At 34.1% G+C, this 57,671-nt stretch carries 46 protein-coding genes (2 of these 46 running past the window's edge); 9 read left to right on the top strand and 37 right to left on the bottom strand.

The features are described from left to right. On the top strand, positions 1 to 692 hold the 3' portion of the coding sequence (gene gap / locus HQN85_RS00740; protein ID WP_173268433.1) for a type I glyceraldehyde-3-phosphate dehydrogenase. The gene continues 310 nt to the left of window position 1, outside the view; 692 of the gene's 1,002 nt are visible here — the last part of the coding sequence; its start codon lies beyond the left edge, outside the window; the stop codon is at positions 690 to 692. A 1,049-nt stretch (positions 693 to 1,741) separates the two neighbouring features. Here the strand turns inward: gap (HQN85_RS00740) and HQN85_RS00735 are convergent. Beyond that, positions 1,742 to 2,371, bottom strand: a complete 630-nt coding sequence (locus tag HQN85_RS00735) for a hypothetical protein (protein ID WP_173268432.1) — start codon at positions 2,369 to 2,371, stop codon at positions 1,742 to 1,744. A gap of 184 nt (positions 2,372 to 2,555) precedes the next feature. Between HQN85_RS00735 and HQN85_RS00730 the strand changes: the two genes are divergently transcribed. Next, positions 2,556 to 3,380: an alpha/beta fold hydrolase gene (locus HQN85_RS00730; RefSeq protein ID WP_246249577.1), complete on the top strand. Its 825-nt coding sequence runs from the start codon at positions 2,556 to 2,558 to the stop codon at positions 3,378 to 3,380. A 62-nt stretch (positions 3,381 to 3,442) separates the two neighbouring features. Here the strand turns inward: HQN85_RS00730 and HQN85_RS00725 are convergent, their stop codons facing one another. Together HQN85_RS00725 and HQN85_RS00720 are read right to left on the bottom strand one after the other, a co-directional pair. After that, positions 3,443 to 3,880 (bottom strand): VOC family protein, encoded by a 438-nt coding sequence (locus tag HQN85_RS00725; RefSeq protein WP_173268431.1) that lies wholly within the window; start codon positions 3,878 to 3,880, stop codon positions 3,443 to 3,445. Between the two features lie 110 nt (positions 3,881 to 3,990). After that, positions 3,991 to 4,485, bottom strand: a complete 495-nt coding sequence (locus HQN85_RS00720; RefSeq protein WP_173268430.1) for a hypothetical protein — start codon at positions 4,483 to 4,485, stop codon at positions 3,991 to 3,993. A 220-nt stretch (positions 4,486 to 4,705) separates the two neighbouring features. Between HQN85_RS00720 and HQN85_RS00715 the strand changes: the two genes are divergently transcribed. Beyond that, positions 4,706 to 4,930 carry a hypothetical protein gene (locus HQN85_RS00715; RefSeq protein ID WP_173268429.1) on the top strand — a complete coding sequence of 75 codons (225 nt, stop codon included), beginning with the start codon at positions 4,706 to 4,708 and terminating at the stop codon, positions 4,928 to 4,930. Between the two features lie 128 nt (positions 4,931 to 5,058). Here the strand turns inward: HQN85_RS00715 and HQN85_RS00710 are convergent, their stop codons facing one another. From HQN85_RS00710 to HQN85_RS00655, 13 genes are all read right to left on the bottom strand, one after another. Then, entirely contained in the window at positions 5,059 to 6,183 is a 1,125-nt protein-coding gene (locus HQN85_RS00710; protein WP_173268428.1) for a PAS domain-containing sensor histidine kinase, read from the bottom strand. A gap of 336 nt (positions 6,184 to 6,519) precedes the next feature. After that, on the bottom strand, positions 6,520 to 8,874 hold the full coding sequence (locus tag HQN85_RS00705) for a PAS domain-containing protein (RefSeq protein ID WP_173268427.1): 2,355 nt from the start codon (positions 8,872 to 8,874) through the stop codon (positions 6,520 to 6,522). A 154-nt stretch (positions 8,875 to 9,028) separates the two neighbouring features. Then, positions 9,029 to 9,379 carry a DUF6717 family protein gene (locus HQN85_RS00700; protein ID WP_173268426.1) on the bottom strand — a complete coding sequence of 117 codons (351 nt, stop codon included), beginning with the start codon at positions 9,377 to 9,379 and terminating at the stop codon, positions 9,029 to 9,031. A gap of 94 nt (positions 9,380 to 9,473) precedes the next feature. Beyond that, positions 9,474 to 11,453, bottom strand: coding sequence for a 1,4-alpha-glucan branching protein GlgB (glgB, locus tag HQN85_RS00695; protein WP_173268425.1), 1,980 nt, complete (start codon positions 11,451 to 11,453; stop codon positions 9,474 to 9,476). A 46-nt stretch (positions 11,454 to 11,499) separates the two neighbouring features. Continuing rightward, positions 11,500 to 12,153: an ATP-binding cassette domain-containing protein gene (locus HQN85_RS00690; protein ID WP_173268424.1), complete on the bottom strand. Its 654-nt coding sequence runs from the start codon at positions 12,151 to 12,153 to the stop codon at positions 11,500 to 11,502. A 479-nt stretch (positions 12,154 to 12,632) separates the two neighbouring features. Continuing rightward, a complete protein-coding gene (locus HQN85_RS00685; RefSeq protein WP_173268423.1) occupies positions 12,633 to 15,107 on the bottom strand; it encodes a glycoside hydrolase family 31 protein in 2,475 nt (824 codons plus the stop codon). 24 nt (positions 15,108 to 15,131) lie between these two features. After that, entirely contained in the window at positions 15,132 to 15,761 is a 630-nt protein-coding gene (locus HQN85_RS15735; protein ID WP_246249575.1) for an MFS transporter, read from the bottom strand. A gap of 15 nt (positions 15,762 to 15,776) precedes the next feature. After that, positions 15,777 to 16,544 carry an MFS transporter gene (locus HQN85_RS15730; RefSeq protein WP_246249573.1) on the bottom strand — a complete coding sequence of 256 codons (768 nt, stop codon included), beginning with the start codon at positions 16,542 to 16,544 and terminating at the stop codon, positions 15,777 to 15,779. Positions 16,545 to 16,582: 38 nt separating this feature from the next. Further along, positions 16,583 to 18,325: an alpha-amylase family glycosyl hydrolase gene (locus tag HQN85_RS00675; RefSeq protein WP_246249571.1), complete on the bottom strand. Its 1,743-nt coding sequence runs from the start codon at positions 18,323 to 18,325 to the stop codon at positions 16,583 to 16,585. Positions 18,326 to 18,402: 77 nt separating this feature from the next. Beyond that, positions 18,403 to 20,727, bottom strand: coding sequence for a glycoside hydrolase family 65 protein (locus HQN85_RS00670; protein WP_173268421.1), 2,325 nt, complete (start codon positions 20,725 to 20,727; stop codon positions 18,403 to 18,405). Positions 20,728 to 20,733: 6 nt separating this feature from the next. After that, positions 20,734 to 21,384, bottom strand: coding sequence for a beta-phosphoglucomutase (gene pgmB / locus HQN85_RS00665; RefSeq protein ID WP_173268420.1), 651 nt, complete (start codon positions 21,382 to 21,384; stop codon positions 20,734 to 20,736). A gap of 1 nt (position 21,385) precedes the next feature. Continuing rightward, positions 21,386 to 23,227, bottom strand: a complete 1,842-nt coding sequence (locus tag HQN85_RS00660; protein WP_173268419.1) for a glycoside hydrolase family 13 protein — start codon at positions 23,225 to 23,227, stop codon at positions 21,386 to 21,388. Between the two features lie 136 nt (positions 23,228 to 23,363). Continuing rightward, positions 23,364 to 26,252, bottom strand: a complete 2,889-nt coding sequence (locus HQN85_RS00655) for a TonB-dependent receptor (protein ID WP_173268418.1) — start codon at positions 26,250 to 26,252, stop codon at positions 23,364 to 23,366. A 190-nt stretch (positions 26,253 to 26,442) separates the two neighbouring features. Between HQN85_RS00655 and HQN85_RS00650 the strand changes: the two genes are divergently transcribed. The 3 genes from HQN85_RS00650 to HQN85_RS00640 are packed head-to-tail and all read left to right on the top strand — an operon-like array spanning position 26,443 to position 30,240. Then, complete coding sequence (locus HQN85_RS00650) at positions 26,443 to 28,875, top strand: penicillin acylase family protein (RefSeq protein ID WP_173268417.1); 2,433 nt, start codon at positions 26,443 to 26,445, stop codon at positions 28,873 to 28,875. A gap of 3 nt (positions 28,876 to 28,878) precedes the next feature. Beyond that, complete coding sequence (locus HQN85_RS00645; RefSeq protein WP_173268416.1) at positions 28,879 to 29,229, top strand: hypothetical protein; 351 nt, start codon at positions 28,879 to 28,881, stop codon at positions 29,227 to 29,229. A 27-nt stretch (positions 29,230 to 29,256) separates the two neighbouring features. Further along, entirely contained in the window at positions 29,257 to 30,240 is a 984-nt protein-coding gene (locus tag HQN85_RS00640; RefSeq protein WP_379115557.1) for a LuxE/PaaK family acyltransferase, read from the top strand. Between the two features lie 53 nt (positions 30,241 to 30,293). On the opposite strand, the gene tyrS is transcribed toward HQN85_RS00640, so the two are convergent. Next, positions 30,294 to 31,580, bottom strand: coding sequence for a tyrosine--tRNA ligase (gene tyrS, locus HQN85_RS00635; protein ID WP_173268415.1), 1,287 nt, complete (start codon positions 31,578 to 31,580; stop codon positions 30,294 to 30,296). 214 nt (positions 31,581 to 31,794) lie between these two features. On the opposite strand from tyrS, the gene HQN85_RS00630 reads away from it, so the two are divergent. From HQN85_RS00630 to dapA, 3 genes are read left to right on the top strand one after another with little or no spacing between them, the layout of a single operon-like run. Continuing rightward, entirely contained in the window at positions 31,795 to 32,475 is a 681-nt protein-coding gene (locus HQN85_RS00630) for an ACP phosphodiesterase (RefSeq protein ID WP_173268414.1), read from the top strand. A 35-nt stretch (positions 32,476 to 32,510) separates the two neighbouring features. Then, positions 32,511 to 34,523, top strand: a complete 2,013-nt coding sequence (ligA, locus tag HQN85_RS00625; RefSeq protein ID WP_173268413.1) for an NAD-dependent DNA ligase LigA — start codon at positions 32,511 to 32,513, stop codon at positions 34,521 to 34,523. 52 nt (positions 34,524 to 34,575) lie between these two features. Beyond that, entirely contained in the window at positions 34,576 to 35,463 is an 888-nt protein-coding gene (gene dapA, locus HQN85_RS00620) for a 4-hydroxy-tetrahydrodipicolinate synthase (RefSeq protein ID WP_173268412.1), read from the top strand. A gap of 68 nt (positions 35,464 to 35,531) precedes the next feature. Here the strand turns inward: dapA and HQN85_RS00615 are convergent, their stop codons facing one another. From HQN85_RS00615 to HQN85_RS00520, 20 genes are all read right to left on the bottom strand, one after another. Next, entirely contained in the window at positions 35,532 to 35,708 is a 177-nt protein-coding gene (locus HQN85_RS00615) for a hypothetical protein (protein ID WP_055130261.1), read from the bottom strand. A gap of 252 nt (positions 35,709 to 35,960) precedes the next feature. Then, positions 35,961 to 37,205 (bottom strand): aminotransferase class I/II-fold pyridoxal phosphate-dependent enzyme, encoded by a 1,245-nt coding sequence (locus tag HQN85_RS00610; RefSeq protein WP_173268411.1) that lies wholly within the window; start codon positions 37,203 to 37,205, stop codon positions 35,961 to 35,963. Between the two features lie 149 nt (positions 37,206 to 37,354). Further along, positions 37,355 to 39,001, bottom strand: coding sequence for a cell division protein FtsZ (gene ftsZ, locus HQN85_RS00605; protein ID WP_173268410.1), 1,647 nt, complete (start codon positions 38,999 to 39,001; stop codon positions 37,355 to 37,357). Positions 39,002 to 39,129: 128 nt separating this feature from the next. Beyond that, positions 39,130 to 40,488 carry a cell division protein FtsA gene (gene ftsA / locus HQN85_RS00600; protein WP_173268409.1) on the bottom strand — a complete coding sequence of 453 codons (1,359 nt, stop codon included), beginning with the start codon at positions 40,486 to 40,488 and terminating at the stop codon, positions 39,130 to 39,132. 86 nt (positions 40,489 to 40,574) lie between these two features. Beyond that, positions 40,575 to 41,660, bottom strand: a complete 1,086-nt coding sequence (locus HQN85_RS00595) for a cell division protein FtsQ/DivIB (RefSeq protein WP_246249569.1) — start codon at positions 41,658 to 41,660, stop codon at positions 40,575 to 40,577. Beyond that, positions 41,653 to 43,005 carry a UDP-N-acetylmuramate--L-alanine ligase gene (gene murC, locus HQN85_RS00590; RefSeq protein ID WP_173268408.1) on the bottom strand — a complete coding sequence of 451 codons (1,353 nt, stop codon included), beginning with the start codon at positions 43,003 to 43,005 and terminating at the stop codon, positions 41,653 to 41,655. The genes HQN85_RS00595 and murC overlap by 8 nt, the downstream gene beginning before the upstream one ends. Next, on the bottom strand, positions 43,006 to 44,115 hold the full coding sequence (gene murG / locus HQN85_RS00585) for an undecaprenyldiphospho-muramoylpentapeptide beta-N-acetylglucosaminyltransferase (protein ID WP_173268407.1): 1,110 nt from the start codon (positions 44,113 to 44,115) through the stop codon (positions 43,006 to 43,008). A gap of 16 nt (positions 44,116 to 44,131) precedes the next feature. Continuing rightward, on the bottom strand, positions 44,132 to 45,304 hold the full coding sequence (locus tag HQN85_RS00580) for an FtsW/RodA/SpoVE family cell cycle protein (RefSeq protein ID WP_173268406.1): 1,173 nt from the start codon (positions 45,302 to 45,304) through the stop codon (positions 44,132 to 44,134). A 3-nt stretch (positions 45,305 to 45,307) separates the two neighbouring features. Next, positions 45,308 to 46,651 carry a UDP-N-acetylmuramoyl-L-alanine--D-glutamate ligase gene (gene murD, locus HQN85_RS00575; protein ID WP_173268405.1) on the bottom strand — a complete coding sequence of 448 codons (1,344 nt, stop codon included), beginning with the start codon at positions 46,649 to 46,651 and terminating at the stop codon, positions 45,308 to 45,310. Continuing rightward, positions 46,652 to 47,899, bottom strand: coding sequence for a phospho-N-acetylmuramoyl-pentapeptide-transferase (mraY, locus tag HQN85_RS00570; protein WP_173268404.1), 1,248 nt, complete (start codon positions 47,897 to 47,899; stop codon positions 46,652 to 46,654). Then, entirely contained in the window at positions 47,899 to 49,356 is a 1,458-nt protein-coding gene (locus HQN85_RS00565) for a UDP-N-acetylmuramoyl-L-alanyl-D-glutamate--2,6-diaminopimelate ligase (protein WP_173268403.1), read from the bottom strand. Before HQN85_RS00565 ends, mraY begins: the two co-directional genes overlap by 1 nt. A 7-nt stretch (positions 49,357 to 49,363) precedes the next feature. After that, the gene (locus HQN85_RS00560) at positions 49,364 to 51,469 is read right to left on the bottom strand and encodes a penicillin-binding protein (RefSeq protein ID WP_173268402.1); all 2,106 of its coding nucleotides are present in this window, start codon (positions 51,467 to 51,469) and stop codon (positions 49,364 to 49,366) included. Then, a complete protein-coding gene (locus tag HQN85_RS00555) occupies positions 51,466 to 51,879 on the bottom strand; it encodes an FtsL-like putative cell division protein (protein ID WP_173268401.1) in 414 nt (137 codons plus the stop codon). The genes HQN85_RS00560 and HQN85_RS00555 overlap by 4 nt, the downstream gene beginning before the upstream one ends. Continuing rightward, complete coding sequence (gene rsmH / locus HQN85_RS00550) at positions 51,876 to 52,781, bottom strand: 16S rRNA (cytosine(1402)-N(4))-methyltransferase RsmH (protein WP_173268400.1); 906 nt, start codon at positions 52,779 to 52,781, stop codon at positions 51,876 to 51,878. The genes HQN85_RS00555 and rsmH overlap by 4 nt, the downstream gene beginning before the upstream one ends. Beyond that, positions 52,771 to 53,241: a division/cell wall cluster transcriptional repressor MraZ gene (gene mraZ / locus HQN85_RS00545; RefSeq protein WP_173268399.1), complete on the bottom strand. Its 471-nt coding sequence runs from the start codon at positions 53,239 to 53,241 to the stop codon at positions 52,771 to 52,773. Before mraZ ends, rsmH begins: the two co-directional genes overlap by 11 nt. A gap of 212 nt (positions 53,242 to 53,453) precedes the next feature. Then, complete coding sequence (locus HQN85_RS00540) at positions 53,454 to 54,644, bottom strand: phosphoglycerate kinase (protein WP_173268398.1); 1,191 nt, start codon at positions 54,642 to 54,644, stop codon at positions 53,454 to 53,456. Between the two features lie 3 nt (positions 54,645 to 54,647). Beyond that, on the bottom strand, positions 54,648 to 55,079 hold the full coding sequence (locus HQN85_RS00535) for a GNAT family N-acetyltransferase (protein ID WP_173268397.1): 432 nt from the start codon (positions 55,077 to 55,079) through the stop codon (positions 54,648 to 54,650). Beyond that, positions 55,072 to 56,067 carry a type I glyceraldehyde-3-phosphate dehydrogenase gene (gap, locus tag HQN85_RS00530; RefSeq protein ID WP_173268396.1) on the bottom strand — a complete coding sequence of 332 codons (996 nt, stop codon included), beginning with the start codon at positions 56,065 to 56,067 and terminating at the stop codon, positions 55,072 to 55,074. The genes HQN85_RS00535 and gap (HQN85_RS00530) overlap by 8 nt, the downstream gene beginning before the upstream one ends. A gap of 64 nt (positions 56,068 to 56,131) precedes the next feature. Further along, the gene (locus HQN85_RS00525; RefSeq protein ID WP_173268395.1) at positions 56,132 to 57,274 is read right to left on the bottom strand and encodes an MraY family glycosyltransferase; all 1,143 of its coding nucleotides are present in this window, start codon (positions 57,272 to 57,274) and stop codon (positions 56,132 to 56,134) included. Positions 57,275 to 57,323: 49 nt separating this feature from the next. Then, positions 57,324 to 57,671: the final stretch of a glycosyltransferase family 2 protein gene (locus HQN85_RS00520; protein WP_173268394.1), read on the bottom strand. 429 nt of this gene lie beyond the right edge of the window; only the last 348 of its 777 coding nucleotides appear in the window; its start codon lies beyond the right edge, outside the window; its stop codon occupies positions 57,324 to 57,326.

Raw genomic sequence — 57,671 nt, 5'->3', positions numbered from 1 at the left:
CAGATAAGCATATTGCAGCTGGTGCTAAAAAAGTAGTATTCTCTGCTCCTGCTAAAGATGATGATATCCCAACATATGTAATGGGTGTTAACCACGATAAATTAACTGCAGATCAAACTGTTGTTTCTAATGCATCATGTACTACCAACTGTTTAGCACCAATTGCTAAAGTGTTAAACGATAACTTCGGTATTGTTGAAGGGTTAATGAGCACGATACACGCTGTAACTGCAACTCAAAAAACAGTAGATGGTCCAAGTGCAAAAGATTGGAGAGGTGGTCGTGGAGGTTTCTCTAACATCATTCCATCTTCAACTGGAGCTGCAAAAGCAGTAGGAAAAGTGTTACCAGAACTAAAAGGCAAATTAACAGGAATGTCATTCCGTGTTCCGGTTGCCGATGTTTCTGTAGTAGATTTAACTGCTCGTTTAGAAAAACCTGCTACCTATCAGCAAATTAAAGATGCAATGAAAGCTGCATCTGAAGGTTACTTAAAAGGTGTTTTGGGTTACACAGAAGATGAAGTTGTTTCATCTGACTTTATTGGAAATGACCACGCTTCAATTTTTGATGCTGGGGCTGGAATTTCTTTAAATGATAATTTTGTTAAAGTTGTTTCATGGTATGATAACGAGTGGGGTTATTCTTCTGCCCTAGCTAAGTTTGTAGAATACTATGGAAGTTTAAAATAATTTCCTTCTATATTAATTCAAAATGGCGATGCTTTTAGTATTGCCATTTTTTTTGTTTGTTTTTTAGGTATGGTTTAGTGTAGAAAATCTTGCTACAGATTACACAGTTTTTTCACATCTTCTCTTTCTCCTATATCCTCATCCCCAGCTCGACTGGCTATCGTAATATATTAATAGGTAACCAGCAAATCTCTTCACCACAACATTATGTTTCCCGTTTTCACAGGAATGATGAGGAAACCTCACCCTTACTAAGCATTTCTAACATATAAATACATAGAAAACATAGTTATATTTCGCTTAATCTAATAAACAATTAGGAGATTGCACTGTTGCTACGCTGACCTTTAAAGACAAGCGACTTTAAATCATAAACTTTTTCATAAAAGAGATCATAAAAAGCTTAACATTTATCATTAATTGTCCAATGATCATGAAAACTAGCTAATTGTTGATGAACATTAGCTTAATGATCATGAACACTACCACAATGCTGATTAACATTAGTAAAATGTTCATGAACAAAAGTTCATTGTTCATCAACAAAAACCTAATGTTCAAAAACAACAGCTCAATGTTCATGAACAATAGCTCAATGCTTATGGCATCCCACGCTGCTCCATATAAATGATGCAGCATTTACCCGTATTTATCTAGTTATTTAACACAAGTTTAACATCATTCACTCAATTTCGTAAAAGATTGGGCCTATTTTTGCGTTATAAAAAGTAGGAAATGAGAATAACAAAAGTGTTTTGTCATTTTAATAACAGAAAAGTAACAAAATTGAAACTTTTCTTAGTGTACTTTTTACACTATTGAAAATTATTTTTATATTTGCATTATCAATCACTGAAATACAGTTGAGCGATTAAAAAAAGCATATAATATTTCCTTCCTGGTTAGTTGGAAATTAAAAGATAACCCGTTCATACAGGTTTATATTTGGTTAGAAAAAGAGACAAGTCTGGATGGATTGTCTCTTTTCATTTTTATAGGCTATTTCTTTTTATAGTACACTAAAACGCGTTCAATTAAAATAGCTTTTATTATTGGAGCTCTCTTTTATATTTTGCTCCAGCTTTACGAAACATATTGTGGTATTTTTTATATACTGGTTCCATCGCAGATCCTTTATAGCGATTAAGGTGGTAATCAACATAATCTAACAGTGTCATCTGATCATAGAAATCAATTTTGTTCAAATCCAATTTCCATTTAATTGCATCTTCTAAAAACTGATCAAATTTATCAGCAACAGCATACTTCAATAAATTTCCATCTCTAATGTCGAATGTACTGGCATTGCATGCTATATAACCTGTTTGTTGATATACCTTCCACATTGCAGCAATTTTTTTAGTAATGGTTTGTTCATTATCTTGGAGAGTATCAACTTTAGCCGCGAGATAAAACCGTTGCTGATACATATATTTAAAACGCGTCCCATCTTCATCAGGTACTGTCCAATCACCTACTATTAGGCAAATATTTTGCATCTTTTTCAAGTTCCATTCTGGAAAAAGTGTTTGCAGATAATCATGAGCGGCACCTGTTTTCATCCCAGGTTTTACCGCTAAAAACTTAGCAATTCTTGGGTCTTCATTAGTCTGTGCAAATAGGCAAGTTGTGCAAAAAACAAGTACTACACAAAGCACTAATCGATGTATTGTATTCATAATCGAAATTTAATAAAATAAATATAGAATGGAAAATTGGGATAAATAGCAATTTGGCCTTTCTTTAAGTATGGAATGATACTTAGTAAAGCTTACAATCAAGAGGCCAGTATAAGTTTATAATTGTTAGTATACACTTTGATTTTCAAAATATCCTATACAAATTTGTGTTCAAAATAATGCCATGAAAATCATTACCTTAACCTTATTAATTACTATCCTCACTATGACTACATCAGATGCACAAACAGGAAAATATGCAACCGTAAATGGTTTAAGAATGTATTATGAAATTCATGGTACAGGTAGTCCGTTGGTTTTAATACATGGTGGAGGTTCAACGTTACATACTACTTTCGGTAGAATTATCCCATATTTAGCAAAAACTCATCGGGTTATTGGCGTAGAGTTGCAAGCACATGGTCATTCGGGAGATCGAGATGCACCAGAAAGTTTTCAGCAAGATGCAGATGATGTGGCCGCTTTATTGAAACACTTAAACATAGCTAAAGCTGATATTTTTGGCTTTAGCAACGGCGGACAAACTGCTATGGAAATTGGTATGCGCCATCCCACTTTGGTGAATAAATTAATTGTGGCTTCTGCATTTTATAAAAAAGACGGTGCTCCTGCAGGGTTTTGGGAAGGCATTGTACATGCAAAGTTTAGTGATATGCCACAAGTATATAAAGATGAGTTTTTGAAGATCAATAACAATCCCGCAGCGCTCATGAATATGTTTACTAAGGATTCGCAACGCATGCAAACGTTTAAAGATTGGAAAGCAGAAGATTTACAAAAAATTAAAGCACCTGTACTGGTTTTAATTGGAGACCATGATTTACCAACGCCAGAACATGCCGTAGAAATGTACCGTCTTTTTGAAAAAGGTCATTTGGCTATTTTACCGGGCTCACATGGTAGTTATATGGGTGAGATTATGACAAGCAATCCAAATCTTGAAATCTTACAATACTTTGTGGCTGTATTAAATGAATTTTTAGGCTAGAGCTAACTAAAAAAGCAGCACTGAAATCATCAGCACTGCTTCTAATTCATATTTACTGTTTCTTATTTCTGAACTTCATCGTGGTTCACCATCCAATTGATACCAAACTTATCGGTAAACATACCAAAATAAGCTCCCCAAAACGTTTTATCCATTGGCATTGTTACTTTTCCACCAGCAGATAAGCCATTAAACAATTTATCGGCTTCTTCTTGATTGTCGGCATTAATGGAAATAGAAAAATTATTGCCAGCCACATTTGCTTGTCCAAATGCTTCAGAACTATCGCTACCCATTAAGATAGTTTCTTTACTAATAGGTAAAGAGACATGCATAATTTTTTCACCTTCTGAAGCTGGCATTTCAGGGCAGCCTTCCATTGGTGGCATGTCTTTAAACCTACCTATGTAAGGAAATTCTCCTCCAAATACTGATTTATAAAAATTAAATGCCTCTTCACAATTACCGTCAAAGGTTAAATAAGGATTTACTTGTGCCATGATTTTTTTTGTTTGTTTTGACTATAAAGTTAGTATAAATACATCTGCATCAAAATGAATTTGAGGAAATGTTTATTCAAATTTGTTACTAAGCAAAAGCGTATTTAGAATTAATTGATGACCTCTTTTATTGATTTTTTATGGCGTTTTTGTTGCATGGCATTAAAGGAGTGGATTTCTACCCGTGGAAGCTTATGGTAAATTCCAAGCTTGGTTAAGCTTACAATTATCTTTCTGGCTGTTTCATTTAATAAGGTACTGAGGTCTACAAAATTAAAATCGCTCCTATTTGGTAACTTTTCTTCAAAGTCTAGCGCAACTTCGAAATAATAATTGTTCAAGTAATTAATTAAAGAAACAAAATCTTCTTGTTTACTCGTAATGGTAAGTGTACACACTCTTGATGAGCAATAGTTAACGAGAACGTTGTTAAGTTGATCATAGGCCACGAGCTGCCAATGAAGTACTAAATAGTTTTGTCCTGAAATTTGCGACCTGCCTAAGTCGTAATCAATGTTACAATCGACTTCATTAGCCTGTGTAAGATCAGGGTTAAGGTTAACGTCAAATCGTATTACATTAATTGGTGTCGTTTTATCTATCATAGGGAGTTAGATCTTTTGTACCAATAATTAATAATCTGAGAGCGTTGATTTAAAGTTATCATTTTTCTTTAAAACATCTAAAGTAATTTTAAAACTTAATTTGCGATTGATTTTAAGTTAACAGTTGTATTAAATCTAACGTATAGGTATTGCGTCGAATAAATTGGTTATGAATTGAAACAAAGCCTCTTTTTTGCTGTTTTATTTAAAAATAGAAATTATGATTACGCCAGAAAATACTATTCCTTTTGATGATTCTGAAAATTCAGAATCGGAGGATCAACAAAGTCAGAAAGACATTCACAGCAACGGTTTAGATGAAGAATTTACTATGTCTGAAGAAGAGGAACAACCTAATATGGAGATACTGAAACAAGCTTTTGATGCTTCTGAGGCTTCTTATACTTTAGATGTAGATAAAGGGATTGCACCAAAGACTGATTAGGGTTAGTAATAAAAAAAAGCTTCATTTTACCACATAGGTACATAGTTTGATTTGTTGGTAGAATTTAGTTTAACTTAAAGATTGTCACGTCACAAGGACGAAGGCGGTGGGAAAGATAAGTTGTTACATTAGCTCTGTAATGCTTTAAAAGAAATTGTGAATGTTGTACCTTCGTTTACCCGGCTGTCTACTTCAATTTTACCGCCTAATGAAGTGATGTGCCCGTGAACCAGGTGCAAACCTAAGCCTTTGCTGTCTTCATGTTCATGAAAGACTTGATACATTCCGAAAATTTTATCTTTTACTTTAGCAACATCGAAACCTAAGCCATTATCTGAAATAATTAACTGATACAATCCATTTGTACATACTGCAGTAATTTTAATTACTGGTGGTTTGGCAGGGTTAGCATATTTAATAGCATTAGTGATTAGGTTAAGGAAAATGCTTTCTAAATACAGTCTGTTAAATGCAATGGTGTTAAAAGCAGAAAAATCAGTTTCGAGTTTGGCATTAGCTGTAAGAAGCAATGAGGCAATAGATGTAGTTACAGTATGTAGCACCTCCGCTAAATTTAATTCTTCTATTTGCAAGCTCAACTTATCGTTTTTAATCATCACATCTACAAAATTATTGATGGTATGATGCAGTTGATCACTAGTAGCGTTTAAGATGTTAATTAGCTCTACTGTTTTTGGGTCTTCTATTTTAGCATTATCCAATAATTTAGAAATGGCGACAATATTATTTACCGGAGACCTCATGTCATGAGAAGTCATTTGGGTAAAAGTTTGTAAGTCTTTGTTAATTTTACTCAGGTTAGCAATTAGTAAATTGCGTTCTTCTTCTTCTCTTTTTCTTAAGGTTACATCCTTCGCAATACCAAATACTAATTTCTTTTCTACAAAAGGCATAGATGTCCAAGCAAGCCAAACAATTTCTCCACTTTTGGTTACGTACCTATTTTCGAAATTATTTAATAGCACTCCATCGTAAACTGTTTCGCGAGAGCTGTTGGTTTTAATTTTATCATCTATATAAACGAAGTCATTAATAGGTCTAGCCATTAGCTCTTCTTCGGTATATCCTAATAATTTTACTACTGCCGGATTTATTCTTTTAAAGTATCCATTAAAGTCTGCAATACATAACAAATCTCCAGAAATCATATAGAAATTGCTTAGCAATAGGTACTCATCGTACTTATCTTTAGCAATTGTTAAAAAATCTGAATTGTTTATTTGATGATCCATAATAATCAGTAGTGAACTCTACTTATAGGCATTTTAAAGATTCCAATATTAATAAATTCATTTGAGTTAAGGGCGACTTTATTTAAATAAATTTTAAATTTTGCGGTATAGATTGATAGGGAAAATGAGGTTAGAAAAATAGAGCTTACCACATAGATACATAGAAAACATAAGTTCAAAAAAAAGAATAGGGCGAAAAGGCTTTATCGTCATTCCCAAATGATTGGGAATCGTAATGCAAGGGTCGGTTTTTCGTTTTTAAGATTAGCTACGCTGGGCCCTGCTTGGTTCCTGTTTTCACGGAAAACGAGCGGTTAGACAAAGGAGGGTTATCGATTATTTAAAATATATTTTAAATGTTGTGCCTTTATTCAAATCACTTTCTACTTCAATTTTTCCACCCATTGCTTCTACTTGATTTTTCGAAATAAATAACCCAAATCCTCTGGCATCGGCATTACCATTAAAGGTTTGATAAATCCCAAACATCTTGTCCCCATATTTCTTCAAGTCTATTCCAATTCCATTATCAGATACATGTAACACCAATTGTCCATTTTCTTCAAAACAGGCCATAGAAATTACTGGTTTTCTATCGGGGTGACTATAGCGCAGGGCATTAGAAATTAAATTTAATAAAATGCTTTCTAAATACGCTTTATTGTACATGATTTCTATATCCTCATCTACTTTTATTAATACCGTTGCCTCTTTTACTAAAATTTGAGCATTTTGTGTAATGAGCGTTTTGGCAATATAATCGTATAGGTTTAGGGGCTCTACAATAATATCTATGCTGGTTTGAATATTGATAATATTATTCAAATTAAATAATGTTTCGTTTAAGTTATTGGCTACTGTTTTGAGTAGCTGTATCATTTCATCTCTATCTTCTTCTGTTTTAGCGCTCTCTATTAAAGTAGAAATACCTTGTATGTTACTAGAGTGCGAGCGTAAATTATGAGAAACGATATAAGAGAAATTGAGTAAGCGTTTATTTTGTTCTGTTACAAGTTGAAATGATTTATTGAGTGCTTCTTCAGCATGTTTCTGATTGGTAATATCAATCATAATCCCTCTTAATTTTACTGGTTGGCCAGCTTCTCTAATAATGGTTACAATATCTCTAATCCACACAATTGACTTATCCTTAGCTATCATCCTATATTCGAAGTCAAGTTGTTTTTCGTGTTTATTACTCTTAGCGATATAGTCTTCAACTCTTTCTTTATCTTCTGGATGTAAATGATCAAACCAAAACCTCGGTGTATTCTTAAACTGCTTAACTGTATAGCCCAAAATATCTTGTACTTTCTTACTTACAAAAGTATAGGTGGTTTCTTTAGGATTGCCTTCCCAAACGATACCATCAACCGTATTAATTAATGATTCGATCCGTTGTTGTGATGCAATTAAAATTTGTTCTTCTTGTTTTCGTTGGGTTACATCTTCTACAATTACAATATGAGTGCTGGGTGCTTCATCCTCATTCCATAATGGAGTTATAATTACATTGCCCCAAATTACCTTACCATCTTTTGTTAGATATCTCTTTTCAGTATTAAATTGTCTAATTTCTCCACTAAGCAATTGTTTAAAAAGTATTCTATCTTCCGCTAAATCATCTGGATAAATAATCGTTTTAATTTTTTTACGCATTAGTTCTTCTTCGGTATACCCTAAAAAACTGCATAAATATTGATTCACCTCTAAAACTTGACCGGTTATAGAATTTACTCTAGCTATTCCAATTGCGGCATGATCAAAAATGTTTTTAAACTTGCTTTCAGTAGCCATAAGTTGTGAGGCTTGATCTGAAACTTTTCCATGTAATTGTGCTTGTTTTTTAAGTAGCCTTGTCAATAAATAACTTGATAAGCCTGCCAGCCCTAAGCCAAAAAGAATGGCACTCACTAATTGAAACCAACTACTATAAGGACTTGCATTTACTACATATAGTTTCCAATCTCCATCAGGAAAATTGATAGATTTAGATTGATTGCTATCAAAATCTCGTGTTGCAGGAAGAAAAAACTCTTCTTTGTGAGTTAAGTCATTTATTTTAGAAAACTGAAATTGATAATCTTTGTACTTGTTGTTATCAATACCGGCTGTTTTAAATAGTTTTTCTAATCTAATTACTACGGCAGAGAAACCCCAAAATTTGTTATTGATAAATAGCGGTAACCGACCTACTACACCCATTCCACCTTGGGTTAATTTAACCGGACCTTGATAATACATTTTTCTACTCTTAATTGCTTTTTGGGCTTCAAGTATGGTTCTTGGTGGACTTTTAAAAAGATCTAGATTAAGTACAGCCTCATTTCCTTTTAAGGGATAAACATATTTAACCACACCATTTGGCACCAATTGTACGGCTTGTAAATCAGGATTTGAAGCAATGAGTTGTTTGGCAACTTCATCGAAATTTTGAGGGACACCGTTATTATCAACTGTAAGTGCTAAGGTGAGTGCAACGGTATAGCTACTTTTTACTGTTTGCTCTATGTTTTGCTCTACACCATCTAGAATATTAGCAATTTCTCGTTCTTTATTCTCTTGAAAAAGTTGGTATCGTTGACTAACAATTAACCCAATTAGACTAAGTAGAAATAGAAAGAATATAAATCCTGAGGTTTTAGGTCGGTATAAAAACCAGTTAGATAGCTTATAGGGTTTCTTCTCCATAGCTATTTAAAAAAACTTAATTTTACTACTTGCATGAAACCTGTTTTTGAGCGTTTAACAAGGCTAATATACTAAAATTGCTTTAATGCTTGTCAAACCAAACAAAAATTTAAGTCTATAGCAAAAGAGTACTTTATATACCCTACATAAACACCTAAATGGCAAAGTAAATTTTTTGTGGTATGGTTTTAAAAACAAAATTAGTGACATCGCATAACCACAATTTAAGTGCTACTTTTTTATTTTGATAGGTTTCTAAAAAATAGACACCTCCGCCGCCTAAGTTTTCTTCTTTAATACGTAGCAAGGTAAGGATTTCGGAATTTTCAAATTGTTCATTAGACATGATGACTTTAATTGTTGAAGCCTTTTTGCTTAAAAGATCTAACCATTTATCAGCCCCTTCTACCATTTGTAAATCTTCAAGGTCGCCATTCCATTCTGGTAAATTTAGATACCACTCGTCTTTTTCGTTTTTATAAAATTCAAATGTTCTTTTTATCATATATTTTATTCAACACATGCAAGAAGTATAATTTCAAAGATTTCTCCATTTCGCTGCACTCCAGTCGAAAGGACGGTTTGTTATTTATGACAATTTAAACTCCTTTTTTAAAAACAACAACCGCTAATGGTGGAATATTAATTACAATAGATTGCTTCTGATTATTATAGGCAACATTTTCCGTTGGTAAAGTTTCCGTATTTAATTTTCCACTACCATAAAATTCAGCAGCATCTGTATTAAAAATTTCTTTCCATTTGCCTTTCATTGGCACACCAATCTTGAAGTTTTCATGATATACAGGTGTTAAATTCAGCACAAATACTAATGTATCCTTTGCTTTATCAGATTTACGAACATAGATAAATATCGAATGATCTGCATCGTCGGCATTAATCCATTCAAAGCCTTCGTAAGAAAAATTGTACTTGTATAAAGCTGGCTCTTTTCTGTATAATAGGTTTAAGGCTTTTACCAATTGTTGCATACCAGCATGTGGTGCATGTTGTAATAAATCCCAACGTAGTGATTCGGTGAAATTCCACTCATTAGTTTGTGCAAACTCATTGCCCATAAACAATAGCTTTGTGCCAGGGTGCGTAAACATGTAAGCATAAAGTGTACGCAGATTAGCGAATTTCTGCCATTCGTCTCCTGGCATTTTATAAATCATTGATGATTTACCATGCACAACTTCATCATGCGAAAAAGGCAACATGAAATTTTCCGTAAAAGCATAGGTCATGCTAAACGTTAATTGATGATGATGAAATTTTCTATTGATAGGATCGTTTTTGAAATATTTCAAGGTATCGTTCATCCAACCCATCATCCATTTCATGCCAAAACCTAAACCACCAGCATGCACAGGCCGTGTTACACCATCAAAAGTGCTACTTTCTTCGGCTATGGTTTGTACTCCTTTATACTGACCGTAAATGGCTTCGTTTAAGTCTTTCAGAAACTGAATTGCACCTAAATTTTCTGTGCCACCAAATTCGTTTGTTCCGTACTCACCTTCTTCTCTGCTAAAATCAAAATACAACATAGAAGCCACAGCATCTACTCTTAAACCATCTGCATGGTATTTATCTATCCAAAATAGCGCATTGCTGATTAAGAATGAGCGCACTTCATTTCTATCGTAATTAAAGATATAAGATTTCCAATCTGGATGAAAACCCTTGCGCATATCGGCATGTTCAAACAAATGTGTCCCATCAAAATTGAATAAACCATGTGCATCTCCTGGGAAATGTGATGGAACCCAATCTAATATGACTGCAATATTATTTTTATGCAGCTCTTCTATTAAGTGCATTAAATCTTGAGGAGCACCATGTCTAGAACTTGCTGCGAAATATCCAGTAATCTGATATCCCCAAGATGGATAATACGGATATTCCATAATTGGCATGAGCTCTACATGCGTAAAACCCATTTCTAAAATGTATAGAACTAAGCTCTTTGCAATTTCCCCATAACTTAATATCCGTTCTGGATTACTCGGATCGCGTTGCCAAGAACCTAAATGCAATTCATAAACCGATATGGGTTGGTCGAGCGCATTGAGTTTAGGTCGTTTGGTTAACCACGATTTATCTTTCCATGTATAATCTGTATCCCAAACGATAGAAGCTTTTTGTGGTGGATGTTCCCATCGCAACGCAAACGGATCTCCTTTTTCTAAATCACTACCATCAAAACCTTTGATATAATATTTATACACCTCTCCTTTTCCTACATGAGGAATAAATCCTTCCCAAATACCAGATGCATCCCAACGTTTATAGAGTTGATGACTTTCTTTGTTCCAACCATTAAAGTTGGCAATAACGGCTACTCGTTGTGCGTTAGGTGCCCAAACTGCAAAATAAGTTCCATTAATTTTATTGACCGTGCACAAGTGCGCACCCATTTTCTCGTATAGGCGGAAATGTTTTCCGGATACGAATAGAGAAATATCGAAGTCGGTTAGTAAACTGTGTACCCAAACACTTTTTTGGTAGGTATCAAAAGGATTTTCTTTTGTACTTACTTTTTTGTTTGTGGTCGTTTTTTTAGTGCTCGACATAGTTCGAATATTTATAGGCCTAATTTACCTTTTTAAACCTGAATAATTACAAATTAGGCAAATAGCCATGCACTATTAAATCATCTTCGTTATTAATAGCATAATTACAACCATTGTGCAGCAAAATGATACGCGATGAAATTTCTATAATTTGTCGGTAATAATGATCTGTAATGATCAATCCTTTTTGCGATTTTAAATGAACAATGTGTTCCTTTAATTCATTCGCAATTAAGGGAGCAAGTTGAGAAAAAGGTTCATCTAATAATACATATTTAGCATCGCTATATAAAATCAATAAGGCTTCAACCAACCTTCTGTTTCCGCCAGATAAATTTCCAATGGGTTCATTTAAATTCGATTTGAAAATAGCTAAGTTTAATACTTGGTCTTTATAGTTATTGATGTACAACTCAATCAGATCTTTAATTTTCAGATAATGCGGAATAAAATAGCCTTGCGGTAAATAAGCAACCTGCTGTGTTAAGTAGGTTTTTACTTGTAATTCGTCATCAATTTTTAAATATTTAAACCTTGGTTGTATGCTGCCAAAAATGATTTTTAGTAAAGTAGATTTCCCTGAACCGTTTCTACCTAATAAACCAACCACCTCTCCTATTTTACAGGTTAAATAAACACTGCTCAATACCTGATATTCACCATAACGATGGTTTACACTATCTATATAAAGTTCCTGCATCCTAAAACAATTAATAAAAGTGTACAGAAAACAATGAAATCAAAAGCAAACAGGATGGAGAACAATCTGCGGTAACTTAATCCTAAATTTTGATAATAGAACCTACGTGGGCCAAAAAATAATTTTTCAATGCCGATTGTTATGGCATACATCAATACCTTAAAAGCGATAGCAAGATTGTATAATGGGATTTTATCAAATCCTTTTTGGAAGAATAAATAGGCAAAGAATAAACTCCATGAAAAATTAAGAAATAGGACCAATTTGAAATGATGACTATAAATGAAGATCAATTTCTTTCGCATTTCTTAAATTTTAAAAACTCATCATTTCATAAATGGAGATTGCTTCGTTGTGCCCATCGCAAGACCAGTTGGAGTGGCGTTCGTCATTGCGAACATAGTGAAGCAATCTTACAACACCAGTCCATTTCTTTTACGGCTTTAAGATTGCTTCGTACCTCGCAATTACGAAATTTGCTAAAACCCTATAATCTTAATGTGTATAAAGTTTTTATTCGATTTAAATCTTAGTCTACCACGTTCATCCAAGCTAAAATCTGATACTTCTTTATCATCAACAAAAATCTTGTTTACTTCAAATGGTAAACCAATCACATTGTAATCGTACAATTCGTAATTTGGTGTATATAAACCTTCTGTATCTTGTTTGATAAATAGGTTTTTGCCATCGCCTTTTACACTGAATTTCTTCTCTAAATAAATGTCTTGTTCGTAAGCAAATGTGTCGCCATGATCTTCAAATAGGAATGAATTCACTTCGTAATCAGCATAATATACATTTAACCAAACTTCATCAATTGGTTTCTCGCCAACATATTGCATTACTGGATATTCTGGAATTACTGATCCTGCTCTAACAAACAAAGGCATATCTTCTAATGGAGCTGCAATGGTATATTCATTTTCTCCAATTAATAACTCGTGTGTCCAGAAATTGTACCATTGTCCTTTTGGTAAGTAAACCACTCTAGAAACAGCGCCTTGTTCTAATACTGGACAAACTAAAATTTTATCACCAAAACTAAATTCATCTTGACGGTAATGATTGCTCACTATATCTTGTTCAAGCATAACCAAAGGTCTCAGAATTGGAAAACCATAACGATGATGCTCCCAGAAAACCGAATAAATATAAGGCATCAATCGATATCTTAACTCTATGAATTTACGGTTGATACTGGTAAATGGTTCACCAAAACTCCAAGGCTCACGTTCGGCTGTATCACCAGCAGAATGCGCTCGCATAAAAGGAGAAAAAGTACCTAGTTGAATCCAACGTGTAAATAATTCACCATCTGGCTCACCACTAAAACCACCTATATCCGTTCCTACAAAAGGCACCCCAGAAACCGACATGCGTTGGCATTGAATGTTTCCTAATTTTAAATGTTCCCAAGTAGCTACGTTATCTCCAGTCCATACACAGGCGTAACGTTGCACACCCGAATAACCTGCTCTAGTAATAGTGAAAGGGCGTTTATTACGTTGCAGTTTCTTTAACCCATCATAGGTAGAACGAACCATTTGCATGCCATACACATTATGTGCTTTACGGTGCGACCCTCGGTAGCCATCATAATTATGTCTTACATCGTTCGGAAAAGTTCCTGCACCGAAAACTGCTGGCTCATTCATATCATTCCAAACTCCGGCTACACCTAAATCTACCAGCTCTTTATATAACCCTCCCCACCATTCTCTTACTGTTGGATTGGTAAAATCTGGAAATTGGCATCGACCCGGCCAAACGTGACCTTCCATAAAATAATCATCGCTTCGACGACAGAAGTAATTGTTTTCTTTTCCTTCTTTAAACACCCAATAATTATCATCTACTTTAATTCCTGGATCTATCATAACAACGGTTTTCATACCGATGTTCATTAGATCTTTGATCATTTTTTTAGGATCTGGGAAATATTTTTTATTCCAAGTAAAGCAGCGATAACCATCCATATAATCGATATCCAAATAAATGGCATCGCAAGGAATTTGATGAGACCTAAAACTTTCTGCAATATCTCTCACTTTTTTCTCTGGGTAATAACTCCAGCGACATTGGTGAAAACCTAAAGCCCATTTTGGTGGTAATTGATGTGTTCCTGTTAAGGTTTGGTAGCGCTTAACTACATCCATCATATGAGGTCCGTGGATGTAATAATATTGTAACTCACCACCATCTGCCCAAAAACTAGTTTTGTTACCGTTTTCCTTGCCAAAATCAAAATAAGAACGGAAGGTATTATCAAAGAAAATTCCATATCCAGCACCATTATGAATACCAATATAAAAAGAAATTGTACGATACAATGGATCTTGGTCCCAACCAAATGAATAGGCATCTGTATTCCAGTTTTGGAATTTTCTGCCACGTAAATTCATGTTACCAGATTTATCTCCTAAACCAAAGAAGTTCTCTTCTGGCAAGCATTCCTTTGTGGCATATACATAATAACCACCAAACTCAACGTTTTCCTCCCAATGCATGGGAGAGATATCTTGAGTCATCACCATTCCGCTGGTATTATCTGTAAAGGATATTAAAAAATCCTCTTTTTTAACTTTACAAGTTACCGTGTTAGTCGAAATAGCATAATAATCTTCGTTTTCTTCTAGTTTAAAAGTGGTTACTTTTTGATCTACTTGCGGAACTGCATAAGAAAAATCGTCTAGAAAAACACCATGCGGAGCCATTCGCACTCTAATGATTTCATCACTCACAACCCTTACTTCAACTCTGGCATTTCCATCGGAAAAATAAAACTTGTTGCCTTCCTTTTTAACTCCTTTTACTGCCGTTAAATATTGTTTTACTATTGGCTTTAAATTCGTTACTGGATTATTGAGATGCTGAATAATTTCTTCTTCTGTTTGTGAACCTACTGTTTCTGCTAAAATTTGCTTCTCTTCACTATTCGTTTCTTCTTCCATAAAAAAATTTAACTGCTGTTACGCTTAACTTACTACTTCTGTATCTTCCGCCTGATGCGTTATTACTTTTTTATCGGTAATTAAGAAATTAGCTAAGCCTCCAATGAGTAAAGATGTGCCAGCTAAAAGCATTGCATTAATTACTGCCGAACCAAAAATTAAGTGATATAAATAGTTTAAACCACCGGTTGCAGCAATAATTTGCGGAATTACAATAAACATATTAAAAATCCCCATATAAATCCCCATTTTTTTAGGATTTATAGCACTCGACAACATGGCGTAAGGCATAGAGAGTATGCTACCCCAAGAAATTCCAATCAGAATAAACGAATAAATTAACTGATCTGGGTTTTGAATAAAGTACATGGAAATGAAACCTAACCCGCCAGCAATTAAGCTAAACATGTGAATATATTTTCTATTGATACTTCTTTTGGCTGCGTAAAAAGTAAGCAATAGCGCAAATGCCATAGATGATAAACCGTACATGCCCATATATGAACCTACTAAATCTGCAGCATCATTGTATGCTTTACTTGCCGACATAAATAATGCTTTTGAACTTTCATCTGCCATGTTAAAAGTGCTTTCTATTGGTGCGGGTGCATGAAAAACATGTGTAGTTAATGCTGGTGTGGCTAAACTCCACATGGCAAAAAATGCAAATCAACTAAAAAACTGAATTATGCCAAGCAATTTCATGGTTTTTGGCATTTTATTAATGCTAGAAAGAATTTCTTTGAATCCGTTCAAAAAGCCTTTACTCTGTTCTTTTTCTTTTTTAAATTCTTCTAAATCATCTGGTGGATATTCTGATGTAGTGAAAATGGTGTATAATACAGAACCTAAAAAAACAACTCCTCCAATTGCAAAAGCTATTTTTACAGATAGTGGGACTATTCCGGGTAAAGCTTCATTAGAAACACCTAATTTATTAACCAACCATGGTAAATTACTGGCAACCCATGTGCCTACGCCTATAATTAAGGTTTGCATCACAAAACCATACGAGCGTTGAGAATCTGGTAATTTATCAGCAACTAAAGCTCTAAAAGGCTCCATGGTGATATTGATAGATGCATCCAAAACCCATAAACATCCTGCTGCTACCCATAAAACTGGAGAATTTGGCAAGAAAAACAAAACTATTGTACTTAATATTGCCCCGATTAAAAAAAATGGTTTTCTTCTTCCCCATCTTGGGTTCCAAGTTCTATCGCTCATATAACCAATAATCGGTTGTACCAATAAGCCTGTTAAAGGTGCTGCAACCCATAAAGCGGGTATGCTATCTTGACTAGCACCTAAAGTTTGAAATATTCGAGACATAAAGCCTCCTTGTAAGGCGAAACCAAATTGAATACCCAAAAAGCCGAAGCTCATGTTAAAAATGCTCCAAAATGAAAGCTTTGGTTTACGTGAAAAATCAGTCATGGTTATATTTGGTTTAGGTTTAGTTTGTTAGCGAAGAGTTAAAATTCTAAAATGACAGCACTCGTAGCAATCATTGTAATATTTAGTCCGTTAGTTATATTTTCAGTTTTAAACTTGGTATCAGATAATAAATCCGTGAAGGTAATTTTGCCTTTCAAATTAAAAGCTTCTACTACATCCTTGGGCAAATTCACCGTTAACGTAACATCACTTCTATTAAAGTTCGTTATTACTAAAACTCGCTTGTTTTCTGTATACCTTAAATATGCGTAAACTTTATCGTTAAAACCTGTTGAGGTTTTAATTGCTTGTAAAAGTTCGTAGAAATTACCTTTGGAAATTGCTTCATTTGTGGTAGCCAAGTTTAATAGTTTGCTGTAAAACTGACGAAGTTTTTTCTCGTCATTGTTTAGTTTACCGCCATCAAATGCCCCATTGTTCATCCATTTTTGATGTTGAGGAATTCCCCAATAATCGAAAATAGAGGTTCTACCATCGTCCCCTCCAAAACCTTCTGTTCCATTTGCGGGCTCTCCAACTTCTTGCCCATTGTAAATCATTACTGGGCCTGAAGATAAAGTCGCAGTAACCACCATGCCTGGCACAGCATACCATGGGTTTCCAGCAAATGCTTTGGAAGCAATTCGGGCTTCATCGTGGTTTTCTAAAAAGCGTAACATGTGCTGAGAAAATCCCTTACTTTCCTTTTGCCATACAAAGCTGATATCTTTTATAGTTGCATTGCTATCATTCATCATTAAACGTTTCAATCCATCGTATAAACCAACTTTATCATACAAAAAATCAAATTTTCCATTTACCAAAAAGTCTTTGTATTGATTTCTATCGTAAGCTTCCCCTATGAAAATTAGGTTTGGATATTTTTTCTTTAAGTCTGTAATTACCCAATGCCAAAATTCTACAGGCACCATTTCCGCTACATCACATCTAAAACCATCTACTCCTTTTGAAGCCCAAAAAGCCAAGATATCTCGCATCTTCTTCCATACAGGCGGTTGTGGGACAAAATGTTTTGTATTATTATTTTGAACATCAAAACCGTAATTTAATTTAATTGTTTCAAACCAATCGTCTAATTTCGGTGCGTGATTAAACACATTATTTCCTGTTGCTTTGGCAGGACTTTCATCGAATTTCCCATCTTTTAAAGGACTTTGATAATTATCCCCACCTGGATTATAACCTGTTGGAACTATAAATTTTTGATCTGGAATATAATAGAAATCATTTTTGGGATCGAAGCTTTTAGTAGTATCATCTTGTGCTCCTAAATCAATCACATTTGCAGGTTTAGCATCAGAATGATAAGTGCGAGCAACATGATTAGGAATAAAATCCATTAATACTTTCAGTCCTTCATTATGTGTTCGTTTTATTAAATCTTCATATTCCGTCATTCGATTTTTAACATCAACAGCTAAATCTGGGTCAACGTCATAATAATCTTTTATTGCATACGGCGAACCAGCCCTTCCCTTTACAATATCTGGGTCATCAACTTTAATTCCAGCTGATGAATAATTTGTCATAGTCGCATGTTCAATCACACCAGTATACCAAACATAATTTACACCCAGCTTTTTTAATTCTGATAGTGCTTTTACAGTTATGTCATTGAACTTTCCACTACCGTTTTCTTCAATTGAACCATAGTATTTGTTGGTGGTGTTTTTATTACCGAAATAACGGACAAGCGCTTGATAAATCACCAACTTCCTATTCTCAATTTTCTCTTTTGTTGTTTGATTCGGATCTAACATTTGTAAATTATTTTTTTGAGCACAGGCTGATAAGCCACAAAATATGACCATCAATATCGCTATTTTGCTGATTGCCTTCAATTGATGTGGATTTGTGTGTCTAGATCTAAAACTCCGTTAGCTTGTAAAACATGGTCATCGCCAAAAATGTTTAACGTTAAAGTTTTCTCACTTTCATTCTTTAAACTCACTTTTTGTTGATCTGCTTTAACGGTAATTATAGCCTGTCTAAACCCAATTTTAAATGCATAAGATTTCCACTTTTTCGGTAATACCGGATTAAGATGCAATTGGTTATTTTTAACTCTCATTCCACCAAAACCTTCTACAACGCTTAACCATGTTCCCGCCATTGAAGTAATGTGTAAACCGTCTTCTGTGTCATTATTATAATCATCCAAATCTAAACGAGATGTACGTAAGTAAAACTCATATGCTCTATCCAAATCGCCAAGTTTTGCAGCTATAATTGCATGTACACAGGGTGATAAAGAACTTTCATGCACAGTGCGTGGTTCATAAAAATCGTAATTTCTACGGATGGTTTCTAAATCATAATCTTCCTCAAAAAAGTAAATCCCTTGCAAAACATCAGCTTGTTTAATAAAGCACGATCTTAAAATTCTATCCCAACTCCATTTTTGATTTAATGGTCGATCAACTGCTGGCAAATCCTTAACTAAAATCTGCTCTTTATCTAAATATCCATCTTGTTGTAAGAAAATTCCTAACTTTTCATCTTCAGGATAAAACATCTTATGAATAATATCTTGCCAATGTGAGGTTTCCTTCGCTAAATTAAAATTGGTTTTGCTTAGTATTTGATCAAGTTTATTTTCATTATCGGCTTTAACCTGCGCAATTGCTTCCATTGTATATTTTAGACACCAGGTTGCAATTGTACTTGTATACCAATTATTATTCACATTGTTTTCATATTCATTTGGACCGGTTACGCCAAGCATTACATATTTTTCTTTTTCGACACTCCAATTGATACGTTGTGCCCAAAAACGAGCAATACCTATCAATACTTCTAAACCGTATGCTGCTAAATATTTTTGATCTCCAGTATAACGTATATAATTGAAGATCGCAAAAGCGATAGCGCCATTCCTATGAATTTCCTCAAAGGTAATTTCCCATTCATTATGGCATTCTTCACCATTTATGGTTACCATTGGATATAATGCCGCCCCATCTTTAAAACCTAATTTTTCAGCATTCTCAATTGCTTTTTCTAAATGGTTATAGCGATAAATTAGTAGGTTTTCTGAAACTTGCTGTGGTGCTGTTGCCAAGTAAAAAGGCAAACAATAAGCTTCTGTATCCCAATAAGTAGAGCCGCCGTATTTTTCGCCCGTAAATCCTTTTGGACCTATATTTAAACGAGCATCTTCACCTGTATAGGTTTGATGTAATTGAAAAATATTAAATCGAATAGCTTGTTGTGCAGCAACATCGCCCTCAATGATTACATCGCCATTTTGCCATTTAGCAGCCCAAGCGTTAGCTTGTTCTTTCAACATTTGATCAAATCCCTTGGCAACAATAGTTTCTAAAACTTTAACCGCAGCATTTTCTAGTTCTCCTTTATCGTGATTTTCTGAAGAAAGATTAACAGCATACTTATAAATAGTAGTTGCTTGATCTCTTTTAACCTCAATTGAAAATTGCTGTGCAACCTGCTTTTCTTTAAGTGAGAATTGAGGTTTTAGGTCTATTAATTTACCATCTTGATGAATTTCTGTGTATATACCAGAACTTACCCAAAATGCAGTCTTTTTTGTTTCCATGGTAAGCAAAGCAAAATCATCTTGTTGCTTTGCATTAATTTCAGTCCAAAATTTTTCATCATAATTTGAATCCTGATTTTTTACATCACCATCTAAGCTAGATTCGATTGAAATTTTTCCATTAAAATTATGTGGGGTAATGGTGTATTTAATTGCTCCTGCTTCATCATCAACTAAACTACAAAAACGTACTGCTGCTATATCGAGAACGTTCCCGTTTTTTAGTTCCACTTTAAACTTTCTAGTTAGTGTACCTTTTTGCATATCTAGCACACGACTAAAATCTAAAACGGAGCAGGTATTTAAATCTAAAACTTCGTCATTGACTATGATATGAATTCCAATCCAATTAGTTGCATTTAATACTTTGGCAAAATATTCAGGATATCCATTTTTCCACCACCCTACACGAGTTTTATCTGGATAATAAACACCAGCCACATAATTACCTTGCAAAGTTTCTCCAGTATATTGTTCTTCAAAATTGGCCCGCTGACCCATTCTTCCATTTCCCAAACTAAATATACTTTCAGAAATTTTGTTCAATTTTGGATCAAATCCCTCTTCAATAATCTGCCACTCGTTATATTTGATATAATTCTTCATTCTTAATTATAAATTCTCCATTTTTTCAATAGTCATTTCAAATAGTCCTTCTATCACTAAATCAGCCTCACTCAGTACATCAGCTTTGCCAATACCTACCGCTTTCATTTTCCCAGCTTTGGCAGCTTGTACACCAGCAATTGCATCTTCAAAAACAACACATTCTTCTGGTTTAACATTCAATTCTTGTGCGCCAACTAAAAAAACCTCAGGATTTGGTTTTGATTTGGTTACTTTATTTCCATCCACTAAAGCATCAAACATATGGGTTAAACCAATTTGCTTTAATATCGTTTCTGAATTTTTACTTGCAGAACCCAAAGCCGTTAAATAATTATTTGCTTTTACTAATGCTAAAAATTCTTTAGCTCCTGGTAAAATCTCTTTGGGTGTCATTTTAGTAATCATATCTACATACCAGGTATTTTTTAACGTTGCCAATTCTTGCATTTCTTCATCGGTTTTGCTTACGTCATCCCAATTTAATATAATTTTTAGCGAGTCTATTCTGCTAATCCCTTTTAGTTCTTCGTTTTGTTCTTCTGTAAAGTCAAATCCAAGTTGATTAGCCAACCTTTTCCATGCTTTATAATGATATACTGCAGTATCGACGATAACGCCATCTAAGTCGAAAATACACGCTTTTAGTTTAGACATATTATTGTAATTCAAAGATGTAAGATGTGTTGGCTGGTAGTTTTATTTTATCAATTGGTATTTTTTGATCCGTTATGATATTTAGTAGGATTTGATGCTTTCCAATTCTTTCTGAAAAACGACTAGTTGTTAATTCTTGAGGTTGCTCATTTGTGTTCATTACCACCATTACGGTTTTCTCATTAGTGTATCTAAAATAGACATAAATACCATTTTCAGGTACATATTGCATGAGCTTACCTGTTTGTAAAACGGAATTATTTTTACGGTAATTCGCTAATTTTTTAACAAAATTAAACGCTTCATTTTCCTTTTCGTTTCTGCCAGATGCTATAAATTTGTTTGCTTTATCATTTGACCAACCTCCCGGAAAATCATCACGTACCTTACCATCTGGATTTGCAAAATTTTTCATCAAAATCTCTGTACCATAATACATTTGAGGAATTCCACGTAATGAAAGCAATAAAATGATGCCCGATTTATATTTATTAAAGTCTTCGCCAACTACAGAATAAAACCTACTGATATCATGATTATCTAAAAACAAAACATTTCTTGTTGGATCTTTATATTGATAATCACTTGCCAAAACAGTGTAAAGCCTATTTACGCCGTCTGTCCAACCAAATTTTCCATTTAGAGTTTCGTTAATTGCAAAGTAAGTTTGAAAGTCTGTTACTCCTTGCAACCCAGTATTAAAATGTTGATTTACTGTATTTCCTTCTGTAAAAAATACTTGATTAGCAGTTCCATTAACCCAAGTTTCTCCAAAATAAGTGAATTTGGGAAATTCTCTTGTAATTGCTTTTGCCCATTCTGCCATAAAATCACGATCGTTATAGGCATACGTATCTAATCTAAATCCATCCAAACCAGCATACTCGATCCACCAAATATGGCTTTGCGTAATATATTTTTTCACTAACGGATTTTGTTGATTTACATCTGGCATGTGATTATCAAACCAACCATCAGTCATTAATTTTTTATCAGCCTTTGCTGCATAAGGATCAAACAAAACCTGGTCTTTATAAGTTGTACCTGTATATTTTGGCCACTGATGAAACCAATCTTTTGCTGGCGGATCTAAGAATAAAAAATGCTGATCACCGATATGATTATGCACCAAATCTTTAATCATTTTCATCCCACGTTTGTGGCATTCGTCTACTAGTTTTTTATAAAGAGCATTGTTCCCAAAACGTCGATCAATCTGGTAATTTTCAGTGTTGGCATAACCATGATAAGATGTTTTATATTCATCATTTTCTAAAACCGGATTTAGCCAAAGCGTAGTTACCCCAAGTTCTTGCAGGTAAGGTAAATTATTAATAATTCCTTGAATATCTCCCCCATGTCTATAATACATCGAATCGCGGTTCAATGTCATATCTTTCATCCCATTTAACTTGTCATTACTTTGATCTCCATTTGAAAAACGATCTGGCATAATCAAATAAATGAAATCTTTATTTGTTACCCCCTGAGTATGGTTTGTCCTTGATTTCAGTTCATAAGTGTACTTAATTTCTTTTTCCCCTTTCTTAGTAAAAATTATTGGGAACGTTCCCGATTTTGTAGCTGAAGAAATTTGCAGATTAACAAATAGATAATTAGGATTTTCTACTTTTTGAACACTTACCAGTTTCACCCCAGGATAATTTAACGAAACAGTTTTATCAGCAATCCGATTTCCTCTCACTAATAATTGAAGTGATTGATCTTTAAAACCAACCCACCAATTTAGAGGCTCAATCCTTTCTAAATTAGCCATCTGTGCTTTAAGCACTTGAAATTGGGTTGATAGAAACACCGTTAAAAGAAATAATTTCTTGATCATTTTATATTTGGTTGATATAACTCTAACGAAAGTGTTAATTTTTAAGTTAAAACGCAAAGATTTTTAAAAATATAATCTTAAAAAAAAAGCTTTCCGAATATATTTCGGAAAGCTTTTTTGATCAAATATAAACTTACTATGGATTAAATGTAAATGACAAATAGTAAAGTGCACCAACTTCTGGGTTACCAAATGAAGTGCTATAATATTTATTTAAAACATTCGAACCACCTAATTTAACAACAGATTTAACTGAAGGTATTTTCAAGTTAACCTGTGCATCAAATGTTGAATATGAAGGAACTGTTCCAGTTGCAAAAGTTGAGTTCCAGTAGAACTGATCTTGCCAACGATATTGAACATTGAAACCAAAGTTTTTAATAATTTCTTTACTACCAATACCAGCATTAAATCTCCATTCTGGTGTGTTAAAGTTATTATCAAAACCTGCAGGAATATCACTCAATTTATTGTAAGAAGTATTTCCATTGAAGTTAAACTTGCCTACTTGATAATCTAATCCAAAAGCACCACCATAAGATTTAACTTTTGTTACAATATTTACAGGAACACTAAATTTAACAGCTGTAGTAGTTGGATTTTGATATAACTCTACGCCACCAATAAAGTCTTCGTAAATATTGTAATATGCGTAAGCATCAATCAATAAAGTGTTTGTAGCTAAACCTTTATAACCTAATTCAAAAGACTTTACACTTTCTGGGCGTAAACCACCAGCATCAAAAGTATAGGGCTGTAATAAAGCAACATTTGGAGCACCAACAGCAGCTGAAGCTAAAAATGCTCTATAACTTGCAGCAGTTACACCTTTATTAGTGTTTAAGTTATATTTATTAAGCGACTCTGGTAAACCACCAATTAGGCGAGTTGAGCCACCACCAACAGCTAAATCAATGTACTGATCTTGCGTAGTTGGATTACGATAACCTGTTTGGAAAGATGCTCTGATATTATTGTTAGGAGCAACTGTCCACACACCCGTTATACGAGGAGTAAGTCTACCTTCAAAGTTTTTGCTTTTATCGTAACGACCAGCAACAGTCATTTTAAATTTGTCGCCAAATTTCTTTCCTAATTGAGCATAAGCGCCATACTCATCAATTGTAATATCACGGGTTAAGTCATCAAAAATTGTACCCTCTGAGTGTAAGAAGTAATCGCGATAAGATGCACCAACAATAAACTCTACTACATTATTAAATGCGTTAGAGAAGTTGTACATACCTTCGTAATGATATAAATTGGTTTTATCATTAAACTTAGCTCCATTTGCTGGACCAATTGTTTTAGAAGCAATTGTGTTTTTAGCAGTTTCATAACCAGCTGAACCTGGCATTAAACGACCAATATCTGCTTGTGATCTCGCAAATGCCTGTGCAGCAGCGTCAGTTTGTCCTGCTGCTCTAGCACCAACATAATTTCCAATGTATTGAGGGAACCAAGTGGTTGATGGTTTCCAAGCCTCATTAATAAAAGTACCTAAAATGGTCGCATTATAAGCATCACCAGAGCGTTCTTGAGTAGTGTACCCTCTTAAGAAGAAGTCTTGTCCTTTTAACTCTAATTTGTATTGACCAATTTTAAAGTTTCTTAATGAATAACGATCGGTACCTGTATAAACTGATGTACCAGTACCCCAATTGGCTTGTGCAATTGCTTCAACTGTATTATTAAACTTGTAGTGTAAAGAGGTTGATGTTTTTAGAGACTTCGTATCATAATCAACTAAATCTGTTTCATTATAACCAGTTCTTGATACAAATTGATTAGGAATTAACCCAGCTTTTAAACCTACATAAAATGGAAAGTAATTTGCAACTGCTGGTCTTAATGCTGCTGGCAAACCTCCTAAAAATGCAGCTTGTTGTGCAGCATTAGGAATTGTAGCGCCAAAAGTTGCATCAATCATAGATTTAATATTTGGAATAGCACCACCTGTTGCAGCATTAATACCTGCAATAGTCTGATTTTGTACACTTTGCGATACGTTAATCATATTTTGACTAATCTCATCACCATATACGTTTACACCATCATAATTAGGGTCACTATTTCTATCTCCACTTTTTAACTGACGAGCAGTTCTATCAAAGTTTCTAGTATCTGTAGCAGCCCAATCTTTCGCTTGTAAAAAACCAAATGATGTTTTAAAGCCAAATTTATTGTTCCATGATTTTGCTAAACGAACATTTAATTCCTTAAATTCTTGTACACCTTGAGCAGTTTTATCATCATTTACATGATTAATACCTGTTTTGTATTGGAAACTTGCTCCTTGATACTGGTATGGATTTTTTGATGTCATTAATAAAGTACCATTAATACCACCAGCACCATATAATGCAGAAGCAGCACCTGGTAATAACTCTACGTTATCAACATCTAATTCTGTTAAACCTACAATATTCCCTACCGAAAAGTTTAATCCTGGAGCTTGATTGTCCATTCCATCAATATATTGATTAAAACGAACGTTACCATTAGCATTAAAACCACGAGTATTAACTGATCTAAAAGTCATACTTTGAGTACTCATCTCCACACCTTTTAAATTATTTAAAGCGTCGTAAAAAGACGGTGCTGGAAGCTCTTTTAAAGCAGCAGAACTAATACGCTCAATAGAAACAGGAGATTCTAAAATACGTTCTGGCGTTCTCGATGCAGAAATAACTACTTCTTGCCCTAAAACCACTCCACTTTCTAATTCAACTGTTAAGTTAGCGGTATTACCTGTCACTTCTCTTTCTACAGTGGCATAACCTATGTAAGAAACTGTTAGAGTGAAAGGTACCTTTTCTGTCGTGCTAAATGAGAATTGACCTCTTAAATCTGTAGAAGATCCAACAGTTTTCCCTTTTATAGTAACGCTCACGCCAGGAATAGGCTCTTTAGTTAGCTTATCGGTTACGGTACCGCTAACCACAATGCTTTGAGCATGCGCTACAACCCCAGTTGTAAGCAACACAAGAAGCATAAAAATGACTTTTGTAAAAATTTTCTTCATACTTAAGTAGTTTATATTTTGTTTATTTATATAAACTTAAAACAAATTTTCTTACTAACAAATTCTATTCTGCATAAAATTTATACAGCAAAATCTAATTTGATTATAATTGAATTTAATTTTATAGTAAATTGCAGAAGTAAGTTTCTGCAATTGAAACAGAATCAACCAAATAACTTAAATTACCCTAATGAATAGAGCAAAGGCCCTCATCTGCATTATAATACCTATTTTATTAGCTTATGCCTTAAATACTAAGTTTGGAGACACTCCGCCGATACTTAAATTTCTAAATCCTTTTACTGGTTTTTGGCAAAATGCCGAAAGTAATATGATTACGGCTAATAAGAAAATTGTTCTTAAGGGTGCTTACGATAAGATTGATATTCTTTTTGATGATAGAATGATTCCGCATGTTTTTGCTCAAAACGATCATGATGTATATTATGCGCAAGGATATGTAACTGCTATGCATCGCCTTTGGCAAATGGATTTTCAAACAAGATTCGCTGCTGGTAGAATTTCAGAAGTTGTTGGCAAAAAGGCTATTGAAGTGGATCGATATCAGCGGAGAATGGGTATGGTTTATGGTGCTGAAAATTCATTAAAAGGAATGATGGAAGATCCGAAAGCAAGAGAAATGATTTTAGCTTACACTGCAGGAATTAACGATTACATTCATTCGTTATCTAGAGCAAATTTACCATTAGAATATAAATTACTTGATTTTAAACCAGAGGATTGGACGCCTATCAAATGTGCTTTATTGCTAAAGCAAATGTCTGCCGTTTTAGCAATGGGTTCTGACGAGTTTTACATGACCAACATCCTTAAAAAGTTTGGCCCAGAAATCACCAAAGACCTTTTTCCTGATTATCCTTTTAAAGAAGACCCTATTATTCCTGTCGGTACAAAATGGGATTTTACCCCACTCCCAATTCCACCAACACCAAAAGGTTATACAGAAATGTTGACTGGAAATGTAAAAACAAAGCAAAAAATAGAAGGAATTGGCAGTAATAACTGGGCAGTTTCTGGAGCAAAAACAGCATCAGGATATCCTATATTAGCGAATGATCCTCACTTAGATTTAACCCTACCTTCGATCTGGTATCAAATTCAATTAAATGCTCCTGGTTTAAATTCTTACGGAGTTTCATTACCTGGTGCTCCAGGGATTATTATAGGATTTAATCAAAATATAGCTTGGGGTGTAACTAATGTTGCAGCAGATGTTTTAGATTTTTATCAAATTAAATTTAAAGATAATAGCCATAAAAATTATTGGTACAATAATGAGTGGAAAAACACTAGCCAACGATTGGAAAAAATTAAAATTAGAGGTTCAGAAGATGAAATTGATACTGTTTATTACACTCATCAAGGACCTGTTGTCTATTTTCAGAAACCTAAATATAGTAAAGCAAGCAATGTTCCAATTGGGAATGCATTAAGATGGATTGCGCATGATAAATCCAACGAATTAATGACTTTCTATTATTTGAATAGAGGTAAAAACTATGCTGATTATAGAAAAGCACTTACTTTTTATACCGCACCAGCACAAAATTTCGTTTTTGCTAGTGCTGATAATGATATCGCCATTACGCCAAACGGTAAGTTTCCTTTAAAGTGGAAAGATCAAGGTAAATTTATCTTGGATGGATCTGATCCGGGAAATGACTGGCATGGATGGATTCCTGCATCTCAAAATCCGACAGTTAAAAATCCACCTCGTAATTTTGTGAGCTCTGCCAATCAATCTTCTACAGATACAACTTATCCTTATTATATTAATTGGGAATTTTCTCCTTACGAACGCGGAAAGAGAATTAATGATAGGCTTACCGCCATGACGAAGGCAAATGTTGATAGCATGCGAAATTTGCAAAGCGATTCATATAGTATAATTGCAGAAAATTTATTGCCGTACATTTTACCTTTAGTTGATTCTAGTCAACTAAATGCAACTCAAAAAGAGGCTTTTAATATTACCTCAAAGTGGAATAAGTTTTTCGAAGCGAAAGAAGTTGCTGCAAGTATTTTCGACTTATGGAACAAACGCCTAAACTACGATATTTGGGATGATGAATTTACTATCGCAAATATTCCAATGCGTTATCCATCAAGAGATCGTACTATAGAACTGATTCAAAAAGATCCAAACTCTAAATGGTTCGACAATGTGGCAACTAGTAAAAAAGAAACTTTAAAAGATTTGGTCAACGAATCATTCAAATTTACTTGTGATAGTTTAGAAAGGAAATACGGCGCAATTGGCAAAAATTGGAACTGGGGGAAAGTTAAAAACACCAATGTACCTCATTTAGCGAAAATACCTGGTTTTGGCTCTAAAACATTATTAATTGGTGGTGGGAAAAGTACAGTGAATGCGCTGAGTGAAAGCAATGGACCATCATGGAGAATGGTAATTGAATTGGGTAAAGCTCCTAAAGGACATGGCGTTTATCCAGGCGGGCAATCTGGTAATCCAGGAAGTCCATTTTATGACAATATGATTGATACGTGGGCTGAAGGTAAACTTTACGATTTGTTCTTTATGCAATCTCCAGATGATAAATCGGGCAAAATAATTTCTCATTACAAAATTTCAAAAAAATAAAACATGGTTTTTTTAGTCATCATTATAGCTTCTTTTTTATTACAAATGGTGTTGCCTTGGTGGGTAATTATCATCATATCTTTTGCAACGTGTGGCCTAATTGGTAAAACTGGAAAAATCTCTTTTTGGCAACCATTTTTAGCAATTTTTGCACTTTGGTTAGGAATGTCTTTATTTAAAAGTTTGCCCAACCATAATATATTAGCCACCCGAGTGGCAGAAATGCTGAGTGTTAAACTTTGGCCATTGGTTTTATTAATTACTGTTTTATTGGGTGGTTTAGTAGCTGGTATAAGTGGTTATTGTGGGCATCATTTCAGAAAAGCAGTAATTAGCCTTAAAACGCCTGCTTAAATCTATATTTCTTCGTATTTTTGCGCAGTGAATATAACTCCTAAGCAAATTTTTTCAATTGATAATGAAGTCGCTTTTAATGAAGTCGCTTTACGCGTATTTCAATATCAAGAAAAAAACTGTGAAGTATACCATAATTATCTTCATCATCTAAAAATCGATTTATCCTCCATAAATAATTATAGAAAAATTCCCTTTTTGCCTATTAGTTTTTTTAAAACTCATGCCGTTTCAAGTTCAAAATTAAATCCAGAAATCATCTTTAGTAGTTCTGGCACTACCGGTCAAATCACTAGTAAACATTTAGTTAGTGATGTAAATATTTACAAACAAAGTTTTAAAAGGGCTTTTGAACAATTTTACGGAAATCCAAAAGAGATTTGCATTTTAGCCTTACTTCCATCCTATTTAGAAAGAGAAGGTTCTTCTTTAATTTACATGGTTGATGATTTACTGAAACAAAGCGAACATACTCAAAGTGGATATTTTCTTCACAACCTTGATCAACTTTTTGCTACGTTATCGGAATTAAAAGAAAGTGGTCAAAAAACTATTTTAATCGGCGTAACCTATGCTTTACTAGATTTTGTAGAACAGTTTAAAATTGATTTTCCAGAATTAATTGTAATGGAAACTGGCGGAATGAAAGGTAAACGTAAGGAAATGGTTCGCGAAGAATTACATGAAGTTTTATATGAAGGATTTGGGGTAAACCATATTCATAGCGAATATGGAATGACAGAACTACTTTCGCAAGCATATTCTTATGGCCAAGGAATTTTTAATTGCCCACCTTGGATGAAAATTTTATTAAGAGACACCTCAGATCCTTTAAGCTTAATTGAAAACAAACAAAGTGGAGGCATCAATGTAATCGATTTGGCAAATATCAACTCCTGTTCTTTTATTGCTACACAAGATTTAGGAAAATTTCACCCAGATGAAAGTTTCGAAGTGTTAGGAAGATTTGACAATGCAGATATTAGAGGCTGTAATCTTTTAGTGCAGTAGCGCACAAAAAAATCCCATACTTATAGCATGGGATTTGGCATAACTATGTTAAACTATTGTGCAATTAGCAAGAAATAATTTTTCTTCCCTTTTTGAACAATAATAAATTGATCATTAATTAAATCAGTTGCAGAATAGACAGTTGTTGTATCTGCAACTTTAGCTTTATTTACACTTAATCCACCACCTTGTATCGTTTTTTTAACTTCTCCTTTTGATGGGAATGCGGTTGTCTTTTCAGCTAAAAGCGTAGCTACATCAATTCCATTTGTAAGTTCTGCTTTTGAAATATTGAACTGCGGAACACCTTCAAATATTTCCAACACACTTTTCGAATCTAACGTTTGTAAAAATTCTAAAGCCCCATTACCAAATAAAAATTCAGAAGTTTTAATAGCGGTTTCTAAAGCCTCTTTTGAATGCGTTCTAATGGTAATATCTTCAGCTAATGCTTTTTGTAAAATACGTAAATGTGGAGCAGTGTCATGTTCTTGCTCTAACTTTTCAATTTCTTCTTGAGTTTTCAATGTAAAAATACGTATCCATTTTTTCACATCATCATCAGAAGAATTTAGCCAGAATTGATAAAATTTATACGGAGAAGTTTTCTCAGCATCTAGCCAAATAGCACCACTTTCTGTTTTACCAAACTTAGTTCCATCCGTTTTTTTAATTAATTGAGTAGTAATGGCATAGGCAGTTCCAGCATCTTTTCTTCTAATTAATTCAGTTCCTGTAACAATATTTCCCCATTGGTCTGAACCACCCATTTGGATAACACAATTATGGTGTTTCCATAAATAATAGAAATCATATCCTTGTACCAATTGATAACTAAATTCGGTAAATGACATTCCGGTCTCACCCTCTAAACGTTTTTTAACGCTATCTTTTGCCATCATGTAGTTTACCGTAATGTGTTTTCCCACATCACGAATAAAATCTAAAAAGTTCATGTTTTTGAACCAATCAGCATTATTTACCATTTGAGCGGCATTGGCTTCAGTTCCGAAATCTAAAAAGCGACTTAATTGTTTTTCTAACTGTGCTAAATTATGATTTAGTATCTCTGTTGTTAACAAATTACGTTCGGCCGATTTACCTGAAGGATCTCCAACCATACCTGTCGCACCACCTACCAAAGCCACCGGTTTATGTCCGGCTCTTTGAAAATGGATTAACGTCATAATTTGAGTTAAGTGCCCAACATGTAAAGAATCTGCAGTCGGATCAAAGCCAATATAACCTGCACACATCCCTTCATTTAGCTTATCTTCTGTATTCGGCATGATATCATGCAACATTCCTCTCCAACGCAATTCATCAACAAAATTTTTCATCAGTTATTATTTATTTTCAATGGCATTCAAGCTATCCTCATCATATTAAATATATTCAATATGATGAGGATGGATGTCATTTAGTATCTATTTTAGCTCGCAAAGATAATAGTTTACTCCGAAAGTTTTTAGTTCAATAGTTCGTTAAAATCTTGTTTTGAGGTGCGATATTTGAACTTTTCAGACTTCTCATCTTTCTGACTACCTTTGTAACATGAACTTCCTTTCCCATTTTTATTTTGAAAGAAAAAACCAAGACGAAAACATGGTTATCGGAACTGTTTTGCCAGACTTGGTTAAAAATGCCCATAAGGATTGGAACTTCTATCCACAAAAAAGAGAAGCGCTTTTTACAGAAGATCATCAATTAAATGCTTTGCTAAAAGGATGGAAAAAGCATTTAGAAGTCGACTTATTATTTCACTCATCTGATTTTTTTAATACTGAAACTGCAAAACTTAAAACACTACTTGTTCCCATTCTTCAAGACAGTCCTGTTCGTCCTTCTTTTTTAGCACATATTGGTGTAGAGCTAGTATTAGATCATTTATTAGTACAAGATAATATCATAAACATTAATTCATTTTATGAGCATTTAAATAAAGTTGATGAAGAAATTTTAAATACGTTTCTAAAGAAATGTGATTGTACGGATACTGATAAATTTTTTAAATTTTTTAACAGTTTTAAATCGAGCAGATATTTATTAAGCTATCAAAAATTAGAAAACATCAGCTATGCTTTACAAAGAATTTGCATGCGCTTGTGGCCTCATCCTTTAACTGAAACAACTGTTGCACAATTGAATGAGCAGTTAGTGATTTACAAAACTTCAATTGAAGAAGATTATCTATCCGTTTTTAAGGAAATAGGCGGTAAGCTTTTGAAAAAATAAGCAATCGGTTTAAGCCGTTTTTTTATATTTGTTGTATGTCGATTTTTGCAGTAAAAGAACAAATGGATGCCTTGGTAGCTGAATTAAATCAGCATACCTACAATTATTACGTTTTAGCAATGCCAACCATTGCCGATTATGAATTTGATCAGAAATTAGCTCAACTTGCTCAACTAGAAAAAGAATATCCCGAATATGCTGATCCAAACTCTCCTACCCAAAAAGTTGGCGGCGACATCACTAAAAATTTCATAACTGTAAAACACAAATGGCCCATGTTATCGTTGGGCAACACGTATAATGAACAAGATTTACGTGATTTTGATGAACGTGTTAAAAAAGCTATTGGTGATGATTTTGAATATGTTTGTGAACTAAAATTTGATGGATTATCTATTAGTTTGACTTATGAAAATGGAGTTTTAGCAAGAGCAGTTACACGTGGTGACGGGACGCAAGGTGATGACGTAACGACGAATATAAAAACTATACATACCATTCCGCATCAAGTAAAAGCAAAAGATATACCTGAAGTTTTCGAAATTCGTGGTGAAGTTTTCATGCACCGTGCTGCATTTGAGCGTTTAAATAAAGAGCGTGAAGAATTGGGCGAAGTTCCTTATGCAAACCCACGAAATTTTGCTAGTGGAACTGTAAAAATGCAAGATTCAAAAGAAGTTCGAAAACGTCCATTAGATTGTTTTTTATACGCACTTTATAGCGATAAACAATTATTTAAAACGCATTGGGAAAGTTTAAAATCTGTAAAAGATTGGGGGTTTAATATCTCTGAACATAGTAAACTGACCAAAAACATGGATGAGGTTTTAGATTTCATTGCTTATTGGGAAGAGCATCGCTTTAAATTAAGTTATGATATTGATGGGATTGTAATTAAAGTAAATAGCTATGCGCAACAACAGGAACTAGGTTTTACAGCCAAATCACCTCGTTGGGCAATTTCTTATAAATACAAAGCAGCAGAAGTACAAACTGTTTTAGAGAGAGTAACTTATCAGGTTGGAAGAACTGGTGCGGTTACCCCTGTTGCAAATCTTAAACCTGTTTTACTAGCTGGCACAACCGTTAAACGTGCTACACTGCACAATGCAGATGAAATTATTCGATTAGATTTACATGAAAACGACACGGTTTTTGTAGAAAAAGGTGGAGAAATTATTCCTAAAATAATTAAGGTAAATTTAGAATTGAGGAAGCCTAATTCTCAACCAATCGTTTACCTTTCTAATTGCCCTGAATGCGGAACAGCGTTGATTAGAAAAGAAGGTGAAGTCGCCTTTTATTGCCCAAATGATGAAGGTTGTCCACCGCAAATCGTAGGTAAAATACAGCATTTTATTGGCCGTAAAGCAATGAATATAGATGGCTTAGGTGATGAAACTATAGAAACTTTTTACCAAAAAGGATTGGTCGAACATATTAGTGATTTGTATACATTACATGCAAAAGCTGAAGAACTTAAGTTAATAGAGCGTTTTGGTGAACGATCAATAGAGAATATGTTAAAAGGCATTGAAAACTCCAAGCAAATGCCTTTTGAAAAGGTTCTTTTTGGGTTAGGAATACGATATGTCGGTGAAACTGTTGCTAAAAAATTAGCAAAAGGTTTAAAAAACATAGACAATTTGGCAAAAGCATCCATTGAAGAGCTAACAGCTGTTGATGAAATTGGTGGTCGCATTGCAGAAAGTATACAAGAATATTTTAGTAAACCTGATCATTTAAAACAAATCGAATTGCTAAAAGCTGCTGGCTTACAATTTGAGGCAGAAGAAAAGACCATAGTCTATCAAAGTGATAGATTATTAGGAAAAACTTTTGTAATTTCGGGAGTTTTCGAAAAGTATAGCAGAGAAGAATTAAAGGTACTTATTGAAGAAAACGGCGGTAAAATTTTAAGCGGAATTTCTGCAAAGCTAAATTATCTAGTCGCAGGTGATAACATGGGACCTTCTAAATTAGAAAAGGCAACAAAATTAAATGTTCCTTTAATTAGTGAAGATGAACTATTAGCATTACTCGAATAAAATCATCAGTGCATAGTTTTGGCACTGAATTAAATAACTGACAAACTAAAAAATGAACAAATTTCACGGTACTGGTGTAGCCCTAGTTACACCTTTTAACACAGACGGAACGGTAGATTATCAGAGCTTAAAAAAACTGATTAATCACTTGGTTGATGGAGATATAGATTACCTTGTATCCTTAGGTACAACAGGCGAAACTGCTACATTAAACAAGGACGAGAAGAAGAAGGTGTGGGATTTTACTGCTGAAATTAACAACGGTCGTTTACCTTTAGTTGCGGGTATTGGCGGCAACGATACATTATCCATAGGTGATACCATCAAAACATTTGAGAATAACAATTATAGTGCTATACTCTCTGTTAGCCCTTATTACAGCAAGCCAACACAAGAAGGAATCTATCAGCACTATAAATATTTGAGTGAATTAAGCGAATTGCCAATCATTTTATACAATGTACCAGGTCGTACAGGAAGTAATATGAGTGCAGAGACTACTTGTCGTTTAGCACATGATTTTAAAAACGTAATTGCAACGAAAGAAGCATCAGGAAGTTTTGAACAATTTAATCAGATTATGAGAGATAAACCATCAGATTTTTTATTGATATCTGGTGATGATCCAATCGCTTTACCTATGATTTCTATTGGCGCCGTTGGCGTAATTTCTGTAATTGGAAATGCATTGCCTCAACAATTATCTGATATGGTTAGATTATGTTTAAAGGGTGATTTTGCAAAAGCATTGCCTGCGCATTTAAGTTTACTAGAAATAACACGATTGATGTTTGCGGAAGGAAACCCAGCTGGAGTAAAAGCAACATTAAAACAATTAAATATTTGTGATGATGTGGTAAGACTTCCCCTTGTTAAAGCTTCTGCGGCACTTTATAAAAGCTTGGCTGCACAATTAGAAAATTTATCTGTATTAATATAATCTCTAAAATTCATAGCATAAAAAAAGCGCCTCGGTTATGGGCGCTTTCTTTTTAAACAAAATGCTAATTAAGCTTTGTTTTTAGTTTCTTGAATCTCTAAACGAATGCTTTGAGCTAAGTTTTTAAGATCTTGCATACCTTTACGAACACGCGTACCTGCTGCGCTGTTTGCTTTGTTGTAGAATTTGTCTGCATCAGCTTCTAAAGCTGCAACAAGTGCTTTTACGTCATTAAATTTTTTCATTTTTTAATTACTCCTTTTTAGTTTTTTTTAAGGTTTTGATTAATACTCTATACTAAAGTAAGAGGTTTATTTTAATAAAAAAATTTTTGCAACAATAAAAAAGTGCTCAAACAACTGTTTTTTTCCACATTTTAGATGGTTATAAACAACTGATATATCAAAAAATATACTTATTTAATTGACATACAGATACTTACGTTATTTGTAAAATAAAAATGCCCTCTACAGTATTGTGAGGGCATTTTTTATATTTTATGCTGTAGCTGAGAATTTATTCTCTTTGTAATATCCACTTTTTAGTTTTTCGGATACTTCGCTAAACGCATCTAATGTTCGTTGTACATCTTCCATCGTATGTACCGCGGTAGGAATTAGTCTTAACTCAATCATCCCTTTTGGTATAACTGGATATACTACAATAGAACAAAAAATACCATAATTTTCACGTAGGTCCATTGTTAAAGCTGTAGCCTCTAACAATTCTCCCTTTAAGAAAACCGGAGTAACTACTGTATCTGTAACACCGATATCAAATCCTCTTTCTTTTAATCCTTGCTGTAAAGTAGTAGCAACTTTCCATAATTTTTCTCTTAACTCTGGATTGTTTTTTAACAACTCTAAACGCTTCAATAAACCAATTACCATTGGCATCGGTAATGCTTTGGCAAATGTTTGAGAACGCATATTGTATCTAAAGTAATCTGTTAACTCTGCTGTCGATGCTACAAAGCCACCAATACCTGCCATAGACTTAGCAAATGTTCCAAAATAAACATCAACTCCATCTACACAGTTTTGTGCTTCATGTGTACCTGCTCCTGTTGGGCCCATTGTACCGAAACCATGTGCATCATCAATTAATAAACGGAAATTAAATTCCTTTTTAAGATCAATGATTTCTTTTAATTTACCTTGAGCACCAGACATTCCAAAAACGCCTTCGGTAATGACCAAAATACCACCGCCAGTTTGCTCTGCTAACTTAGCAGCTCGCTCTAATTGCTTACGACAATCGTCAATATTATTGTGTTTATATACAAAACGTTTGCCCATGTGTAAACGCAAACCATCAACAATACAAGCATGAGATTCTCCATCATATACAACAACATCGTTTCTATCCAACAAAGCATCAATTATGGAAACCATACCTTGATAGCCATAATTTAATACAAACGCATCTTCTTTACCAACAAATGCTGCTAGTTCCTGCTCTAATTGTTCATGATATTTAGAGTTACCAGACATCATACGTGCACCCATTGGGTATGCCATACCAAATTCTGCCGCTCCTTTTGCATCTGCTTCTCTAACTTCTGGGTGATTAGCAAGACCTAAATAGTTGTTTAAACTCCAAACTAAATGCTCTTTACCTTTGAAATTCATGTGTGGTGCAATCTCTCCCTCTAATTTAGGAAAAGAGAAATATCCATGAGCCCATTTTTGGTGTTGGCCAATTGGCCCCATGCGTTTTGCTACTTTATCGAAAATATCCAATGTTATCTGTTTTTAGTGTTATCTTTTTGTGGTGCAAATTTACGCTTAAAATACCTATTTAACAACTCATTAAAGGCATATTTAAAAGCACAAAAAAAGCCTTAGCAATTTACATTGTTAAGGCCTAGTATATTTATTTATTTGGTTTATTAATCAACATTATCGTGTAAGAATGAATTATTTGGTCTAATTTCTGTCGATCCTTCTTCATCATTACTTAAGGTAAATCTTGAAACTTGTGATTCTGAAGAATGTTGAACTTGCTGTAATTGCATTTGTTTACGCTTATAAGCTGGCTCATTTTCGAGCTCTTGTAAACCGTTCGTAGTACGCAATTTCATACTCAAATCTTTCAGTCTTAAAATTCTTTCCTTAGATTTTTTTAACTGATCTTCAATGGATTCATCATTTTTATCATCATCAGCACCAACTTCTTCTAATGCTACAATTGGTTCTGGAGTTACAATTTCTTCTTCAATTTCAAGTTCTGCAACTGGAGTTTCAAATACGAAGTCAGTTTCTGATAGTTTTACTTCAAATTCGAATCCAGCTTCTTGTATTGTTTCAGCTACAGGAGCCTCTTCTTCTACTGCTAATTGATGAACAATAGTTAAATTTTCTTCTTCAGCTTTTTGAGTTTTATTTAAGTTAAATAAATCGCCAAACAAATCAGATTGCTTTGGTTCTTCCTGAACTTTTAAAACAGGCTCATCACTTACTACTTCTGGTTTAGCCTCAATAAAAGAATTTACAGGCTCAACTGGTCTAACTAACGGAGCTTCTTCTGGTGTTAATAAAGAGATTTTTTTAACATTCTGTTTATCTTTTGCTCTTTGCTCTGTAGTTTGAAATCCTGTAGCAATAATAGTTACTGATAATTTATCTCCTAAATTTTCATCAATACAATTACCCCAAATTAGATCGGCAGATAGCCCTGCTTTATCTTGGATGTAATCTGTAATGATGGTCACCTCATCCATGGTTACTTCACGCAAACCTGAACTGATGTTCAATAAGATATATCTAGCACCTTCAATTTCATTATCTTTTAACAATGGTGATGCTAAAGCACCTTCTACTGCAGCTAGAGCACGATTATCGCCTTCTGCTGCATAACTTCCCATTATAGATACGCCACTATCTTTCATTACAGTGCGCACATCTTTAAAATCAACGTTGATATAACCAGGAACTGTGATGATTTCTGCGATACCTTTTGCGGCCGTAGTTAAAATATCATCTGCTTGTGCAAAAGCTGAGCCCAAGGTTAAGTTTCCAAAGATTTCACGCAATCTATCGTTAGAGATGACTAAATATGAATCTACATATTTTTTCAACTCATCTAAACCGTCATCAGCTTGCATTTTACGTCTTTTACCTTCAAAAGCAAAAGGTGTAGTAATAATTGCAACAGTTAAAATATCAAGTTCTTTTGCAGCTTGAGCAATAATTGGACTAGCACCTGTACCTGTACCACCACCCATACCAGCAGTGATAAAAAGCATTTTAGTAGTGCTACCTAACATGGCTTTAATATCGTCTATATTCTCAATGGCCGAGTTTTTACCAACTTCTGGAATTGAGCCAGCACCCATTCCTTCAGTTAAGCTAGAACCTAATTGTACCTTGTTAGGAATTGGGCTAAACTCCAACGCTTGCGCATCAGTATTACAAATAATAAAGTCTACACCAGTAATTCCTTGACGGTACATATGGTTTACCGCATTACCTCCACCGCCACCAACACCAATTACTTTGATGATTGACGACTTATCTTTTAACATTTCGAACTTCATATTGTTATGAATCAGTTGTTTAAAAATTGAAATTTTCTGTTCATCTCTTTTGTAATATTAACACTTTTTTAACAGGGGTTTTCCACAACTGTTAATAATGTGGAAAAATCCTGATTTGTGGAAAAATATTACGGCTTAATGTAATCTTCGTCGCTTACATTCATATCATCCTTGATGAAATCTGTTGTTTTTTTAAGTAGTTTATCAAATAATCCGCCACTGCGTTTCACTTTTTCTTTTGCAGCTATAGGTTTTTCTACAAACACACCAGGTTGTTTCATTTCTTCTAGCAATTCTTCTGCTTTTTGAATTCCTTTGATTAGCAAGCCAACAGAGGTTGCATACATTGGGCTTTTCAAATCATCGTAGATTGTTTTAGGCATATCTTCATATTTAGATAAATGCTCATTTGGATATCCAACGCGGCAATCTAATCCAGTTACATATTCTACCAATTGGTTTAGATGTTTTAATAACGCTCCACCACCGGTAATTACTACGCCACCAATCAATTTTTTCTCATATCCTGAAGATTTAATCTCATAATAAACATGCTCAACTATCTCTTCCATACGGGCTTGGATGACATATGCTAAGTTTTTTACAGAAATTTCTTTTGGCTCTCTACCTCTTAACCCTGGCACACAAATAATTTCATTCTCTTTATTTTCTTCAGCTAATGCTGATCCGAAACGAGTTTTTAATAATTCAGCTTGATTACGCATTACTGAACACCCTTCTCTAATATCTTCGGTTACGCTATTGCCACCAAATGGGATTACAGCAGTATGGCGGATAATTCCTTCGTGGAAAATTGCGATATCTGTTGTTCCACCACCAATATCAACTAAACACACTCCTGCTTCTTTTTCTTCATCGCTCAACACCGATTCAGAAGATGCAAGAGGCTCTAAAATAAGCTCTTGGGTTTGCAAACCTGCATTGGTTACACAACGCATTATATTTTTAACGGCAGTCACCTGACCAGAAATAATATGGAAGTTTGCTTCTAAACGAACGCCTGCCATACCAATTGGGTCTTTGATACCTGGTTCATTATCGATTGTAAATTCTTGGGGCAAAACATGAATAATTTCTTCTCCAGGAGGCATAACCAGCTTAAACATATCGTCAACCAATTTGTCAATATCTTTTTTGCTAATTTCATTATTCAGCTCTCTACGCGTTAAAATTCCACGATGCTGCAAACTTTTAATGTGCTGACCAGCAATACCTACATTTACTACACGGATTTCTACATTAGATTGACCACTTGCCAATTCTACTGCTGAGGCAATGCCCTGCACCGTTTTTTGAATATTGGAAACTACACCACGCGTCACTCCAGCGGATTCTGCTTTCCCAATACCTAAAACTTCAATTTTATCGTGATGTGTTCTGCGCCCCACAATAACACAAATCTTTGTTGTACCAATGTCTAATCCGACTACGATTGGTGATTGAATGGTAGATTTTTCTTTGCCCATAACTTTATTATTTTGCTGAGTTTGTTATTTGTTTTTCATTTATTTTCACTTCTTTTCAGAGGTGATGAAGCTATTATGATCTAAAGTCATAATGGTTTCTTGGTATCTGTTTTTTCTTTTGTTGTAACAACCTGCTTAGGTTTTTCTTTAATAGTTGTTGTTTTTGCGGGAGTTGCACTTGTTTTGACAACTGGTTTTTCTAATTTGTCTTTTACAATTGGTTTTGCAACTACTGGTGTATTAACCTTTGGTGTTATTTTTTTAGTTACTGCAGCATCGGCTGATGCTTTTTTAATTTCATCTTGTATAGCATCCTTTATTAAAGAATCCACTTCCTTTTTCACAACAACTGTACTATCAACAACTGCAACCGGCGCAGCTTTTCTAATTGCTAAAGAATCATATTTTTCGCAAACAATTTGATTTACATATTTTAAATTAATGGTCTTATATGCATTCCATCCTACCAATGGCATTGCTTGTTTATAAAAAGCTAACAGATTATTCATTTTAGTTTCAAGCGAATCGGCATTTCCTAAAATAATTCGTTGATTTCCTACACGAGGAATTAACTCTATATCACTTTTTTCGTTCACATACATTTGCTCAATCTGCGCATCCCACAACGTATCTTTCTTTATAAACAAAGCAGCTTTATATAAATCTGAAGCAAGTGGTGTAAATAAGGTATCCACTTTACCGCCAAATCCTTCTAAAATATTTCCTGTAGCAACCAACACATTTGCAGTAAAGTTTGGCGACATTGGCATTTTCAATCCATCACTATCTATATAATAATCCTGTCCGCCAGCATTTAAAATTCTTAACACTGGTTGACGTTGCTTAACTTCAATATTTATAATCCCATTCATATCTGCATAAACTTTTGCAAAAGCGATGTACGGGTTAGCTTTTAAGGTTTTTTCAATTTGGTGAATATTAATCTGTTCCAAATTTCGTCCAATTAATTCTCCTTGACTTTGTTTTAGAATTGCGTCTATCTCTTCTCGTTCAATAAAATTATCGGCTCCTGGAATTAATATTTTAACATTTGTACATTTTACCTCATGTTTTTTAATTTCAATAAAACTCATCAGCACAACCACACCTGCAAGGCAAACAAGCCATGCAAACCCTTTAAAAATCGCTTTCCAATTAATTCTTCTAAGCATGATTTAAGGCATTTTTTAATGGTTCTACCAACGTATCAATATCTCCTGCACCGACTGTCAAAAGTAGTTCAGGATTTTTATTCTTTATGTGTTGCACTACTAAATCTTTTCCACATAATTCTTTGTTTGAACTTTTAATTTTATCCAACAACATCTGCGAATTAACTCCATCAATAGGTAATTCTCTAGCTGGATAAATTTCTAACAAGATCACATCATCCGCTGTGCTTAAAACTTTTGCGAAATCATCTGCAAAATCACGAGTACGTGTAAATAAATGAGGCTGAAAAATTACTGTTAATTTCTTATCAGGATGTAATTGTTTTACAGCATCAAAACACGCTCTTAACTCTTCAGGGTGATGAGCATAGTCATCAATATAAATATGTTTTGCTGTATTTACTTGCTTTTCAAATCTTCTTTTTACCCCTTTAAATGATGCTACAGCCTTTTTTATACTTTTTGGATGAATGCCTAAACTTAAAGCAACACCAATTGCAGCTACCGCATTTTCTACGTTATGTTTGCCTGGCATTGCCAAGTTTAATTCTTTAATTGTTGTGTATCCATCTTCGAAATCGAAAACAAAGTTTCCATTTTCTACATGGATGTTACTCGCTTTTAATGTAGAGTTTTTAGTTGCGCTATAAGTAATTCCTGCTAAAGGCAATCCATCTTTAACAAACAATTTACCATCTGTTTTTAACTGCTCTGCAAACAAGTGAAACGATTCGTGCAAATGGCTTTCATCACCATAAATATCTAAATGATCTGCATCCATCGATGTTACAACAGCTACATCTGGATGAAGTGTTAGGAAAGAACGATCGTACTCATCTGCCTCTACAACCACTACATTATTTTTTCCAAATAGAACATTGCTATTATAATTACTCGTTATGCCACCTAAAAATGCAGTACAGCCAAAACCTGTATCAGTTAAAATATGTGCAACCATTGATGAAGTTGTGGTTTTACCATGTGTACCTGCAACCGCAATACAAAACATACCTTGGCTAATAATCCCTAATACTTCAGAACGTTTTTTTAAGCTAAAACCATTACTTTTAAAATGATTTAAGATGTTAGAATTTTTAGGAATTGCTGGCGTATAAACAACCAAAGTATCGTCATGGTTTTTTTGAAAGCAAACGGAAATGGAAGATTCCTCATCTAAATATGTAATTAAAATCCCTTCACGCTCTAACTCAATTGTTAAATTAGTACGAGTTTTATCATATCCACAAACCACAACACCACGTTTAGCAAAATATCGAGCAAGCGCACTCATACCGATACCACCGATACCTACAAAATACACCCTGTTTATATTTGCCAATTCCATTTATCCCTTATTAACTAATTTTAATACTTCTTCTGCAATAATTATGTCGGCATCTCTTAATGCCATTTTACCGATATTTTCACTTAATGATTTACAACGAGTTGTATTTTCTAATAATTTCAATGCTTCAGCAACTAATGTGTCCTCAGCTGAGCGATCTGTAATTAAAATTGCTGCATCATTTTTAACTAATGCCATTGCATTTTTCGTTTGATGATCTTCTGCAACATTTGGTGATGGAACTAAAATCACCGGCTTTTTAATTAAGCACAATTCGGCAATTGTTCCTGCACCGGCTCTAGAAATAATCAAATCTGCAGCAGCGTAGGCTAAATCCATTTTATTTAAAAACTCCAAAATGCAAACATTAGGATGATAGTCTAAACCTAGCCTTTCAATAACTCCTTTGTAATAAAATTTACCTGTTTGCCATACAATCTGCACATCTTTTGCGATAATTTCTGACAAGTGTTTTTCGATGCTTTTATTTAGCGTTCCTGCACCTAAACTTCCGCCGGTAATTAATACTGTCTTCTTTAAAGGATCTAATTTTAGCAATTCAGCACCTGCATGATGTTTTCCTTCGATATCAACAATATTTGTTCTAACAGGATTTCCAGTTTTTAATATTTTATCTGCTGGAAAAAAAGATTCCATTCCATCAAATGCTACACAAATTTTAGCTGCATTTTTACCTAACATTTTATTAGTAATACCAGCATAAGAATTTTGTTCCTGTATTAAATACGGGATTTTCTTTAATGACGCAGCATACAATAGTGGTCCAGAAGCGTAACCACCAACCCCAACAACAGCATCAGGTTTGAAATCTGAAATTAATTTCATCGCCTTGCGTACACCTGAAATTACTTTAAAAGGTAAACCTAAATTTTTTAAAATTGAACCTCTTTGTATTCCACTAATATTTAAACCCACAATTTTATATCCAGCGGCAGGAACCTTTTCCATCTCCATTCTGCCTACTGCACCTACAAAAAGAATTTCGCAATTAGGCAAAATGCTTTTTAAAGCATTGGCAATGGCAATAGCGGGAAAAATATGCCCGCCCGTGCCACCTCCAGATATGATAATTTTTGGGAAATTATTCATTTTTTTTTATTCTTATTTATGCCATTGATGGAATTTCTCCCACAATAACTTTATCCTTTTTACTACTATATTCTTCTACATCTCGGCTTACACTTAAAATAATACCGAATGCTATACTTGTAAATATCATTGATGTACCTCCCATACTTACTAATGGTAATGGCACTCCTGTCACTGGTCCTAAGCCAACTGCAACCGCCATATTTGCAAAAGCCTGTATAGTTAAGCTAAAACTTAGCCCTGCTGCCAGCAAGGCACCAAACGCCTTGGGGCTTCTTGTTACAATCCGCACACATCGGTAAAGCAAAACCAGGTATAGCACTACAATGGCTAAACCTCCAACTGTCCCGTATTCTTCGATAATAATGGCAAAAATAAAATCAGAATACGGATGAGGTAAGAAGTTACGCTCTGTACTATTACCTGGTCCTTTACCAAAAAAACCACCACTCGCCAAAGCAATTTTTGAATGATTTGCTTGGTAATTTTTATCAGAGGTTTGCTTCTCTGGATGCATAAAAGCATTAATACGCGACTTGTAGGTATCCCTTCTTGGACCTAAAAACACCACAAACATCAAGAGAACTAATCCGCCAGCGCAAACTATGGCAATTTGCTTAATGCTAATACGACCAATAATTAACAATAGAATACTTACTCCAAATAGCATTAGTGCAGTTGATAAATTGGCTAAAGCGATTAAAATAAAAACCACACAAACTGAGCCCATAATTGGCACGAATGAGTTTTTTACATCTTTAATATTTTCTTGTTTACGGGTTAACATCCTTGCCAAAAAGGTAATCAAAGCCAATTTTGCCAAATCCGACGTTTGGAAGGTTAAACCAATTACTGGAATTTTTACCCAACGAGATGCGTCGTTGATACTACTTCCAAATATTAACGTGTAGAACAATAATGGTATGGTGACAATCATTAATATTTTAGAAATTCCTGAATAATATTTATAATCTAACAAATGTGAAATATAAATCATTGCGATACCCAAAAGCACAAAAATTACGTGCTTATACAACAAATATTTTTCTACTGTTACACCTTTTTTATAAGCAATTGCTCCAGTTGCACTATATACTGCCATAATCGAAATCATAGACAACAAAATAATGATCAACCAAATCCATCGGTCTCCTTTTGTTCTTTCTAAAAGTGCATTAATGTTAAACATGATTTATAATTCTTTAACTGCTGCCTTAAACTGATTGCCTCTATCTTCGTAATTTTTAAATAAATCGAAACTTGCACACGCTGGAGATAACAACACTGTACTTCCCTTTTTAGCTAAATGATAAGCCACTTGAACTGCTTCTGCTGCAGAAAAAGTATTCACAATAATATCCACATCATCCTCAAAAGCTTCGTGAATGCGTTTGTTATCTTTACCCATACACACAATAGCACTAACTTTACTACGTACTAAATCTTTCAACATCGTATAATCATTTCCTTTGTCTACACCACCCATAATTAGTACTACCTCAGAACCAACGCTTTCTAGTGCATACCATGTAGAATTAACGTTTGTTGCTTTAGAATCATTAATATAGGTTACATCAGAGATTTTCGCTACAAACTCCAAACGGTGTTCAATATTTTTAAAGTTACCCATGCTTTCGCGGATGGTTTCATTACGTAACTCTAAAACTTTGGCTACTATGCCCGAAGCCATAGAGTTGTAAATGTTGTGCTTACCTTGTAAGGCTAACTCTGAAATTGACATGGTGAATGGTTGTTTAAGGTGTGTGTTGATGTGTATAGTTTGGTCTTCTAAGTAAGCACCCTCTTCTATTTTTTTTCGAATTGAAAAAGGATATTGCTTAGCATTGATTTTAGTTTTTCCTAAGGATTTAATCGTTTCTTCGTCATCAGCGCAGTAAATGAAAAAATCTTTATCGGTTTGATTTTGAACAATGCGCATTTTTGATGCAGCGTAGTTTTCTAATTTATAATCGTAACGGTCTAAATGATCTGGAGTAATATTTAATAAAACAGCGATATCTGCTTTAAAATCATACATATCATCCAGCATAAAGCTTGATATTTCTAATACATACCAATCGTATTCAGCTTCGCTAACTTGAGCCGCAAAGCTTTTGCCTATATTACCTCCCAAACCAACGTTCAAACCTGCATTTTGAAGAATATGATAGGTCAGCATTGTAGTAGTTGATTTACCATTTGAACCTGTAATGCAAATAGTTTTGGCCTTGGTATATCTTTTCGCAAACTCAATTTCTGAGATTACTGGAATATTATTCTTTATTAATGCTTTAATGATTGGTGCTGTACTTGGAATACCTGGACTTTTTATCACCTCAGTTGCATTTAATATCAATTCATTAGTATGCTGTTTTTCTTCAAAAGAGATATTCAATTCTTGCAAAGCTGATTTATAGCGATCAGCAATAGCACCAAAATCAGATACAAAAACATCAAAACCATGCTTTTGCGCCAACTTTGCCGCACCCACTCCGCTTTCGCCTGCTCCAAGAATTACAATTCTCTTTGTTTCCATTTAGCGTAGTTTTAAGGTTACGAATGTGATAATTGCCAGCATAATGCCGATAATCCAGAAACGGGTTACGATTTTTGCTTCATGATATCCTTTTTTCTGATAGTGATGATGCAAAGGAGACATCAAGAAAATTCTTCTTCCTTCGCCAAAACGTTTTTTGGTGTATTTGAAATAACTTACTTGAAGGGTTACAGATAAAACTTCTATTAAAAACACACCACATAGAATTGGAATTAACAATTCTTTACGAATCATGATAGCGAAAACTGCAATGATACCTCCAATAGTTAAACTACCGGTATCTCCCATAAAAATTTGTGCCGGATAAGAATTATACCATAGAAAACCTACGCAAGCTCCCACAAAAGCGCCTGCAAAAATAATAAGCTCACCAGAATTAGGAATGTACATGATGTTTAAGTAATCGGCAATTACCGTATTACCTGAAACATAGGCCAAAATCCCTAATGTGATACCAATTATAGCTGATGTTCCTGTTGCAAGTCCATCAATTCCATCTGTTAAGTTTGCTCCATTTGATACTGCGGTAACTATCGTAATTACAAAAAATAAGAAAACAATAATTGCATATTTCTCATAATCATTACCTAAGAATTTGAGCACTTTTGCATAATCGAACTCGTTATTTTTATAAAAAGGAACATTGGTTTTCGTCGATTTTACATCTTGTGTATAATAGAATTTCTCTCCTTTTTGTCTCAATATCATTGGAGCGGTATTTTTAGAAACAACAGTATCATCAACCGTTTGTCTTACTACAATGTTAGAGTTGTAAAACATAGTTAAACCAACAATAACAGCTAAACCAACTTGTCCTACTACTTTAAATCTACCAGCTAACCCTTCCTTATTTTTTTTGAAAACTTTAATATAATCATCAACAAAGCCAATTACACCCATCCACACCGTGGTAATTATCATTAAAACAACATAGACATTGGTGATGTTGGCAAACAATAGCGTTGGAATTAGAATACCTAACAAAATCATGATACCACCCATTGTTGGTGTCCCTTGTTTTTGCATTTGACCTTCCAAACCTAAGTTTCTTACGGTTTCGCCAACTTGTTTACAGTGTAAATAATCGATAATTCTGCGACCATAAACTGTAGTTATTATCAACGATAGAATAATTGATAATGAAGCCCTAAAAGTAAGATATTGGAACAACCTTAATCCAGGAAAATCATAGTGCTTATGCAGATATTCGAATAATAAATATAACATTAGTTGATTTGGTTTAGTTGTTCTGTTAACACTTCTTTATCATCAAAATGGTGTCTTACACCATTAATTTCTTGGTATTTTTCGTGGCCCTTTCCTGCAATTAGGATAATATCCCCAGATTTTGCTAAATGGCAAGCAGTTTTAATGGCCTCTTTTCTATCTAAAATGCTTAAGGTTTTACGCTGATTGGTAGGCGAAACACCTTTTTCCATTTCATTAATAATAATTTGTGGATCTTCTGTTCTCGGATTATCTGAAGTAAGAATTACTTTATCGCTCCAATCACAGGCCACTTGGGCCATAATTGGGCGTTTAGTTTTATCTCTATCGCCACCGCAGCCAATAACTGTAATTACTTGCTCTGTACCTTTTCTAATATTAGCAACAGTACTTAATACATTTTGAACAGCGTCAGGTGTATGGGCATAATCTACTATTCCGATAATTCCTTGTTTCGAAACGATATAATCAAATCTACCTTCAGCGCCAGCTAATGTGCTTAAAATGGTTAAAACCTCTAATTTGTCTTGCTCTAGTAATATCGCAGTTGCATAAGCAGCTAATAAATTATAAGCGTTAAACGAGCCAACCATTTTAAAATAAACATCTAAATCATCAATGTTTAAGTTTAATCCGCTGAATTTATTCTCGATTATTTTTGCTTTAAAATCAGCCATTTGCTTTAAAGCGTATGTTTTTTTAGTTGCTTTTGTATTTTGCAACATTACTTTTCCATTTTTATCATCCACATTTGTTAAAGCGAATGAAGATTTTGGTAAATGATCGAAAAATTCCTTTTTGGCTTTTAGATAATTATCAAATGTTTGGTGAAAATCTAAATGATCATGCGTGATGTTAGAGAATACACCACCACTAAAAGTTAATCCCGCAATACGATGTTGAACTACAGCATGCGAACTTACTTCCATGAAACAATATTCGCAATCTGCATTCACCATATCTTGCAATAAGGAATTTAAAGCAATCGGATTTGGTGTAGTATGTGTTGCGGGGATTATATTCTCGTTGATATGATTTTGAACTGTAGAGATTAACCCAACATGATAACCTAGCCCCTTAAATAATTGAAATAATAGTGTTGCAATAGTGGTTTTTCCATTTGTACCAGTAATGCCTATTAATTTAAGTTTGGTTGATGGATTTCCATAAAAGTTACTGGCAACAATCCCTAAAGCTATTGAAGAGTTTTCTACTTCAACATACGTTACAGTAGATACCGTCTCTTTAGGCAATGTTTCGCAGATAATTACACTTGCTCCTGCAGATATGGTTTGAACTATATATTCATGACCATCTACAACTGTTCCTTTTATTGCAAAAAATAAGGTGTTTTCTGTTACCTGACGGGAATCAAAAGCCAAACCAGTAACCTCTTGATTAGGTTTTCCAGTCAAACTTTTAATTGCTACACCATATAGTAAATCTTGCAACTGCATCTTTTTATTAGTTTAATTCTAGTTCTACCATTAAGCCTTTACCAATCCTACTACCAGGTTGTATCGATTGACTTCTCACTTTTCCACTACCTTTTACTTTTGCTTTTAGGCCCGCATTACCGATTAAATACATAGCATCTTTTAAACCCATCCCATTAACATTTGGCATGATTCCTTTAACAGGCGCATTTTCCTGATAAGCGATTCCATTACTTGTATCTACTGAATTGAAATAATCTGATTTTGCAGCATAAAGTGCTTTAATGCCAAATGCGTTATATACTTTCTTGGTTGCTTTGCTTTGACCAGCTTTTGCCTCAGGCGGATTGGTATTTCCTACAAGGTTTTGTTTTATTCCACTGTACATTTTTATATCACCAGCATAAATACGGTCGGCGATTTTTCTAAAAACTGGACCAGAAACTAAAGCGCCATAGTATTCACCAATTGGATCATTGATTACAACTATCATCGAATACTTAGGTTTTTCAGCTGGGAAATATCCAACAAACGAAGCCTGATATTGCTTTTTAGCTTTGTACCCTAAATTACCATCCGCAACTTGCGCTGTACCTGTTTTACCAGCAATTTTATACAAAGGATTATATACAATTTGTCTACCACTTCCATTAGTTACCACTCCTTCCAACATCGCTTTTAATTTACTCAACGTTTCGTCAGAGCAAACTTTTTCATTCATTACCTTTGCTTTGAATTGCTCAATTGGGTTCCCTAATCTTCTAATTTCCTTTACAAAAATTGGGGAAATCATTTTACCATTATTAGCAACTGCATTATATAAAGTCAGCATTTTTAGAGGCGTTAACATCATTTCATAACCATACGCCATTTGGGGCAAAGTCATATTTTTGTTCCAGCTTCTATTTGTTTCCGGGTTTTTAATTATAGGTTTGGCTTCTCCAGGAATTTGCAATCCTGTGCGTTCATTTAGATGCCAACCGTATAAATGATCTGTAAATTTTTTAGGATTATCGCGATATGCATTTGTAACTAATTGGGCTACAGCAGAATTTGAAGATTGCTCGAATGCCCTTTTTACGGTTACCGTTCCAATACTTCCATGTGAATCTTTAATAACATGACCTCCTGGCAACTTATAGTTTTCAGTTCCAATAAGTGTATTGGTATCTACCTTTTTATCATCTAATAAAGCCATGTAAGAAGCCAACTTAAAAGTAGATCCAGGATCTTGATTTCCTGCAATCGCATAATTAAATGCTTCTTCGTAAACACCCTCTTCTTTCCTAGTATAATTTGCAATTGCTCTAATTTCACCAGTAGCCACTTCCATAACGATTACAGCACCATGATGAGCTTTACTTCTAATCAGTCCTTCTTTTAATGCATTTTGCGCTAAATCTTGCATATTAATATCAATGGTAGAAATAATATCTGCACCATCTTTTGGCGCAACTTCAGCATCATTATTTACCGGAATCCATACACCGCCACTAATTCTTTGCATTAATTGTTTACCACTCTCGCCGTTAATGTAATTACCATAAGCACCTTCTAAGCCTACTCCATTTTTTACATTCTCATTTTTATAACCTATCGTTCTTGAGGCTAGATCTTTAAAAGGCTTAATACGTCTATTTTGCTGAATCGCCATTAAACCACCAGTATATTTCCCAATATTGTACAAGGGAAATGTTCTGATTACTTTTAAATCCTGATAAGAAACCTTACGCTTAATCAACACATAACGAGCACTATCCTGTCTGGCTTTACGTAAAAAACGAGAATAATCTTTGGCACTTTTATCCTTAAAAAATTCAGATAATTTCATTGCCAAAGAATCTACTTTAGTATCAAATACTTCTTTATTCTGAATTCCTCCGGCCAACATATCCATACGCAATTCATACTCAGGAACTGATGTCGCTAACAGACTTCCATCATTAGAATAAATATTGCCACGAGCAGCTTCGATATCAAACTCTTTAGTTGATAAACTATCAGCCATTGCACGCCATTTATGACCTTGAATAAATTGTACATCACCCAACCTCAACAAAACAGCAACGGCGAAAAGCACAATCAACCCAAAGGCTAAGTACACACGCAGTAAAATATTTGCTCTAATGTTCATTTTCTATTGATTATGATTTTCTTTGGTGGTTCAATTAGTTCTTTTATCCCTAGTGTATCTACTTTTCTTGCTACTTCAGTGAGTTTGCTTTTAAACATCAAATCCGCTTTTAGAGATTTGTATTCCCAGCTTAACTCTTTCACTTCTTTATTCAACTTATCTATATCACGTATATTTTTTACGGCCATGTGGCTATTTGCGATATAAATCATTCCCAAAACGCATAAGAAAATCAAAAAGGGAAGCATATCCGTTGCTGATTCTTTACTTACAACTCCTTCAGTGAATAATTTTCTAAAAAAAGCTGTTGTGGGACCATCTTCTTTAACAGGTTCTTCTACAGTCTCCAACTCTTCTTGCTCCTGCACTTCTTCTTGTTCTTTTATTCTTTTTTTGAATTGGTTATTCATATTTTTTCTCCAATTCTAAGTTTTGCACTTCTAGCACGACTATTTCTTGCTAGCTCCTCTTCATTAGCTATTATAGCTTTGCGTGTTATTGATTTAAAAGGTTTCTCTTCATTACCAAAGAAATCTTTATCAACTTCTCCTCTAAATTTTCCTTTAGCAATAAAATTTTTCACTGGCCTATCTTCTAATGAATGATAAGACATTACAACCAATCGACCACCTGTACTTAAAACCGCAGCACTTTGCTCCAAAAAACTTTCTAAAACCTCTATTTCTGCATTTACCTCTATTCGCAAAGCTTGAAAAACCTGCGCCATGTATTTATTCTCTTTTCCCTTTGGGATATGAGCCGCTATTACGCTCTTAAAATCTGCAAGCGTAGCTATCGACTGATTAATACGAGCTGTTGCAATTGTTTTTGCTAATGATTTTGCATTTTTAACCTCACCATAAATTCCAAAGATTTTATGCAGTTTATCTTCAGCGTAAGTATTTAAAACCACCGCAGCAGTTAATGGACGTTGCTTATCCATCCGCATATCTAAATCTGCCTCAAAACGAGTTGAAAAACCACGATTAGGTTCATTAAATTGATGGGAAGAAACACCTAAATCGGCCAAAATACCATCTACATGTTTATAGCCCAATAAGCGTAAATTATTTTTAAGGAAGCCGAAATTTTGATCTACAAAAATAAAACGCGGATCATCAATCTTATTTCTTTGCGCATCTGGATCTTGGTCAAAAGCGATAAGCACGCCATCTTTACCTAAATTTTTTAATATTTCTTTAGAATGACCACCCCCACCAAAAGTAACATCAACATATACTCCAGATGGTTTAATATTTAATCCTTCTACACATTCCTTTAATAAAACTGGTACGTGGTAATTATTTTCCATCCTCTTCTCTCCTATCTTTACCACCCATTACTTCTTCTGCAAGGTTTGCAAAATTCTCAGGCTCGTTATCTAATAGATTATCATAAGCAGCTTTAGACCAAACTTCAATTTTGTCGAACTGACAAGCTAAAACTACATCACCATTAATACCAGCAAACTCCAACAAAGATTTTGGCAACAACACCCTACCAGAAGCATCCAAACTTAATTCTGTTGCGCCACGAGTAAAAAACCGGATAAATTCTCTCGTTTTTTTCTCGTACTGATTTAACTTACTTAACTCAGCAACAATACTTTCCCAAACTTTTTTTGGATAAATCACTAAGTGCTTTTCAAATCCACGGTTAATGACCAAGCCCTCTTGCTCTACACTAGGCAATTGTTTTTTCAGACTCGAAGGCACCATTAAGCGACCTTTCGCATCTAATTTACAATCAAACTCTCCTAATAGCTGTATCATTTTACCACCAACACTTTTTATGTAGTGTAAAAATAAACACTTCTACCACAATTTACCACTTCTTACCACAAAAAGTTTTCAACATATTTAAAATCCCCACTTTAGTTCATTTTTAGATGTTTTTTTGAAGAAAATTAGTGCGAATCAAAAAGGCGGTATTTCGAATTATTATCCGAATACCGCCCTTCAAGTATTAATTATGAGTAGTTTATCTAATTTTGGATAGCCTTTACGCCAGGCAATTCTTTACCTTCCATGTATTCTAATAAAGCACCACCACCAGTTGAAACGTAGCTCACTTCATTTTCTAAACCGAATTTAGCGATTGCAGCAGCCGAATCACCGCCACCTATTAAAGAAAAAGCCCCATTTTTTGTTGCATCAACTACAGCTTCTGCTATAGCTTTTGTGCCCTGTTCAAAATTTGCCATTTCAAAAACTCCCATCGGACCATTCCAAAGTACAGTTTTAGAATTTTTTACTGTTTCGCTAAATAATTTGATGGTTTTTGGACCAATATCTAAACCCATCCAATTTGCTGGAATTTTTCCTGTATCTACTTGATTTTTAGAAGCATTATTATCAAATTTATCAGCAATTACAGTATCAATTGGTAAAATTAAATTTACACCTTTAGCTTTTGCTTTTGCTAACAACTCAAGACACAAAGCCATCCTGTCTTCTTCTAAAAGTGAAGTGCCAATTTCTCCGCCTTGCGCTTTAGCAAATGTATAAGCCATACCTCCGCCAATAATTAGATTATCAACTTTGTCTAATAAGCTTTCAATTAATAAAATTTTATCAGAAACTTTTGCGCCGCCCATAATTGCCGTAAAGGGTTTAGCTGCTCCATGATTAACTTTTTCGGCGTTTTTCAATTCTTCAGCCATTAAATAACCGAAATATTTAGCGTTTGGAAAGAATTGCGCTATGATAGTTGTTGAGGCATGAGCACGATGAGCAGTCCCAAATGCATCATTAACATATACATTGCCAAGTTTAGATAGCTTTTCTGCAAATTCAATATCGCCTTTTTCTTCTTCAGGATGGAAGCGTAAATTCTCTAACAACAAAACCTCCCCTGGAAAAAGATTTTTAGCTTTTTTCTCTACATCATCTCCAATACAGTTCTCTGCAAATTTCACAGTTAAATCAAGCATTCTAGATAAATCACCTAAAATATGTTTCAATGAATATTTTTCTTCCGGCCCACCTTTTGGTCTCCCTAAGTGCGACATTAAAATTACTGAGCCGCCTTCTTTTAATATTTTATTAATTGTTGGCAAGGCTGCTCGCATCCTTTTATCATCCGTAATATTAAAATCCTTGTCCAAAGGCACATTAAAATCTACTCTTACAAGCGCTTTTTTATCTTTGAAATTACATTCGTCTATTGTATTCATATCTTAGTATAAGTTTAAAATCATTTCATAATGCGGTCCAACACCTGCTATTTCAAATTCATTTGAAACAAGATCGAAACCTAGTTTTTTGTAGAAATTTACAGCTGAACTTCTAGCGTTGCACCATACATATTGCGCATTTGTATTTTTAATGTATTCAACTGCAAATTTTATTAATTGGGATCCATATCCCTTTCCAGCAAACATAGTATCGCTTGCCATTCCTCTTAATTGATATCCTAATTCTTTTTTATCCTTATAATTATTAGGGAAAAAAGATGCAATACACGCTATTTCCTCATCTACATAAAAAGCTAAATGAAAAGCTCCTTCTACCTCATCTGTAGGAAATACACATTTTTCTGACGGCAAACCATTTCTTAAAATTTTACTTCTAAGTCCTAAAGTAAGTTCTAATGGAATAAATTTAACCATTTATAAGTGCTATTTTTTCAACTAAATCAACAAGTCTATTCGAATATCCCGATTCGTTATCATACCAACCTACCACTTTTACCAAATCACCAACAATAGAGGTAAGTTTCGAATCAAATATACAAGAGTGAGTGTTATTAATAACATCAACAGAAACAATTGGATCTTCCGTGTATTCAATAATTGATTTCAGTTTATCTTCTGCAGCCTTTTTAAATGCAGTATTGATATCTTCGATCGTTGTTTTCTTTTTAAGGATACAAGTAAAATCAGTTAATGAGCCATTTAAAACCGGCACTCGAATTCCAGCGCCACCAAGTTTTCCATCTAAGTGAGGAAAAATATGAGTAATCGCTTTTGCTGCACCCGTGCTTGTTGGAATAATTGAAGATGATGCAGCTCTTGCTCTGCGTAAATCATTATGTGGAGCGTCGTGTAGATTTTGATCACCAGTCATAGAATGGATAGTGGTAATATAACCATCCTCTATCCCCCAATTATCATCCAAAATTTTTACCATTGGCGCAACATTATTAGTTGTACATGACGCGTTCGATATGATATCAGATTTAAGATTTATCGCATGATCGTTTACACCAATGACTACCATTGGAATACTTATATCACTCGATGGTGCAGAAATAACAACTTGTTTTGCGCCAGCCTCAAGATGTAATGATGCATTAGCTCTATTCGTAAACTTGCCTGTGGATTCAATTACTAAATCTATTTCTAAAGTTTTCCACGGAAGCTGGCTTGGATCTCCAGTTGCATAAATCTTAATTTTTTTCCCATCAATAATTAATAAATCGTCCTTGTAAGTAACATCACCTTTGTAAACTCCATGAACAGAATCATACTTGAAGAGATGAGCCAGTATTGCAGCTGAGGAAAGATCGTTAATTGCTACTACATTGAGTTGACGCTCTAGTGCGGTACGTAAAAAAGTTCTACCTATTCGGCCAAAACCATTTATTGCTAACTTCATATAGCAAAACTACCTATATTCTTTTAAAGGAATTGCTATTTTTTGTCGTTTTTTAATCACAACATTAATCCAAAGAAGGTTTAAAGGTATCTTTAAAAATAACATCAATTAATTTATAGTTCTTATTATTCCTTTTCCCAATAGCATAAGTTATAGCCGCATTCATAATTATACAAATTGATATCAATAATGTAATTAGAGTGAAATTTCCTACACGCTGTAATTCTACTGCAAAAAAAATCATTGCAATATTAAAGCCACCCAAAACCATTACAATTTTATTGGACTTAAAACCTAAACGCTGTAAACGATGATGAACATGGTTGCGATCTCCTTTAAATGGGGAACTTTTATGTAGGATTCGAATGGTAAATATCCTTAAAGAATCGAAGATTGGTACTATAAGAACTGCAACTGCAATAGAGGGTGCGGAGTAAAAATATGGCTTTGGCAATGAGCCAATTTTATTAAGCTCTATAAACTTAATAGCTAAAATTACACAAACAAGACCTATAATTAATGCACCAGTATCACCCATAAAAATCTTTGCGGGTGAATAATTAAATTTTAAAAAGCCGGCAACAGCGCCAAACATGGCAAAAGCAATAAATGCATAAGGTAAAGCATTAGCTATGGCGAAAAATATTCCAAAGCTTAATGTAGCTATTGCACCTAAAGTTCCAGCTAAACCATCTACTCCATCTATTAAATTATAAGCATTGTTTACAAAAATGATTACGACAATGGAAAATAAGCTTCCCCAAATTGCATTAACTTCCCATACATAAAAAACACCATATAAGCTTGTTAACTTAAATCCTCCTAAAACAACTAAAATTATAGCAACTACTAGCTGGAGCAAAAATTTAGTACTAGGACCAACTCCATATAAATCGTCTTTTAGTCCTAATCCAAACAAAATGATACAGGAAGTTATCAAGAAATTGGCTTGTTGATAATTAACGGTGGTTGCGAATAGTAATATAGTTATTGTAAAACTGCAAAAAATAGCAACTCCGCCTAGTCTTGAAATATGTATTCGATGAGATTTTCTATGACCATCTGAACTATCGAATAAACGATATTTTATTGCCGTGAATATAATAGAAGGAATACCAGCAATTGATAATAGAAATGCTAAACCAACAATTGAAATATAGTATATTAAATTCCCTTGTAAAAAATCCACAATAAATTGATTTGTCATGTACCCAAAAATACTTATTATATGTTTACTGAAAGTTAATTTAATTAATTTAATGTAAATATTGCCTAATCTTGCTCATTTTTTTTAAGAGTATAGTTATTAAAGGAAATGAAACTTTATTTGCCTTTATTGCTTTATAGTCATTAATCAATGCATGATATCGGTGTCTAAAAGAAGCATTGCTCATTCCACCAGTTCTCATTTTTACGATTAATTGATTAAGAAATACCGCATTAATTTGAAAACGATATAAATACCTAAGCATTAATTCATAGTCTGCAGCTGTTCCAAAATTTAGAGAATAATGACCTAAACGATTAAATAATTCTTTTTTGATATATAAAGTTGGGTGTGCTGGCATCCAACCTAATTCAATATCCTTTTTTGTAAACTGTTT

Origin of the sequence: Pedobacter boryungensis (assembly GCF_013204825.1) — a bacterium.
Lineage (GTDB): Bacteria > Bacteroidota > Bacteroidia > Sphingobacteriales > Sphingobacteriaceae > Pedobacter > Pedobacter boryungensis.
Note: the sequence above shows the minus strand (reverse complement) of the source record. Positions and strands in the feature narration are given on the sequence as shown.

Bases quoted from the DNA above. Each gene is read 5' to 3' on its own strand.
- HQN85_RS00735 (WP_173268432.1), bottom strand. From the start codon at position 2,371: ATGAATACAATACATCGATTAGTGCTTTGTGTAGTACTTGTTTTTTGC.
- HQN85_RS00730 (WP_246249577.1), top strand. From the start codon at position 2,556: ATGAAAATCATTACCTTAACCTTATTAATTACTATCCTCACTATGACT.
- HQN85_RS00725 (WP_173268431.1), bottom strand. From the start codon at position 3,880: ATGGCACAAGTAAATCCTTATTTAACCTTTGACGGTAATTGTGAAGAG.
- HQN85_RS00720 (WP_173268430.1), bottom strand. From the start codon at position 4,485: ATGATAGATAAAACGACACCAATTAATGTAATACGATTTGACGTTAAC.
- HQN85_RS00715 (WP_173268429.1), top strand. From the start codon at position 4,706: ATGATTACGCCAGAAAATACTATTCCTTTTGATGATTCTGAAAATTCA.
- HQN85_RS00710 (WP_173268428.1), bottom strand. From the start codon at position 6,183: ATGGATCATCAAATAAACAATTCAGATTTTTTAACAATTGCTAAAGAT.
- HQN85_RS00705 (WP_173268427.1), bottom strand. From the start codon at position 8,874: ATGGAGAAGAAACCCTATAAGCTATCTAACTGGTTTTTATACCGACCT.
- HQN85_RS00700 (WP_173268426.1), bottom strand. From the start codon at position 9,379: ATGATAAAAAGAACATTTGAATTTTATAAAAACGAAAAAGACGAGTGG.
- glgB (WP_173268425.1), bottom strand. From the start codon at position 11,453: ATGTCGAGCACTAAAAAAACGACCACAAACAAAAAAGTAAGTACAAAA.
- HQN85_RS00690 (WP_173268424.1), bottom strand. From the start codon at position 12,153: ATGCAGGAACTTTATATAGATAGTGTAAACCATCGTTATGGTGAATAT.
- HQN85_RS00685 (WP_173268423.1), bottom strand. From the start codon at position 15,107: ATGGAAGAAGAAACGAATAGTGAAGAGAAGCAAATTTTAGCAGAAACA.
- HQN85_RS15735 (WP_246249575.1), bottom strand. From the start codon at position 15,761: ATGTGGAGTTTAGCCACACCAGCATTAACTACACATGTTTTTCATGCA.
- HQN85_RS15730 (WP_246249573.1), bottom strand. From the start codon at position 16,544: ATGACTGATTTTTCACGTAAACCAAAGCTTTCATTTTGGAGCATTTTT.
- HQN85_RS00675 (WP_246249571.1), bottom strand. From the start codon at position 18,325: ATGTTAGATCCGAATCAAACAACAAAAGAGAAAATTGAGAATAGGAAG.
- HQN85_RS00670 (WP_173268421.1), bottom strand. From the start codon at position 20,727: ATGAAGAATTATATCAAATATAACGAGTGGCAGATTATTGAAGAGGGA.
- pgmB (WP_173268420.1), bottom strand. From the start codon at position 21,384: ATGTCTAAACTAAAAGCGTGTATTTTCGACTTAGATGGCGTTATCGTC.
- HQN85_RS00660 (WP_173268419.1), bottom strand. From the start codon at position 23,227: ATGATCAAGAAATTATTTCTTTTAACGGTGTTTCTATCAACCCAATTT.
- HQN85_RS00655 (WP_173268418.1), bottom strand. From the start codon at position 26,252: ATGAAGAAAATTTTTACAAAAGTCATTTTTATGCTTCTTGTGTTGCTT.
- HQN85_RS00650 (WP_173268417.1), top strand. From the start codon at position 26,443: ATGAATAGAGCAAAGGCCCTCATCTGCATTATAATACCTATTTTATTA.
- HQN85_RS00645 (WP_173268416.1), top strand. From the start codon at position 28,879: ATGGTTTTTTTAGTCATCATTATAGCTTCTTTTTTATTACAAATGGTG.
- tyrS (WP_173268415.1), bottom strand. From the start codon at position 31,580: ATGAAAAATTTTGTTGATGAATTGCGTTGGAGAGGAATGTTGCATGAT.
- HQN85_RS00630 (WP_173268414.1), top strand. From the start codon at position 31,795: ATGAACTTCCTTTCCCATTTTTATTTTGAAAGAAAAAACCAAGACGAA.
- ligA (WP_173268413.1), top strand. From the start codon at position 32,511: ATGTCGATTTTTGCAGTAAAAGAACAAATGGATGCCTTGGTAGCTGAA.
- dapA (WP_173268412.1), top strand. From the start codon at position 34,576: ATGAACAAATTTCACGGTACTGGTGTAGCCCTAGTTACACCTTTTAAC.
- HQN85_RS00615 (WP_055130261.1), bottom strand. From the start codon at position 35,708: ATGAAAAAATTTAATGACGTAAAAGCACTTGTTGCAGCTTTAGAAGCT.
- ftsZ (WP_173268410.1), bottom strand. From the start codon at position 39,001: ATGAAGTTCGAAATGTTAAAAGATAAGTCGTCAATCATCAAAGTAATT.
- ftsA (WP_173268409.1), bottom strand. From the start codon at position 40,488: ATGGGCAAAGAAAAATCTACCATTCAATCACCAATCGTAGTCGGATTA.
- HQN85_RS00595 (WP_246249569.1), bottom strand. From the start codon at position 41,660: ATGCTTAGAAGAATTAATTGGAAAGCGATTTTTAAAGGGTTTGCATGG.
- murC (WP_173268408.1), bottom strand. From the start codon at position 43,005: ATGGAATTGGCAAATATAAACAGGGTGTATTTTGTAGGTATCGGTGGT.
- murG (WP_173268407.1), bottom strand. From the start codon at position 44,115: ATGAATAATTTCCCAAAAATTATCATATCTGGAGGTGGCACGGGCGGG.
- HQN85_RS00580 (WP_173268406.1), bottom strand. From the start codon at position 45,304: ATGTTTAACATTAATGCACTTTTAGAAAGAACAAAAGGAGACCGATGG.
- murD (WP_173268405.1), bottom strand. From the start codon at position 46,651: ATGGAAACAAAGAGAATTGTAATTCTTGGAGCAGGCGAAAGCGGAGTG.
- mraY (WP_173268404.1), bottom strand. From the start codon at position 47,899: ATGTTATATTTATTATTCGAATATCTGCATAAGCACTATGATTTTCCT.
- HQN85_RS00565 (WP_173268403.1), bottom strand. From the start codon at position 49,356: ATGCAGTTGCAAGATTTACTATATGGTGTAGCAATTAAAAGTTTGACT.
- HQN85_RS00560 (WP_173268402.1), bottom strand. From the start codon at position 51,469: ATGAACATTAGAGCAAATATTTTACTGCGTGTGTACTTAGCCTTTGGG.
- HQN85_RS00555 (WP_173268401.1), bottom strand. From the start codon at position 51,879: ATGAATAACCAATTCAAAAAAAGAATAAAAGAACAAGAAGAAGTGCAG.
- rsmH (WP_173268400.1), bottom strand. From the start codon at position 52,781: ATGGAAAATAATTACCACGTACCAGTTTTATTAAAGGAATGTGTAGAA.
- mraZ (WP_173268399.1), bottom strand. From the start codon at position 53,241: ATGATACAGCTATTAGGAGAGTTTGATTGTAAATTAGATGCGAAAGGT.
- HQN85_RS00540 (WP_173268398.1), bottom strand. From the start codon at position 54,644: ATGAATACAATAGACGAATGTAATTTCAAAGATAAAAAAGCGCTTGTA.
- HQN85_RS00535 (WP_173268397.1), bottom strand. From the start codon at position 55,079: ATGGTTAAATTTATTCCATTAGAACTTACTTTAGGACTTAGAAGTAAA.
- gap (WP_173268396.1), bottom strand. From the start codon at position 56,067: ATGAAGTTAGCAATAAATGGTTTTGGCCGAATAGGTAGAACTTTTTTA.
- HQN85_RS00525 (WP_173268395.1), bottom strand. From the start codon at position 57,274: ATGACAAATCAATTTATTGTGGATTTTTTACAAGGGAATTTAATATAC.